Source organism: Paraburkholderia sp. XV, assembly GCF_020177535.1.
Taxonomy (GTDB): Bacteria; Pseudomonadota; Gammaproteobacteria; order Burkholderiales; family Burkholderiaceae; genus Paraburkholderia; species Paraburkholderia caribensis.
The window spans coordinates 1-57,671 of sequence record NZ_JAGUUD010000020.1 but is presented as its reverse complement, the minus strand read 5'-3'; the positions used below and the strand labels follow the sequence as shown (position 1 = coordinate 57,671).

Below are 57,671 nucleotides of genomic sequence, written 5' to 3'. Positions count from 1 at the left end.
CGCATGCGGCGCGGCTGGCCGGGCAGAGTGGGACGCGGAGCGGTCATGTAGGGTCGGCGTAGTGTTGGCGCTTCTTGGTGACGGATCGTGGCGACGGATACGGCGGGCACGGACGCGCTCGCATCGACGGCGGCGGATCGCGTGAAGAGCGAACAGCCGGCAGTCAGCGGCCCCGGCGGTGAAGCCGGCCGGCGAAGCGCGTTGGGCGCGATATTGTACAGCGTGATCCATGACAGCCATGTCGAGGCGCGCACCCGGGCAGTTGGCGCCCGGGACAGCGTGGCGCAGCGGGCGTGCGCCATGCCTTGCTTCGTGCCGGTTTTTCGTGCCGGTTTCGCGCTAGGAGGCGACGGGCGGCACGCGCCGCGCCTTCAGGCTCGCCAGGGCGATGCCCGCGACCACGCAGGCGAGCGCGACGCCATGCGCGAGCGTCGGCCGCTCGTCGAGGAACACGATCCCGTAGATCGCGGCGGCGACGGGCAGCACCGCGCTGAACACGCCCGCGAGACTGCCCGGCACGTGGCGGATGCCTTTCATCCACAGCCAGAACGAGAAGATGCTCGCCGACAGGCCGTACCACAGTACCAAGGTCCAGATGCCGGCGGGCACGCTCGTGTAATGGAAGGCGAACAGCGACGACGCGCCGAGCGGCAGCATCAGCAACAGGCCGAACAGGTGCGTGTACGCGCAGATGTCGATGGGCGCGAGGGTCTGCGTGAGCCGGCGCGACAGGATCACATAGAGCGATTCGCAGCAGACCGCGCCGAGCACCATCAGGTTGCCGGCGAAGGAGCTTTCACTGGATGCGCCCGTGGCGGCGCCCGCGTGCGCGAGATTGATGACGACCACGCCGGCGATCGCCAGCGCAATCGACGCCAGTGCGCGGCGATCGGGCTTTTCCTTGAGGAAGATCCACGAGAACAGCGCGACCACGGCGGGAATCGTGCTCGTGATGACGCCCGCCGCAACCGCGCTGGTCCGATGCACGCCGTTGAGCATCAGCAGCGTAAAGCCGAAGGTGCCGAACAGCGCTTGCAGGAAGAGATTGAACCATTCGCCCGCCTTCACGCGGCGCAGCTTGCTCACGCGCAACAGCGGCCACAGCACGGCCATGGCGATCACGAAGCGCAGCAGGGCAAAGAGGGGAACGGGAACGAATGCGACAATCGACTTGCCGATGCCGACATTGCTGCCGACCAGCAGCATCGCGGCGATCAGGAACAGTGAGTAGCGGTTCAAGCTGGAATCCGGACGGCGAGATCAGTTAGCATTGTAAAAGGGCGCTAACAAGGGTGCAAAACGGCTGTGCCGTCCAACCCGCCTTGCGGACTGCTTGCTGCGCCGCACCTGGTGTTTATCCTGACACGCGCTGGCCGTTCACGTAAGAACGCGGTAAGTAGCAACGCTTATCGTGGGAAGTGATCGAAGCTGATGAAGGCATGCGGCGCGCCCGATGTGCGACGCCGCAGTGGTCATTCGCCGAATCGCTGTGTGCGCATCGGTGCCGATGCGCACGAGGGTGGGAGACACGCCGTGCGACAACATCATGTGCGGCGCCACGATGACGGGTATGACGATATGGAGCGACGCGCTGCGCCGGCCACGGCTGGCACGCATCGCGCGCGCACCCGCAAGGATTGACGTTTCATCTTCACCAAGGGGTAGTCGATGTCTGCGATTGAATCGGTTCTTCAAGAACGCCGCGTGTTTCCGCCTTCCGCCGAAACGACGGCGCAGGCCACTGTGTCCGGCATGGACGCGTACAAGGCGCTCGTCGCCGAGGCCGAGCGCGATTACGAAGGCTTCTGGGGCAGGCTGGCGCGCGAGACGCTCAGCTGGAAAAAGCCTTTCACGAAGGTGCTCGACGAATCGAACGCGCCTTTCTACAAGTGGTACGAAGACGGCGAACTGAACGCGTCGTACAACAGCATCGACCGGCATGTCGAAGCGGGCAACGGCGAGCGCGTCGCGATCATCTTCGAAGCCGACGACGGCACCGTCACCAACGTCACGTACAACGACATGCTGCAACGCGTGTCGCGCTTCGCGAACGCGTTGAAGAAGCGCGGCATCAAAAAGGGCGATCGCGTCGTCATCTATATGCCGATGTCGGTCGAAGGCATTGTCGCGATGCAGGCCTGCGCGCGGATCGGCGCGACGCACTCAGTGGTGTTCGGCGGTTTTTCGTCGAAGTCGCTGAACGAGCGTCTCGTCGATGTCGGCGCGGTCGCGCTGATCACCTCCGACGAGCAGATGCGCGGCGGCAAGGCGCTGCCGCTGAAGAACATCGCCGACGAGGCACTCGCGATGGGCGGCTGCGAGGCCGTCAAGAGCGTGATCGTCTACCGGCGCACGGGCGGCAAGATCGGCTGGGACGACAAGCGCGATCTGTGGATGCACGAGATCACCGCGAACGAATCGGATCAATGCCCGCCTGAGTGGGTCAGCGCCGAGCATCCGCTCTTTATTCTTTACACGTCGGGTTCGACGGGCAAGCCGAAGGGCGTGCAGCACAGCACGGGCGGCTATCTGCTGTGGGCCGCGCAGACCATGAAGTGGACCTTCGACTGGAAGCCCACCGACGTCTTCTGGTGCACGGCCGACATCGGCTGGGTCACGGGACACAGCTACATCACGTATGGCCCGCTCGCGCTCGGCGGCACGCAGGTCGTGTTCGAAGGCGTGCCGACGTATCCGAACGCGGGCCGCTTCTGGGACATGATCCAGAAGCACAAGGTCAGCGTGTTCTACACGGCGCCGACGGCGATCCGTTCGCTGATCAAGGCAGCCGAAGCCGACGCGAAGGTGCATCCGAAGAGCTACGACCTGTCGACGCTGCGCATCATCGGCACGGTCGGCGAGCCGATCAATCCGGAAGCATGGGTGTGGTACTACGAGAACGTCGGCGGCTCGCGTTGCCCGATCGTCGATACGTGGTGGCAGACGGAAACGGGCGGCCACATGATCACGCCGCTGCCGGGCGCGACGCCGCTCGTGCCGGGTTCGTGCACGCTGCCGCTGCCGGGCATCATGGCCGCGATCGTCGACGAAACGGGCCAGGACGTGCCGAACGGGCAGGGCGGCATTCTCGTCGTCAAGCGTCCGTGGCCGGCCATGATCCGCACCATCTGGGGCGACCCGGAGCGTTTCAGGAAGAGCTATTTCCCCGAAGAGCTCGGCGGCAAGCTGTATCTCGCGGGCGATGGCTCGGTGCGCGACAAGGACACCGGCTACTTCACGATCATGGGCCGTATCGACGACGTGCTGAACGTGTCGGGCCACCGTCTCGGCACGATGGAGATCGAGTCGGCGCTGGTGGCGAATCCGCTGGTCGCGGAAGCGGCCGTGGTCGGGCGCCCCGACGAGACGACGGGCGAAGCGGTGTGCGCGTTCGTCGTGCTGAAGCGCTCGCGTCCCGAAGGCGAAGAGGCCGCGAAGATCGCGGCGGAACTGCGCAACTGGGTCGGCAAGGAAATCGGTCCGATTGCAAAGCCGAAGGACATCCGCTTCGGCGACAACCTGCCGAAGACGCGTTCGGGCAAGATCATGCGCCGCCTGTTGCGCTCGCTCGCGAAGGGCGAAGAGATCACGCAGGATGTGTCGACGCTGGAGAACCCGGCCATTCTGGATCAGCTGGGCGAGTCGCGCTGATGTTGCGGGCTGTGAGGGCGTAACGCCCTGGCAGCATCAAACGGCGCGTCCGATGCGGATGCGCCGTTTTTTCATGCGCTCATGCTGTTCCGGCGCGGCGCGACATCGTTCGTTGCGCGGACACCCCCGATTGCCGACGCAACCCCTTTTTGATAAATAGCCGCATGGCCGCGCCACACGACACCTCGCGATTCACGATCAATCCCGTGCCCGAGCCGCCGCCCGTGACGGCGGCGATGGCGCGTGCGCACGCGCGCTACTGGCGCTTCAATGTCGTGTTGATCGTGGCGTTGATGCTGATCGGCTGCTTCGTGTCGTTCGTCGTGCCGCTCATCGCGCGAACCCTGGAGCACGTGCGCTTCGCGGGCTTCAGCCTGCCGTTCTACATGGGCGCGCAAGGGGCGATTCTCGTGTATGTGGCGCTGATCGTCGTGTATATCGTGCTGATGCAGCGCGCCGACGCGGCGCTCCAGCGCGCGCTCGCGGCCAGCCCGAGCGACGACTTCGCCGAGCGCGCTGCCGACCGATGAAGCTCGCGCATCGGCTGATCCGCTCGTATTCGCTCTACACGCTCGGCTTTCTGGTCTTCATCTATCTGCTGTGGCGCATCGAGGCTGCCAACGGGCCGGGCACATGGATCGGCTACGTGTTTCTGTTCGTGCCGATTGCCGTGTATGCCGTGATCGGCCTGCTGTCGCGAACTTCCGATCTCGTCGAATACTACGTGGCAGGGCGGCGCGTGCCGTCTGCGTTCAACGGCATGGCGACGGCGGCGGACTGGCTGTCGGCGGCCTCGTTCATCGGCCTCGCGGGCACCCTGTACGCGACGGGCTACGACGGTCTCGCGTACATGATGGGCTGGACGGGCGGCTATTGCCTCGTCGCGTTTCTGCTTGCGCCATACGTGCGCAAGCTCGCGCGCTACACGATTCCCGATTTTCTCGGCACGCGCTTTTCGAGCAACGCGGTGCGCGGGCTGGCGGCGTTGTCGGCGATCCTGTGCTCGTTCGTTTATCTCGTTGCGCAGATCCAGGGCGTCGGGCTGATCGCGACGCGCTTTATCGGCGTCGACTTTGCGATCGGCATTTTCTGCGGGCTCGCGGGCATTCTGGTGTGCTCGTTTCTCGGCGGCATGCGCGCGGTGACGTGGACGCAGGTTGCGCAGTACATCATCCTGATCCTCGCGTTCCTGATACCTGTGTCGATGATTGCTCACAAGGATGGGCTCGGCTGGGTGCCGCAACTCAGCTATGGGCGTCTGATGGAGCGCGTCGAATCGCTCGAGCGCCAGGTGCGCGATGCGCCGTCGGAGCAGTCGGTGCGCGACGACTACCGGATGCGCGCTGCGTTGATCCAGACGCAGATAGACAGTCTGCCTCAGTCGTATATCGACGAGAAGGATCGCCTCACCGCGCAGCTCGACGATTTGCGGCGGCATAACGGGCCGTTGCGCGAGATCGCCGGTCTGGAGCGGCGCATCGCGCGCTTTCCGCGTGATCCGGCGACGGCGCAGATTGTCTGGGCGCAGCAACGCGACGAGATGATGCAGCGCGCGGCGTCGCCCGTGCCGATGCACGAGCCGTTTCCCGCCGCGAACGAGGAAGACAGGGGGCTGCATTTGCGCAACTTCCTGTCGCTGCTGCTGTGTCTTTCGCTGGGAACGGCGAGCTTGCCGCATATCCTCACGCGCTACAACACGACGACCTCGGTGGCGTCGGCGCGGCGCTCGGTCGGCTGGACGCTGTTCTTCGTCGCGCTGTTCTATCTGACGGTGCCCGTGCTCGCGGTGCTGATCAAGTACGAGATCCTGTCGAATCTGGTCGGGCATCGGTTTTCCGACTTGCCGCAGTGGGTGATGCAGTGGCGGCGTGTCGAGCCGTACCTGCTGAGCATCGCCGATGTGAACGGCGACGGCATCGTGCGCTGGAGCGAGATCCAGATGCAGCCGGACATGGTCGTGCTCGCCGCGCCGGAGATTGCGGGGCTGCCGTATGTGATGTCGGGGCTGATCGCGGCAGGCGCGCTGGCGGCGGCCCTCTCAACCGCCGATGGCCTGCTGCTGACGATCGCCAATGCGCTTTCGCACGACGTGTACTACCACATGGTCGATCCCGAGGCGTCGAGCCAGAAGCGGGTGACGATCTCGAAGATCCTGCTGCTCGGGGTGGCGCTGTTTGCTTCTTATGTGGCGTCGCTGAATACGGGAAACATCCTGTTTCTGGTGGGCGCGGCGTTTTCGCTGGCGGCGTCGAGTCTGTTTCCCGTGCTGGTGCTCGGGGTGTTCTGGAAGCGGACGACGCGTCTGGGCGCGGTGGCGGGCATGGTGGCGGGGCTGGTGGTGTGCATCTGGTACATCGTGTCGACGTATCCGTTCTTCACGCAGCTGACGGGCTTTGTCGGGCCGCGCTGGTTCGGCATCGAGCCGATCAGCTCGGGCGTGTTCGGTGTGCCGGCGGGGTTTCTGGTGACGGTGCTCGTGAGCCTCGTGGACCGCAAGCCGGACGCCTACACGCGAGCGCTGGTGGACTATATCCGCCATCCTTGATGGCTGTCCTTCCAGACGAGGTGGCAATGGCGATGGAATCTGCTATAATGCGCCTCCCCGCCGGAGAGATGGATGAGTGGTTTAAGTCGCACGCCTGGAAAGCGTGTATAGGTTAATAACCTATCCGGGGTTCGAATCCCCGTCTCTCCGCCAGAAATCAACTGAAAACCCCGTATAGTCAACGACTTACGGGGTTTTTTGCTTTTCGACTCACAATTCGACTATCAAATCGTTTAAGCTTCGAGAGCACGACTGGGTTGTATCGAGGGGCCCACCCGAAGCCCGAAGCGATTTGCAATCAGAGCCCGATTATGTTCGATGAAGAAAAAGAAGATTCCCAAGAGTACTGGCGTTTGCAGTTCGATCTGCTCAAGGTTGATCCGAGGGTATGGGCAGCCGATTCGGATTCGCTCATGCGCTCGTTCAACCTCCTCGCAGAGCAGCACACTCGAGACCTCGGGGATAATATTCGACGCGCTGTCCAAAGCGCCGGCGCTCCTGTGCCCCGCATCCCGGAAATTGGGGCAAACGCAATGATGTTGGGAGCGCTCGCGATGGAGGTACTTTTTAAGGGTATTGCGCTTTCCCAAAGGGAAGTCCAAGAGAGCTTGGCGCGTGAGGATAAAGCGGTTGCCAAACGGCTTTGGAGTCACCATCTGAGCGACATTTCTGCCCTTGCAGGTCTCGAATTGACAGGCGATGAGTTAGCTATCTGTCGACAACTAGAGATTTTTGCGACTTGGGCGGGACGCTATTCCACGCCTAAGTGGGCCAAGGATATGGAGCCTTTGCGCCGCTCGCCTTGGACCGGGGTAACGACGCCACCGAATATGTATTCGAATGTGGATTTCGTACGCATACGCAATCTCAACGCCCGCTATCGACCACTGCTGCCAAAGATGCCCGATGTCCGACTCGGTTTGTCGTCTGGGCGCTAGTCGCCAGACGGTAATCGGACTTTACCGCGGAGTATAAAAAACATGAGCATGCAAACTCAGAGAACGGGGCAAATAGGTATCAACGTCGTCGAACGCGTTGTGCTGCACGAGTGGAATGGTCGTTGGCAGCAGCTTGAAAGTCAACATGATGATGGCGTTGATGGGCTAATATTCCTTGAGTCCAACGGTATTCCTACCGGCCAAATTGTCTTCGTTCAGGTGAAGTGCACAAAGAAGAATCCGGGAGTTGGCGGCAAAACCTCGGTTCCTATCGCAGCTGAGAAGCTGAAGATGAATATTGAGCGTTGGCGCCGTGTTGTTGGTGCAGCGATCATGGTACATGTACACGCGAAGACCCTTGAAGCAACCTGGGTAGACCTCCGCGCGCCGGGCGTTTTGACAAAAGCGCAGGCGGCAGTACCCAGCAATCAATTGTTCGACGCTTCTGCCCGCAAGAAAATCGCGTCACTTTGCGGCACACTTTATCGCGACATGCTGATGCGCCGTATAGTCGCGAAGGCAACGGATTTTTCGTATCTCACCGAACGAGTCTCGATTCCAAGCAAACTGAATCCTCAGGAAATCCACATCCAACAGGCCGCTCGCCGCTATTACACCAGTGTCCTTTCATTGGGAGTTGGACTGGCTGACGGTGGTCCAGTCGTTCAGTTTTCACGAGACGGATGGCGACATATCACACGCCCCAAGCGTAAACGACTCGTCGTACTTCAATCCTTCCAACTGCTGGGCGTAGCGAAACGGGTCATTTCCACCACTAAAGAGGAGGACCTCAAAGAAATCCGGCCCGCGAAGGGAAAACCCGTCGAACTTGTCTACGCGATTGCGGTAGTGAGCTTTTCGTTTAGACAAACAGCGGTTGTCAAAGTCATCTTGCGCAAGCACGCCGGAAACGGCGGTTTAGCTCAATATAGTTTTTATACTGTGTATGAGCCGAGGCGACGCAAGGACATCTTGGGGAACACTTGAGGGGCGCATCGGCAACGGGAGACATTCCGCGCACAAACCAAGAAGGCTAAAACGCGCTGTGCCTGTCTACCCGCGCCGACTGCATATCCTCTCACGCATCGCACCCAATGGCAATACACACGCACATGCCTCACTCCGCAGTCGATATGCGCGGGGCCGATACGGGGCACTTCGATTCTCGCTTTGCCGCCAGTCAGGACGGCATGTGCTCCGCACACGCCCGTTTTACCGTTGCCGTCCCCACACCGAACTTCTCAGCGGTCTCGCGTATGCTCGCACCGCTCTCAGCGCGCCACGCCTTGATGGCTGCGTAGTCGTGGGATCGGGCGCGCCCCTTGTATTTCCCTTCTGCTTTCGCGATCGCTACACCGCGACGCTGCATCTCCGCTCGGTTGCGGTAGTCGGCTTCACCCTGCGCGGCCATGAACGCCAACACAGCATCTCGCGTTGCTTTCTCGATGGGGTCTTTGGCCTTGCCGTCAAAAACCATCCCGTTGAGTGTGCATTCGACTCGCACGCCGAGGTCCATTAAGCGGCGCATGGTCCGATGGAGTTCGTCATAACGGCGGCTGATCCGGTCGAGCCAGCGCACGATGAGGATGCCGCCGTGCCGCAGATCGTGCTCCGCTTTGCGCCACTGTTCCCGCTCGTCAGGGGCGACATGGTAGCCGCTCACGCCCTCGTCAATGAAAACGTCGTTGTCCTGCACCCCGTGGGCTCTGGCGTCGTCGTACTGGCTCACCGAGGACTGGCCGTCGGTGGTGGAGATCCGACCGTAATAGAGCTTGCGCATGATTTGTCTGGATCATTAGACTTGATGGATCAATTATAGCATGGCTCAAATTGACGGTTGACCCTGTTGATCCAAGCGCCAGCACCCGAGCCACTGGCTCGTTACGGTGTACCCATTTGAGCCCCAGCTGAGAGAGCGAGATGCGACTGCCATGGTCATCGGTTTGAGCGACTGGCCGGAGCGTCGCCGGAGTCGCATCAGACGCGGGGTTAAACGCCGACATATGCCAAGGACGCGTTGGGGCCAGGAAGCGTCGTTTGCTCGCGGCATGTCTCAGACATTCAGGCGTCAGTTCCAGTCAGGAGCCGGCCATTCAATTGTCAACGTACGGCCCAGCGAGCAAACGCGGCACATGTTGCCGGGCATGACCGAGCCGCCTCGCTGCGGGCGATGCGCCCCCTTGATTCACGAATTGAAATGAAATAGAGGTTTGATCAAAGCCTTGGACTATGTCGTCTGCAGACCCACCGATAGCATGCGAACGTGCGGGGTGTGTAAGATACGGCTTTGCGATACATTTGTCCCTTTACGAAGCTCCCATAAATGCAACCGCGATGAACCTAGCGCTTAAGCCAGATCGATCCACATACACTCCGCAAGACTTCATGGAATGGAGGGAGTCACAAGCACTGATTCTCTCCCCGAAGTTCCAGCGTCGATCTGTATGGCTGCCTGCGGCACGGTCTTACTTTATAGACACCATACTGCGGGCGATGCCAATTCCTCCCATTTATATGCGGGTTGTGCAATCCGCGGATAAGAAGAAGGCGATTCGTGAAGTTATCGATGGGCAGCAGCGGTTGTCAGCTGTCTTGGACTATGTCGATGGCAAATTTAAACTTTCTCGTACCCTTGACGCGCCTTGGAGGGGAAAGCTTTTTGACGCTCTTAACGAAGACGAGCAGCGCGCGATTCTGACTTATGGATTTTCGACGGAAACGTTTAGGGGTATATCGGACGAGCAGGTTTTGGAGATTTTTTCGCGTCTGAATATTTATTCGGTCCAGCTCAATAGTCAAGAGCTCCGAAATGGTGAGTTTTTTGGACTGTTTCGACAGACTGCCGAAACTCTTGCTCGAGATCATCTACAGTTTTGGCGCCTTCATAAAATGTTCTCAGAGCGAGACGTCGCTCGCATGGTAGAAGTTGAATTTGTAAGCGAGTTATTGATCGCTGAGTTGGACGGCATGCAGGATAAAAAGAAATCAATAGACCGTTTTTACTTGGAGTACGACGAACAGTTTGGTGATCGTGAGCGCGCAACGAAGCAATTTAGGGAAGTTCTCGACGATATTAATGATGCTTTTCCCGAAACCTTGTCCGAACTCGAGTTTCGGAAGACTCCTTTGTTCTACACGTTGTTCTGTGTGATATATCATCGTAGATTCGGTCTAAAGAATATTGAACTTCCAACGAATAAGCAGTCGCTGACTAAAGACGAACGATTGTCAGTTAATACGGCAGTACGTCAGCTGTCAGACGCTCTCGTTCATGCTCGCGAGCGAAAGGCTGCGTCAGCCGGCATGGAACATTTTGTAGCAGCAGCCTCAAGTCAAACCGATAATATTCGACCGCGGGAAATTCGCTTTCAAGAGTTGTATAAGAGATCCTTCGACGATTGATCCATGGCTCCGCGGACGTTAAGTGGTGTATGTGACTCCTTCCTCACAGCAGTGAACCAACCAATTCAATTGGCCGCCGCCGCCGAATTGGTACGTTTGGCTGCGCCGGTGGGCTCGGCAGGGAGGAGGGCGTTTACCTTTGGGAAGCTCGAATCAATTTACGAACTTGCCTACCTCCGGATTTTTGCGCTGTGGGAAAAACTTCTAGAGGAATCGTTTTACCGCTTACTTTGCGGCTACACCAGTGGGGGGAATGCTATCGGGTTCCAGCCAACTTACACGCGTGCCGCAACTCTCGCAGCAGCGGAACAGATGGTGCTGAACGGGAGGGCCTATTTGCTTTGGCACAATCCAAACGTTGTGATCGCCCGCTCACAGAAGTTTTTGGTTTCCGCCCCGCATGAGCTAGTGTTAAGTAGCGCAGTAAATCAGATAACGCGATTGGCCGACGTTCGGCACCATATCGCTCACGCGTCGGCGGGCACAATGCAGAAATTTCACGCGACGACAATGGGACTTGCGGGTGCGCGTTTCGGTCCGAGAGCCGGGCGTTTTTTGCGAGCGTACACGGTCCATCCAGTAAGCGGCGTGCAAACGCGTTGGCTAACCGTCTTGGCGGACGAGCTTCTGTCGCTTGCCAATCAAATTAGATAGGCTTGCACAACGCCATACAATGCCGAGTTCGAGTGGGGGTTGAGCAGGAAGCGTTGAGATGCGTGATAGTTTCGGCTCGGTGACACCCGGGCGGCATAACTCCGATGCAGCGAATTGCTGGAGTGAACGACCGTTGTACTTTGCACCGGACGATCAGCAGAGGAAACGCGAACGTTCGCTCCGGGTGGCGACATTCGCGTCCGGCAGGGGGCGGCTAACGTCGGCCACTCGATGTCTCCAGGACAATCGTCGACAACTCGCGCACCCAAAGAAAAAGTCACAAAGGCGGTATTGGATGACGAAGGCGCTAGGTTACCTTCATGAAGTTTGGTATTGCGCGGACGGGCGCGGCAACTATCTTCCCGCATGCATCCCGCATGGGCCGATGGAGACGCCGCTCGGAGCCTCAAGGAGCCAGGCAGTGAATGGGTATGGACGTTCTGGGCACCGTCACATATTCAGACGATGAACATTTACTACAAGTTCCTCGGCTACGGAAAATACAGCTCCCGTTACGACGACGATCTCCTTCCCTATTCGCAAGCTATGTATCAACGGCAAGCCGCGTGCTTAAAGTGAGAGTGACCGTCGTCTTCGATCGTGCGACGCAGGGCGGCCAACAAGCGACGCTCGCCCCTACTGCGACTTGGACACTAAAACGTCGGCTGCGCCCCACAGAGCGGCCACTTGCCTCGCGAGCAACTAGTGCCACCTCGCAGGGCCTGACGAATGTCGAACGACTAAGGGCGATACGGGCCGTCGGAAACACCGGGATTTTTTGCGCGACGGTTTCGTGATTGCCAAATCAAGATATCTAACTGAATTGGCATGAAAATATTTGGGCGGAAACCTGGGAAAACGCCGCTTTTTGAGCGAGCCAATTCATAATCAATTGGTGACTTGCATCTCACATCGACTGATGCGACGGAACGTGGCCTTGATGGCAGCGAGGAACATTTTGTAAATTATTTTTTTGCGATTTGCCCTCGGTCAGGTCTATTGGGACGGGCAAAGACTGACTTTGATGACCGCTGAAGGACGATTTACGCGCCTATGCACGCCTAGTCCCACTCGTCAGCACGCCCTTTTTTATATTGGCTGCTAAACTTATCAGCATCGAAAAATCTCAGAGCCCGATGAAGGTCATCCGTTGCGTCGCTTTTCGCCGCATAATCACTGCGGCTGACATTTAAAGCAAATATCGGGGCATTAATTTTCTGCGAAGCGGCATTAAACACGTCAAAAGTGCAGTCGACATGGATTGATTGGATCGTCGGATCTTTGAAAGAATCCTGCACCGCAAAAGCACCGAGCAATACTGCGACTTTACCCATTACCGTATAGCGCTTGGTTGCCACTAACTCTAAAGGCCAGTCCTTAGGGATTGCACCGACAAATCGTAACGATCGTGTCCGTGACATTACGAGGGATTCATCGCAGGTGATATGTAGAGAAGTAGAATTTTCACTGCGGGAAGTGCTGATTCTACAACCAAGTTTGCCGGCCAATTTTTCTGGAAGCGAGCCAGATTGATTAAAAGAATCGGCTGAACCATCGGCTCTGGATAATATTTCTTCAATCTCCGGCTCGATCTCTTCCTCAGCTAGAGCACTCAGCTGCATAGAGAAAAAAAGCGCCGTGGCTACCTGCTCTTGGAGCCGCGACGGCCGACTGGTAGTAAGGGTCGTATACGGCCAGATTCGAGATCAGGCAATGTGCGTGCAATAGGCGCCCTTCGCTCGCGGGCGCAGTCGATTGGTTGACGTAGTCGGCTTTCGAGTAGTCACGCATTTAGACGGCAAAGGCGTTTAATTTTCTTCTCTCAGGCACAAACGTATCGCATGAGTGCTTCGGCAAAATTCAGATAATGAATCTAATCTGAAAGGATATTGTAGGTAAGACGTCTCAGGAACCAGGTTTATTTGCACGAGACCATGCGCCGTGCATCAAATGTTGTTTCACTGCATCGACTTTTGCTCATGTGATGGGTGTAACAAAATGTTTCTGGTAAATTGCCTGCGATGTGACAAAAACGAGAGATGGCCTGCGCCGCTTGCGGCGCACGTCCGGGGGCGGGTGGCTCTATTCGATAACGACCGGCACGGAAACGTGAACCGGAAATCGTAGGCTGTAATGGTCAAAAGCCAGTACAGCACTAGCGTTGCTGCGCAATCTCTCGACGTGACAAACAAAAGAATAACAGCGGTATTCCATGCGCCGACCGATCCGAGAGAGCTTTAACCGATTAACACAACAAACAGCAGCACGCGAGAGTAACTGCCTGATGCACGGTCCCGAAGCGGGACCGAAACGCTACTCGTTGTGGATGCGTGCAACTGCGTCCGTCATGGTCGTGGTGATGTACTTCGCGCCTGCCGTATTTCTCGCAGATGCGACTGCACATGCGGCGCCTATTGTCGATCCTCGTGCGCCGATTCCGTTTCAGCCGACCGTTACCCAAAGCTCAGTCGGCGTACCGGTAATCAACATTGCTGCGCCGAATGCGCAGGGGCTCTCGGTTTCGCAGTTCCAGACGCTTTCGTCTGGTCCTGAAGGCCTGATCTTTAACAATAGCCCGATTGCCGGCACATCGCTCATCGGCGGCCAGGTCGGCGCGAATCCAAATCTGGCAGGACGTACTGCGTCTACGATCCTTGCACAGGTAACGTCCACCGGATCGCAGTATGCTTCTGTGCTTGCGGGTCCGCTGGAAATCTTCGGCAACACGGCAGCGCTTATCATCGCAAACCCGAACGGCATCTCGATTCCGGGCGGGACTTCGCTCACGAACATTTCAAACCTTACGCTGACCACGGGCACGCCCCAGTTCATCACGGCAGCGGGCGGCAGCTCGACCGATTTCACACATGCTGGTGCGCTGGCATATAGCGTGAATTCGGGCAACATCTCGATCAATGGCCCGCCAGGTAGCGACGGCACGCCCGGTGTCGGCATTGCGGGAACGGTCGGCAACCTCGATCTCATCGCGCAAACGGTCAGCCTTAACGCGCCACTTAACGCGAGCCAGCGCGTCAACATCATCACCGGCAACCAGCTCGTATCACCCACATCTTCGGACGCGACGGGGATCGGATACGCACTGTCCTCGAACGGCTCAGCCAATACTGCGTCTTCGGCAGGACTGCCTGCGGGCAGCTATGCGATTGATGCCAGCCGCTTCGGCTCGGTGACGACCGGGCAGGTCTATATCGTCGGAACAGCGGCTGGACTTGGCGTCAACATGCAGGGGTCGCTGATGGCGACGACCGGAAACGTCGTCGTCAATGCCAATGGCGATGTCTCGGTTGCTGACACTTATGCGAACCAGAACGTCGGTTTGGCGAGTACCGGCAAGACATCCATTTCCGGCACCGGACTTGCGAACCAGAACTACACAGTCAACGCAGGCGGCGATATCTCGTCGACGGGCTCGGTCTCTGCGGGCCAGAATGTCAGCATGACGTCGGGCGGTAATGTCATCGCTGCGTCTGTCGCTTCGAATGGCAACTCGACGCTCACTGCATCGGACTCGATGACAGTTGGCTCCGTCACGGGTCAGACGCTGGCACTCCATGCCTTGTCGGGCGATCTAACCGTCAATTCCGCGCTCAGTGCGCCGGGCACTATCTCGGCTGTCGCCGGGCGCGACCTGACAATCAATGGTGCGGCACAGGGCGGTAGCACGGTGACATTGACGGCCGCACACAACGCGACGGTCAACGGTTCTGTCGCTGCTGTCGGCGACGTGTCGCTCACTGGCGCGACAGGCACCGCGACGACCACGGGCAATGTCACGACCAACGGTCAGTTGGACGTCGCGGGCCAGCAGGGCGTAAACCTTGGCGGGACGGTGTCGTCCCAGGGTGAAACGGCGATCACTTCTTCGACGGGCAGCGTCGCTGTCAACCGAGCATTGACGACGCCTGGGCAGGCGACGATCACGGCGGGCCAGGATGTGACGGTCGCTGGCGACGTGCATACCGGCCAGAATGCAACTGTGACAGCTGCGCGCGATGTCACGCTCAACGGTGCACTGAACGTGAACGGCTCGGGCAATGCATCGATCGTAGCAGGACGCGACATCACCGGGACGGGCGATGTCAGCGTCGCGAACGACACGACGCTCAGTGCTGGCCGCAATGTCGCCGTGTCGGGTGCGATCCAGACAGGCAACAATCTCAGCGCAACCGGTGGCCAGAATCTCGCCATTGGTGCTACGACTGCGGTCGGTACCGAAACGCTGACCGCTGCAACCGGTAATGCGACATTGGCTGGCAATGCGCTGTCCGGTGGCGATATGAAAGTGAGCGCTGGTACAGATGTGACGGCGCAGGGCAGTACCCAGAGCCTCGGGAATGTCGACCTGAATGCGCAACACGGCAGTCTTACCGCGAACGGTCCCGTTTCGGCGGCGGGCGATGCAACGCTGAACGCCGCCCAGAACCTGACACTGGGTGGCCAGACCACTGTCTCGCACAATGCGACGCTTACGGGCACAAACATTACGACGCAGGGGATGGCAATCGGCGGATCGCTGGCTGCCACCGCGGCGAACAGTCTCGATACGTCGGCCGGTCAACTGAATGCGACTTTCAGTGCGAGCGCGCCCGCATTGAGTGTGAACGGCAACGCGACCCTGATCGGGGCAAACGTGACGACGGCCAACGCAGTAATCGGCGGCACGTACAGCGCGAGCGCCACGACGGCACTGACAACGGGCGGTACGGCCGCTTACAAGGGCGATGCGACGTTGACCGGTGGCACGGTGTCCAACGTCGGAACGCAGATGGCCGCCGGGAACCTGAAGGTGTCCGGGTCCACGGTGACCAATCAGGGCAGCCTTTCGTCGTTGCAAACGATGACGGTCAACGCGGCCGACATTGACAACAGTGGCACGATCTACGGGCCGACCATTCACCTCGCCGCGTCGGGCGGAACGACGAATACGGGCGGGCTGCTTGCGACGAACGCGTTGTCCTTGACGACGGGTTCGCTCAACAACAGTAACGGACTGGTCTTCGCGGGTGACGTGAACAATCCGACGTCCGCGACCGGCGATGCAAGCGTGACCGTTAACGGCGGTAATGGCACGTTCAACAACACGAACGGGCAGATTCTCGCGCAGCATAACCTGACGGTGAATCTCGCGAACCAGGCAGTCGATCCTTCGGCGGGGTCCTTTGGCTCCATGAACGCCGGTAACGCGTTCGATCTTTCGGTCCGATCGATCAACAATTCGGGCACCTGGACATTGCCCGGCACGACTGTCAACGTCACCGCAAGTCAGGGTATCAACAACGCAGGGGCGATCAATCAGGGTGCAGGCACGCTTACGCTCAATGGCGCAGTGACGAACTCGGGCACGTTAACGGCGCGTGATCTCACCGTCAATGGCGCATTTGCCAATCTGGCGAATGCGAGCGTGCTAGCCAATGACGCGTTCACCCTCAATGGTTCAGGTAGCAACGCCGGTACCGTTGCGGCGGTGAACACACTCACCATCAGCGGTTCGAGCTACAACAATTCGGGCGGCACGACTCGCGCTGGCGGCAGCGGTAGCGCGTCGGGCAGCGGAAATCTCAATGTCAACCTGACAGGCGATCTCACAAATGTCGGCGGCACGCTCACTGCGACCAATGACCTGGCGCTAAACGCGAACAGCGTCAGCAACTCGGGCGCCACGTCGAGTAGCACGACCACGACGACCACCACGGTGAATAACACGGCACTCGCCCTGGGCCTGGTCGTGGGTACCGAGATCATCGACGTGGCAAGCTGGATCGGGCACGGTGGCGATACGACCTGCTGCAACGTGACGTCGACCACGAAAAGCGTTTCGCTTGCCGACGCGCTTTCAGTGGACGGAGGCTTTGGTAGTGGTGGAGTTAACCCCGCTGTGAACGGCAATACCGTGACGCTCGTTGAAATCCCGACCGTCACGGGCTCGGACCGCAATGGCAATCCGATTGTTCAGAACCGGTGGTTCGTGCAGACGCCGGACAATGCGAGTCAAAGCATTTCGACCGTTACCCTGCAACTGCCCACCGCAACGGAGACGACCTCTACGACGGGCAGCACGGGGGGCGCTTCCTCGGTGATAGCAGCCGGGCACAATCTCAGCCTAAACGCGAACGCATTGAATAACCAGGGTGGTACGGTCACTGCTGGCAACGATGCGAGCATCAACGTCCAGTCCCTCTCGAACGGCGGCACGAGCTACACCTCGACCGTGACGGACACGGTCGACATATCGGCTATCAACAGCTTCCTGTCGCAGGCCCCGAAGACGATTTCCATCTGGGGAAGTTTCCATGCAGCCGACGGCACCCCCAGCAACGATGGCTGTCCGAACAGCCGTGGTACATGTCTGGACCCTTCCGGTATCGCGCTTAGCGCGCCGGGCTCCGTCGGGACACTGTCAACGTCGTCTTCGGTTACCGTACAGGGCTCGGTTGGCCAGATCGTCGCCGGGAATAACCTGAACCTCTCGGGCGGCAATCTCGTCAACGCCGGCTCGATTGTGGCGGGCAACAACGTGAACGTCTCGGCTGGCAGCTTCACCAACCAGGGCACCAATACCCCGACGCTCACGACCACAGCCGGATGCGCGCCGGGCTTTTCCGGCTGCAACAGCAGTGCGACCAGCAATCCGAACTCGACGTCGTACAGTTATCAGCAGACTAACGCGACAGTGACGGCAGGTAACGACGTCGTCATTGCGGCCGGAAACGTCAGCAACACTTACGGCGATCTGGTCGCGGGCCATAACGTGGTGATTGGCGGCGCTGGCACGACCGCGAGTTCGGCCACCCAGGCCGGTAGTGTGACGAACACGTCGGGCGCGATCGCGGCCGGCAATGACGCGCGGATTAACGCGGGGAACGTCACGAACACGATCGCCGCGCCGGCGCAGATTCACCAGAACTACGGCAGCGGTTCGCCGTTCGCTGGCTGCAGCCAGGGCTGTGAAGCTTACCTCGACGTGCAGTCGGCGAACCCGGGTACGATCACCGCGAATCACGACGTCAGCATCCAGGCCGGAACATTTAGCAATACAGGCAGTCTCGTAACGGCGCTCAACAATGTCACTGTCAACGCGACATCGAGCGCATCCAGTGGCAACCAGTACCTGAATGCATACTGGCACGGCTCGCCCGCAGGCCAAAGCACCAGCACCTGGGGCTGCGCGGCGAATCCCTCGCTGTGCGCGACGCTTTATGGTGCCGCCTACAACAGCGGTGACGCCCAGGACCCAGCCGGACTACCGTCGGCGGTGGGCTTGTCCGATTTTGTACCAGGCACCATCCAGGCGGGCAACACGCTGTCGGTGAATTCGCCCACGCTGACGAACACGGGGAACGTCGTTGGTCAGACAGTCGCGCTCTCCGGCTCCAGTCTGGTCAATGGCCTCACGAACCCGCATGTGTACACGCCACCGCCGACAGTCTCCGGGCAAGTGATTTCGCTTGGGCCGCCTGCCGTGCCAGCAAGTGCGACAACGTCTGTCAACGGCGCAGGACAGGTGACAAACCTCAACGGCCAGCCGGTTTCGGTGACGGGAGCGGCGGGTGTACCAACCGGCGTGCCCGTCGGTGTGACAACCGTCGGAAAGCCGGTTGTGCCGTCTGTGCAAACTGTCGCGGGGCAGGGCAGCTCGGTCACGTACCTTGTGAATAACCCGGCGTCGGCTGTCACGGGTGACCTGTCTCCTTCCGCGCTGCTCGCTGCGTTGCCTGCGAGTCTTCAGCCGTCGGTCAAGCAGTTTTACTACGACCCGTATACACAGGCTCAGCAGGTCGAGCAGGCAGCGCTCGTCGCAACCGGCAAGTCGAGCTTTTACAGTACGCCATCAGCGACGGACAGCTCGAGCCAGTCGTTGATAAGCAATCAAGACACGAAAGCGCTGTATGGCGCAGCGTTGCAGTACGCCGAACAGCACAACATCGCGCTGGGTACGCAGCTTTCCGAGGAGCAGTTGGCACAGGTCAATGCGCCAATGCTCTGGTACGTCGAGGAGACGGTGCCCGAGCCGGGCTGCACCGTTACGGGCAATGGTGTGTGTCCGACCGTTCAGGCGCTGATGCCTGAAGTGCTCCTTCCGCGGAACTATGCGGTCGTCAACGCGGACGGCGAAATCACCGGCACGAACGTCACGCTGGACTATGCGAACAGCATCCTCAATACCGGCTCGATTACCGCACAGAATCTCACCGTCAATACGGGCACGCTGACCAATGAACAGCGCTCGACGGACATAGGTGTTATCTACCAGCTTATAACCGACGGCTTGCTTGAGCAGACCACGGGCACCGTGGTACAGCAGGGCGGGTTCATGTCGGCGGCGAACTATGACATCAACGCTCAGGCGATCAACCAGATTGGCGGTGCGTTGCAGAAGGTTGATGCCAACGGTACCGTTGACAACGCCGCAACCGCCCAGTTGCTCGCGGGCCTGAAGGGCGAACTGGGCAGCAGTTTCACGCAAACCACGGTCAGCGACAATCTGCACACCGAGATATCGGGCGGGATGGCCTGGTACGACTCGCTCTTCATTATGGCGTGCATCGTGGCGATTTCGGTGATGTCTGCCGGTGCGGCATCGCCGGGAATCGGCGCGGCTGCGGGTGCCACGGCCGGTTCCGGGTCGGCATTCGCAGCGGCAGGGACGGTAGGCGGGACGGTAGTGAGCGCGGGCACAGCCAACGTCGCACTGTCGGCAGCTGTCGGCGGCATGATGAGCAGCGCGATGAGCCAGACCGCATTCGGCGATGGTTCGTTCAGCGTGGCGGCGATGTTCGAGGCGGGCGCGACAGCTGCGCTGACAGCGGGACTGACCAATGGCATCACGTTTAGTAACGGCAGTGTCGGCTGGTCGTGGGCGTCGTCGTCCAACAGTCTGGCTTCGCTAGCGGGCGTGCAGACCGTGGGTGGCTTGATGGTCCCTCAGGCGGGGGCGTCGACCGGTTCGATCGGGACAGCGGCGATTGCAATGGGCGCAACCGCCACTATCCAGGCGAGCGTGCAGACGTTACTGCAAGGCGGCAGCTTCCTGACTAACTTGAGGAATGATGCGGTCAGCGATGCGGGCGCTGCTGCCGCCTTTGCGATCGGAAACTTGGCGAGCGCGGACGGCTCACTGATTCCAATGAATTCGCCGCAGTATGTCCTTGCGCACGCCATCCTCGGATGCGCTGAGGGGGCGGCCAGTGGCACGGGTTGTGAAAGTGGCGCGCTGGGTTCGGCGGCGAGTGCGGCGCTCAGTCCTGACTTCATCAGAATGATAGACCCGAGCGGCGCGCCTCTAGACCCCGGCGCAATGGCGACGCTCGCGGCGTTCGCTACGCTGGTAGGTGGTGGCGCGGCCGGACTTGCAGGTGGCAATTATCAGGCAGGGGCAACGTGGGCGCAAAACGAAGCACTGAATAACGATGCGCAGCATAGTGAGGCGGCCGCGAAGGTCGGCGGGCTCGTGGGCGCGGCGTGGACGCTTTTTGAGGCGGGAGCCCAGTTCTCTTTGACTTCTGCGCAACAACTCAACTATCTGATTACTCACAACGGGGCGCAGCCGGCCTATGACCCGAACAACATCGACCCAACCGATGGCGGGTCGAACGATGGGACGGGGCATGCATACGCGGTGGTCACGGCGCTCGCGGCAGTTTTGTGCGCGGCTGCGGAGGGGCTGGCATGCGGCTTGTATCCGGTGCCAGTCACGGCGACATCTGGCACTCCGCCGGGTAATGCAACGCTTTCGAGCGGCAGTAGTGGTGGTGACGGCTCGGGTAGCAACTCAACTGCCTCAAACAATAGCTTGCCTACCAATCCGTCTCAACTGTCTCACATCTTCCGTGACGATGTCGGTCATCTGACGGATACTCCAGAGAATCAGCAAAAGCTCGTTAATTTGGTCAACAACCCCGCGAATCGCTTGGGCACCGACCAGTTTGGTAACCAGTGGTTTGCCCAAACGCAGCCGAACGGAACTCAGCTTTGGGGGAGTGTCCGAAATGGAGTTATCCAAAATGGCGGATTGAATACGACGCCACGGAGCTTCAATCCAGTTACCGGACTATCGAAAGGGAAATAGCAATGAACACTGAAAATTTGACGCCCGAACTCGCGTATCTAGCGATGTACGAGTTCTTGGTAGAGCTGTATCAGCGGACAAAGTCGGACGAGTTAGGTTCGCTGTTGGGCAGCATGAGCTATCTGGCCGATGGTGAAACAGCTGATCCGGCAGTTTGGAAGGATTGGATGCGCTGCGTGGCCAAAGTCATGGCTGGACAAGGCGGTGCCGAACTTAAATTGCGATGATTTGTTGCCGCGGACAGTGGCGTGCACGGATCGAGTGCAGTCGCGGGGCGATGACTGTGAATATTGATCAGTAGGGCAACCTTGAAACCGCGTCCTCGGGAACTCGAAACGACGACTACGAATTCTGCGAAAAGAGCGGGAGTTCGAAGAGAGCTTATCGGCACCTCCGAGCAGCTGTGCTCTAAGGACGACAAGAGCAGACTCGGACTCACGCTACGTGATTTCATGCCGACTCTAGAGCGTGCGTACATATTGAAGTGGGTGCCGGAGCAGGCGGAAGACATCTATTGGGTACTCACTGGACCTGCACAGATAGTGAAAGTCGAAGTTCCACGGGGGCAAATACATGACAAAGAATTTGCTGCGCTAGAAACGATGGACGTTGCAACGTTTCAACAAAAGCGTCACTCGCAGGAGGTGAGGGAGAAACTGGCGATCGCGCTTGAGCTGGTGCGTGCCTGATTCGCATGGATTGTTCGCAGGCGTGTGATCGCGACGATTGATGATTTATTAGCACACTATGGTAATAGCGAGCTCTTCCGATCAAAGGAGGAAGTCGCATGCATCGCGGCGTCGGAGTTGTTGCCAGTTCGAAGAAAGGCTTGATTTGATGATGTCGCGCCTCCCGTTGATGGGCGTGCCGAGGAGCAGAACAATCTTGGCTAGGCCGACTTCGTTCGCGCAAAGGACCAAATGCAAGAGGTCCTTGTTGCGACGGTTCGGTGGTAACAGGTCCGAAAACTCGACGGAGAAAAGCTGGCGCGACGCCAAGGGCTTTCCTCCTTCACGTCCTCGAACGGGATGTCGAGACCAAAATTCGACGATTAAAGGCGGACGGCTTCAAAGCTTTAAACAATTACCATTGCGGTACGGGGTTTTCACTGCATGAATCAAAAATTATGGTCGCGATGGCTATTAGCGACATGGGCGGGCGCATCGAACATAGCCTTCGCGGGTGGCATTGTGACGGATGGCGGTACAGCTACATCAGTAGCGACTGCATCTGGCCATCAAACGGTAAACATCGCACCGGCTATTGGCGGCGTTTCGCATAACACCTACACGTCGTTCAACGTGTCAACGGCTGGAGCCGATCTGAATAACGTCGGGGTCAATGCAAAGACGATCGTCAATGAAGTCACTAGCACCAACCCCTCACTGATCCAGGGCGCTATCAACATCCTTGGGCCGCGAGCAAACGTCATCCTCGCGAACCCGAACGGCGTGACCGTCGATGGCGGTAGCTTCCAGAATGCAGGACATGTCGTCCTCGCAACTGGTCAGGTCAGCTTCAACGACATCACGCTGGCACCAGGCGTGATTCAGCGCAATGTCGTACTCACGACAAACGGCGGTGTCGTCACGATCGGCCCGGGCGGCCTGTCCGGCACACTCATCAATCTCGATCTCGTATCGAAGCAACTGGCCATCAATGGCCCTGTGACCAACGATTTCACGACGTCCGTGGGAGGTGTGCGTGCAACGACCGGCAGCAGCACGACCACATGGGACACAAGCTTTTCGCCATCGGACAACAGCCACGACTGGCTCGCATCGACCACGAATCCGCATGCATCTGCATCGGGGCTCGCTATCGACATCACGTCGGCGGGAGGACTCACTGGAGGCCGGGTGCAACTCATCGTGACGGATCAGGGTGCGGGTGTGCACAGTCTGGGGAAGCTCTATGGCAGCGCAGGCGATGTCATCGTCAGCGCGACAGGCGACATCACGACAACCGGCGCATCGATCCGGTCGGAGCACGATATCTCGCTGACCACAAGCGGCAATGTATCGATGCAGGATACGCAGACGGCAGCCGCGAATAACACGACGATCGATGCCGGGACGATCGCGTTGTCGGACTCAACTGCTGGGCCGTCAACCTTGAGCTCGACCGTGGGCGCGGTAAAGCTGACAGCAAGCCGCGACATTTCGAATGTCGGCAGCACGATCCAGGCAGGCGGAATCACCGCTGACGGGAAATCGACGGGCGGCGATGTGATCCTTACCGCGGACGGGAACATTACGAACCAGTCGACACCTGCAAACCTTGGCGTCATCTTTTCGGCCAATGGTGCAACGACCCTGAATGCGAAGGGCAATATCGTCAACGACAACGGACGGATGCTCTCCAATGGTGCCGTGACGCTGACTGCAGCGGGCGACGTGCAGAACATCATCGACCATACGACTGGCATCAACGCGGGTGCGCCCGTTGCCTATTCACATCAGGGAGGCAGCTTCCTCTTCCTGACGCACACATCGAGCGGTTTCGACGTCGACTACGGTACGGTGAGTCAACCCTCGCAGCTCGCGTACATCGCTTCGACCGGCGGCGCCGTCTCGATCTCCGGCACTAACGTGACGAACTCGGGCGGCATCATCCAGTCGAGCAATGGCTCAATCACGATTGACGCGCGCGACACGTTTACGAATGCGGCCGTGTTTGCCGGCCAGGCCAGCTACTCACGCGGGTGCTGGATTTTCTGTCACGCCAGTGCATCGAGCACGGTCACCCCTTATGGCGGCACGATCCAGTCGGGCAAGGACCTCTCGATAAGCGCAGGCAATGTCGCACGGAACATTGGCGGTAACGTGTTCGCACTGGGAGACATCAAGGTCAGCGCTCCCATCACCTATGCGCAGGGTGTCACGGGCTATTCGGCGATCAATCAGGACCGGGGCTTCAAGGCGTTCTTTGGCAGCACGTGGGCGCAGATTATCGCGATGGACGTTGGCGGAGACTTCGTGGCAAACGGCTCGGTCACGTTTACCGGCGGTGCCGTTATTGATGGTGGATCGGTCAGTGGCGGGAAGGGCACATCCGCAGCAGGTGGCATCACAACGGTACGTCCGCCGATGCGCACGCCGGTGCAGATCGGTCAGCACCTCGGACTTTCTTCGTGGTTGGGGTACTAATGTCGGTGTTTCGTACCCGTATTCCCGGCACGGCGGCATTCGGTATTCTGATGGCCGTTCAATCCGTATTTGCTCAGACACCGCCACCGCCCGGGACGGCCGCGCCAGTTGCCATCATTCCGCAAGTGCGCCCGGTTCAAGACCCGGGCCAGCAACTGATTGACGAGCAGCGTGAGCGGGCGCGCGAGCGACAGATTGCCCAGCCGCCAGCGTCGGTTACCCTGCAGACACCAGGGGCAGGCGCGGTACTCAATGTTTCTCCCGGTACGCCCGTCGAAGACATTCCCGAGCCGGGGCCGTCGTTTTCAGTGCACCACATCGTCATGGCTGGTCCGCACGATACCGCCGTCGTCCTGCCTGACGGTGTGTCTCCGGCGCGGTTGCGGCAAATCGCCTCGGAGTTTGAAGGGCACAAGCTCGGCACCAATCGAATCAATGTTCTCCTGAAAAGACTCACCGATGTTTTCGTCGATGCGGGTTATGTGACGACGCGGGCTTTGCTGGGTCCGCAGAATCTTGGATCGGGCACCCTGACAGTGACGCTCGAGATTGGCCGGGTCGAGGCGTTCACGGTGAACGGCCAATCGATTCACCGCTTGAAGAAGGATGAGCGGTCGGCTGGGGGCGGTTGGCTGACTGATGCAGGGTACGCGAACGCGTTCCCGGCTTCACCCGGCGATGCATTGAGACTCGGCGATATTGACCAGGGCGTTTCGCAGATCAACCGTCTGCGTCGCAATCAGGCGGAAGTCCAGATTCTGCCGGGACAGAGTCCGGGCGATTCCGTTGTCGCCATCAACAACCGCTCCGGCGACCGCCTCTATTACACCCTTGGCGTAGACAACTACGGCAGCGAAGCGACGGGTATCACACGGTATCGGGCGGGCATCGAGGCGGACAATCTCATCGGGCTCCAGGAATCAATCAGTCTCAGCGTGGTCGACAGCGCCGAGAGCAATGCGTTTGTTGGCTCGTTCGCCATTCCCTTTGGTCGCCATACGTTCAGCTACACGCTGTCTGACTCCGAATATCAGCAGGTTATCGGCACGACAGCACTGCTGTACGGCCGCACGCTCAGTCATATTCTTGGCTGGAACTATACGGCGAGCCGGTCGCAGGCGAATATTGTCAATCTCGACGCGACACTTTCCTGGCGGCGGACGGATCGGGAAGTGAACGATTTCGATCTGAATCCGCAGCACATTGCCGTGTTACGCGTGGGCGGAAACTGGTTACATCGCTTCGTGCTAAATGATGCACAAGGCTTTGTAACGCTTGATGCAGGCGTGTCGGAAGGACTGCCGTGGCTGGAAGCGGACCACGACGCCCACGACATCGCACGTGCCGATGCGCATGGCCAGTTCACCAAGCTGGATGCGACGGCCAGTTACACATTGCCGCTGCCGAAGGTCGGATCGGCGCAGTTCGCGTATCGGGGCGTCCTCGGACTGCAGTACGCCAACGTCGCGCTCTATGGCAGTGAGCAGCTCTTCCTGGGTGGGATGGACAACGTTCGCGGTTTTCGTTCGGGCGTGATCGCCGGTGACCGGGGGTTCTATACGCGCAATGAAATGGCGTGGGTGAACACGCCAGCCTGGCACGACGGCCGGGTAGAGCCATACCTGTTTCTGGATGCAGGAAAGGCGAGTCTGATCGCGATCCCGGGTTTTCCGTCACTGGTCGGCACGGGCGGCGGGTTGCGCGCGCAATGGCAGTGGCATCGACAACAACTATCTGGCGAACTGCTGGTTGGACGCGCGCTGACTCAGCCCGCCGCGCTTGGGCCCAAGTCCACCCTTATTCTTGGAACAATGAACTGGAGCTACTGATGAAGTTTCCGAACCGAAGAAGATTCGTCGCCGTGTCGACGCTTTGCATGTGCCTCACGGCGCCGGCGTTCGCGCAGTCGGCATCGGCCACCGTCGCTTCCCTGCCGACGGGCACGGTCGCGACCGTGAATGGCGTGGCGATTCCCCAGACGCAGTTCGATGAAGCGGTGCGCGTTGCAGTGCAGACAACCCATCAGCCCGACACGCCGCAACTGCGACAGGCGGTCAAAGGACAGCTGATCGCGCGTGAACTGTTCCGGCAGAGCGCCGAAAAAGCGGGCTACGGAAACAAGCCGGAAGTGCAGCAGGTCGTCAACGCGGCAAAGGCCAATGCGGAATCCGAGTTGTATCTGAAGGACAATATTCATCCCGAGCTCGTGACCGATGCCCAGGTGAAAGCGCGCTACGACGAGATCGTCGGATCGCTCGGCAAGGATGAGTTCCGGCCACGCATCATCGCCGTCGCGGACGCGATGACGGCCGCGACGGTACTCAGCGAGCTGAAAGCGGGTAAGTCCTTCGACGTGCTAGCGCGCCAATACAGCACTGCGCCCAGCAAGGCTGCTGGGGGAGAGCTGCCTTGGGTGAGTTTCAAAACGCCGGCTATGGAAGGTAAGACGAGTGGATTGCCGTTGCCGATAGCGCAGGCGCTTTCAAATCTCCCTGTGGGTGGTGTGACGCCAGAACCGGTTTCCGTTGGCAACACCCGGGCGATCGTGAAACTCGACGCGAAACGCCCGACACAGGTGCCCACGTTTGATCAGGCCAAGGAGACGATCCGCCAGCAGTTGCAGGTCCTGGCGTTGCAAAAAGCCAGTGCGCAGTTCACGACTGATCTGTTCAAGAATGCCGCGATCCAGCAATAAGTCCGCTGCCCCCAGACCCTCGGGCGGCGCATCATTTGAACGGTTGAAGGAACGGGCTAAAGAACTCGGCTGGCGCTGCCTGGCGGACCGCTGGGCCGGATATCAGATTCCTTACCCCTTCGAGTGCGAAAGCGGTCACCGCTTCGAACGGCGCCCCACACAGATGCTGTACAGACGCCTCGAGTGCACCGAGTGCCAAGGAAACGCGCTGCGAGAACGGTGGCTGGCCAATGTTAAGGAAAAGGGCGGCGAGCTTGTTGCGGGGGCGTTCACGGGGTTACTCGAACGCTATCGTCTGCGTTGCCCCGCCGGGCATGAATGGGAGGCGCAGGGTCGCAAGATCAGCGAGGGGAGCTGGTGCCCTACGTGTGCACATGAAGCGTCGGCAAGGCGTAACCGCCGGTCGGATGGGCTGGCCCTGTTGCAGGCTACCGCGCATGCACGCGGCGGGAAGTGCCATGCGGATGGCTACGTCGACGGCAGGCAGCGCTATCTGTTCGAATGCGAGCGGGGGCACCGCTGGCAGGCGCAAGGCAGCGAAATATTGCGGGGGCGATGGTGTGCCCGGTGCGCCCAGAAGGCGAAGGGGGCAGTGGTGGCGGCATCCCACTTCTATCAGGACGGCCTGAAGAAGCTGCAGGACGCGGCGCGAGTGCATGGCGGGCAGTGTCTGGCCGATGTGTACGTAGGCGCACCGGAGAAATACCGGTTCCGCTGCGCAGATGGTCACGAATGGAATGCGATCGCGAGCCAGATATGGCTTGGACACTGGTGCCCACGCTGCGCGAAGATAAAGCAGCGATTGACCATCGAACAGATGCAGGCGATCGCTGCTGAACGCGGTGGAATGTGCCTGTCAACCGAATACGAGGGCAGGCATGTCAAGTTGAGATGGCAATGTCATCTTGGACATGTATGGCAAACACGGCCCGCGGTCGTCAAAAGTGGGAGTTGGTGCCCCTCGTGCGCAAACCTTGCACGGATCGAGAAGCGAAATCGGTGGAAAAGGCTGCGCTACGACGCTGTCGGCAAGCTGACGGAGCCCTGAGACAGGCTTCGCACTGCGAATTATGAGATTTGGCATTCCAAACTGCCTGGAATCGCCTTGAAACGACCATTTTGCTTATTTTTTAAGCAAAATGGTCAAATTTTTAGCTCCGAGACGACCACGGACGCTTCGTTTTAGCTGCGACAAAACATTACAAAGCTTTCGGTCGCGAATGCGGAGCGCAGGAGCGGTTGCGGCTCCGCACCCAAGTCTTGCCCTTTCCGGCGTCGTCGGACGGCGCTGACGGGCCGGAAAACGGGTCGGAGGGGAATTTTCGGGTCTCGCGCTTCCTCCCTTTTTTGGACTTTCAGATAGATCGGTAAAGAATACCGATTCCATACCCTCGCGACACGCTACTTTTGTGGGGAAAAGTGTATTCGTGCTACGATTTGGCCAAGAAGCGGATTTTTTGACGGTTTTTTGCAAAAAACGAGTGATTTGTGGCTGTCCGCTTCCAATTTTCGCCATCGCCTGCGCGTCCTGACAGGGCTGCGTGATCTATTGCGTCGAGCACCGGCTAATACCTCGCCGATCCTGAACTGCGACGCTGCAACCTTGCGTTTCTGCGTGCCTTTTCTTCCCTGAGTGCCCACTGGATCAGTGTCCGGGACGACACTCGCCTAAAAAACTAAGGACTACCTATGAATAAGGATGTTTTGCATACGCCGCTTTTTCCGCTCGGACGGACATTCGCCACGCCAGGCGCGCTTGAGCTTATGCAACGCACGGGTACAACTCCGTGGGTGTTGCTTGGGCGACATCGATCCGGCGATTTTGGCTGTCTGGATGCATACGATTGCGCTGCCAATCACCGGGCGGTGCTCGATGGCACGCGCATCTTGAGCGCTTACGAGCTTGGCCCTGCTAACGAAAAAATCTGGGTAATCACGGAAGCCGACCGTAGTTCGACGACAATTCTGCTGCCCAGCGATTACTAGAATGGGCGAGCTCATCGTGCAGAAACTGCTGTTTGCCGATCCAAAACTCTTCGTTCCTCAAGGCGCGATCGCGGGTGGGTGCGCAACTCACGCAGCGGCTGCGGCGCTCACCGTGCTGGGGCTGATCTCCGATCCTGGGCGCATCATGGCAAAACGGGCCGAGCCGAATTCCAGACGCCTATGGATAGCACTGAGGGATACATACGCACAGGGCATCAGCTTCGTTGAGTTGCTGCGGCGCATGGAAGAGCTGCAATTTCCGGTCGGGATCGAACGCACCGAGGGCAAGCATCACGACGTGCTGCGGTTTGCGATTGACGCCCTGCGACGGCAGCGACCGGTCATACTAAGTTTCGCGCCAGTCAACGGTCCGCGAAGTCTTCACGCTGTTCTTGCAGTTGGCTTGTCCGGGCGGATGGAAAGTCGCCGCTTTGAACCCTCGTCACTGCTTGTCACAGACTCGTGCGAACAGCATCCGGGGCTTGGGCCGATTAATGCCCGGATTGAGTTTTCGCCCGCCGCAAAGCGAGAGACTGACGGCACATACGTGACCGCGTGGGATCGTTACCGGGTTTCGCTTGACGCGGCAATATCGCTACGTCGAACCGCAAGGGCGCAGAAGACCCGCAAGCCACTATAGCGATGCCAGGGTGTCACCGGCGCGATGTTTTCTTCGCGGCCGGCGTCGCCCGGTCTAGAAGCCAGTCGATGAACGTGTGCGGATCAGCCTCAAGGACATGCAGGATGTCTAGCAGTTCGATGACATCAAGCCGCCGCTCACCGGACTCGTATTTCGATACGAAGGTTTGCGTACGCGCGAGCCGGTCAGCCATGTCCTGCTGCAGCCAGCCGCGCTCCTTGCGAAGACGTTTAAGTTCCGGGCCGACGGGTTGATAGCGGTGATCGTGGATGGGATGGGCCATGCCGCGATTCTAGATTTGTATATTCCATATCCGAAATTCGCATATAGGGTAAAATTTGGCCCACGGTGAACCATGAAAACACTGACAACGCTCTGGGTGTTGGCCGCAGCGCTTGCGGCATTAGGCATCGCGCTGGACATGCATCGGCTGAAAGTCAACCGCATCGGTCTGTCCGCGCCGGGCTGGGTCCTGGTCTGCATGGTGGGCACTCTGCCCGCAGTCGGACTGTATCTGCTCTTGCGGGCGCGTGTCTGGCGAACGCTGCTCGATGCCGCGTGGCGGTTCGCCGGTGACGGGACGCAGTCACCCGATGTCCGGCGCAAACGGCTCGACGTACTACGCGATACCGGCGTGATCGGTGAACCCGTTTACCGGGCATGCGTAAAGACGATGAATACGCGGCAGCCGGGCAGCGCCTGACCTCCTGGCTTATTAACAGTCCATTTCTCCCGATCACGTTGATCGGACGGTTCAAGAAGGATGTGAAATGTCAAATGCGAACACATCGGAATCAACTAAAACGGAGCGGAGCACCCTCGAAACGGAATACGCGTTGCCGTCGCCGGAGCCAGAGCGCCCAGCGATCCGCATCGTCGGTGTGGGTACGACCGGCGTGGGGTTGGTGATCGCCCTGCAACCCATGAGAACTGGCAGCAACGTCGACTTCATGTATGCATGGTCGGCGGGGGACGCGGAGGCACTGAGTTGCAGCGAGGCGTCAAAGACATCTCATCGCCCGGGGAGCACGGACCTCGTAGTCATCCTTGCTGATGCGAGCGATGCAGATGCCCTGCGTACATCCGGAATTGTTGGTCGGACGGCACATGCAGCGGGCACATTCGTTCTCGCGATGTTCGCGCAGCCGCTGTTTCCGCCCGGGGCGGCTGTCAAGACGGTGACGGCGGACATCGCTGATTGCATCGATGCACTCGTATTCATGCCGCTTGCTCCGAACGTATCGATGCTGCATCACTTGCTGAATGTATATATCGACGCGTTCAGCGCCGGACTGTCCGGGCCGTTTTGTGTGCCAGTCGGCGCTGAATTCCTCGATGTTCGCGGTGCGTTTGCAGACACGGGGGAAGCGTTCACCGGCATCGGGCGGGCAACCGGATCAGACCGGGCACGGCGTGCCGCAGAAATGGCGATTGCTGACGTCGGACGCCCGCGCCTCGTCATAGCAAATGGTCTTCTGACCGTGGTGACGGGCGCGAGTTCGCTGAGACTGCAGGAGATCGCAGCCGCGGCATACGCGATACACGAGGCCACGGCCGGCGATGCAGTTGGAGCACTGGTCGCGCACTACGACGATCGGCTCGGAGACGAAGTACGCGTAACCGTGATCGCCGCCGAGAGTGGCGACTGAGATCGCGTATTCGGAAATCAACAGGGGCGTGCTTTGTCACAGCCCATCAAAAAACTCAAGGAACAAAAAATGTACGTCACGAACTACCTGACGAATCACCGCGTAACAAAAGCGTCCGTCATCGCGTTACTCCTGATGCTTTCCGCCTGCTCGCCGCATTCATCCCAGACGCAGTCATCGGCCGCGTCCGCAGCTCCCGCGACGAGCGCATCTCCTGCTGCGCCAGCCTCTTCAACAACAGCGGACAGCGAAGAGCGCGACGAAGCGGGTGGGAATAGCGGAACCCCTGTATCAGCGTCAAAAGCCCAGCCATCCGACGGGAGTCATCGTGGCCCTCGTGTCAAGGGCATCCAGCTTGGCGACTCCCTCGATGACGTGAAGAAAGAAGTCGCGGGACTCTTGCCTGGCGCACGGTGTGAGTTACGCGCCGTCAACGCGACCACGTATCCGCTCTATTGCGACGGTGCCGTTCTGGCCGGACTGGAATTCGAGTCAGCACGACTGTCAAGCATTTCGATGACTTCGCTTCTTACGGCCAACGTGTTCGGCACCATGCCCCTCAAGGACTTTGTTCAAAACTTTGTGTCCGCGTATGGCATACCGCGCATGGAGCCGCAAACTGGCGCTACCGGTCGCGAATATCTCGCTTATCGCGATGAGAGTGGTTGGGAGGTGGACATCTTCGCCGACAAGACGTTTTTGCTAAAAGTGATCTCGACCCCAGCGCAGCAGGCGAGCAAGTTCAATTGACGCGGACGGCTGGCTGTTCGTCCATGTGGGTTACGGCGCCCATGGAAGCACCGTGGCGCGCCATGGTGCTCTCATAACTTAAACGCGGACGCTGAAGGGGAACGGTGAGCCAACTGCCTGCCACTTATCGACCGCTTCGATGACACGCTTCCCGGTAATGGAAGTCTCGAAGCTCTCGACCTCAGTGTTGATCAAATAGTGACGCCAGACGAGATCATTTCCCTCAACGGACAGGGGTAGAACATCGTCGTGCATACGGTCTATGACTGCCGACGCGATCTTCGAGAAATTCGGGCGCGTTGTTTCAACAACGACTACACCTTTGTGGCCGAGATCGATACAGATCGAAGATGATGCGTCTCCCCATTGTGCACAATCATACGTAGTTGCGATAGGAAGGCTGCCGCCGATGCTGATGGGAGCGCGGCACCCTTCGGCAACGGCGAACCAGATTACCGTGTGACCAGACGTGCTTACAAACTACCCGCGAATGCGCTTCTGCCGAGGTTGGGGCAAACGCTATTGCCGAGGCGATCGCAACAACCAGCAAACTCAAGGACACGAACTTATGCAAGATACCTCCCTTCAAAGAGCGCGCCAATTCTAACGGAGGGAGTTCGTATCGTCAGTCGCGGGTGTACGAGGCGGCACACAATGCCGACATGCGAGATTCGTTGCGACGTCATCAGTGGAATGCTGTGTTGGCGGATGCTTCGTGGCTTCGGCGTACTCCGACATCGCCAGTCAGAAAGGCGAAGCGACGATCGTTGTAGCAGGGACGGGGATCGAATGCGGCGGTTGCGTGAGACTGCCTGCGGGTTCACGCTCCCTTTCTGTGCGGTTTTGCGTTGCCCCGTTGAGTCCGTCGACCGTGCGGTGTATCCAGCAGTGCAAGGGCGTCGTCAATCAATCGCTCGACAATTTCCTGTTGCGAAGGCGTCAGCTGCGACAGCTTTTCGTGGACTCTCACCGCCCGATCGTGTGAATTGACGCCGCCAACGCGGAACAGGTCGGCCAGCCCACACTGCAATTCTTCCGCGATGCTGGCAAGCCGCTCAAGACTCGGAACCAGGGTGCCCCGCTCGATTCGGGAGAGCGAGGACTGCTCAATCTGGAGCGACTCGGACAGCTGCTCCTGTGTCACGCCGAGCGCCTTTCGGCGGGCCGCAATGGCCGCACCGATCGATCGCGCTAGCTGTTCTATGTTGCTCAAGCCTGACACCCTCCTCGTTTGAGGAGGAAGTGTCAGTTTTTTGCACACGCTTCCGGAAGGACGTCGTAGGGCATAATATTCGTTAAAAGGAATATTTAAGGCCGTCGACAAGGGAGATGTGCGTCGTCGCCGGTATTTACGGAGGCGCAGATCGCTTACCGGTACGGGGCGGTCGCTTTTAATACGAACGGATATTCAACCACCTACGGGATAACGCAGTTATGAAGCTTGTACATTTCTCTATCGTCGCTCTCGCTATCGCGACATCCGCAGCACATGCGCAAACAAGCTCAGTCTTTAGCGCAATTCAATCTGCCAAGTCTGCGTTAAGCGCGGCAAACCAGCCGCAGTCTCCGCAAGACGCGCATCAGCAGATGTTGCAGCAACAGCACGACCAGCAGGTCGAATATATGAAGCGACATCCGGCGTGCTCGACAAATTGTCCGCCTGATCCGGAGGATAAGAGACGGGCAGAAGCGCAGCAAAAGCGTGCGCACGAGCAAGCACAGCGACAAGCCGATGACGCCGCAAAAGTTCGTGCGCTATGCCCCGACCTAGATAATGACAAGTTCAACGTGGCTGAGAAATTTATCCGCTGCAGGAATAAAGGATTCACGGAGCAGCAGGCGTTCGGCACGATTCAGGGGTTGCCGCCGCAACCACAAGCGTACCTGGCGGCGATGATCCAGGATATATACGAGGACAACATCACCGATCCTAAAATGGGCAAGGCGATCTTGGACTACTACGGGCGTTGCTTTGAGCGCGGAACTACTTGCGCTCGCCCTGCGTGGTAAAACCTTGTTGCAACCAACGGCGAAGGGGCGCTGTACGGTGCCACTCCGCCCAGCGGGCAATCCGCGTCCCCAATGCAACTTGCTTCGCGGCAAACTCTTTGCAGAGGAAGCGAGAGGCGCAGCTCGGTGCCAAACTGACGTACGAGATTCCGAAAGAACGCCGGTTGCTCGCCCAACGGACGCACGTGACGTCGAGTCGATCATGCGTTCTCTCGAAGAGATTCGGATCGATCAGATGCCGTCAGCACCGGCAGTGAAGGCTATTGCTGCCGCGCAGGCGGCAGTAAAAGGTGGGCTCGCTTCCATACCACAAAATTTCACCGCGATTCAACACTATCATCGCGACGGCCTCGATGTTTTCGTCGCTGAGTTGCAGATCGCGCGCGCCAGTCTCGACGCGGAGATACGACGCTTAAAACGATATAGGTGACTTCAACCAACCACAAACCCCGATCTCGAAATGAACTCTACCGTGTCCTTCATTAGATTGACTGGTAAAGTAAGCGACTATCGCTATCTTAAACAGCATTGAATGGATATCCTGACGGACTTTTTGGGTCAACCACTTGTCTTCGTGTGGTGGAATACAAGCCTGTCACCGCTCGGTACGCCACGCGGTACACAAGATGATCTCGATATCGTTGTCAGGTATTTGAAAGCTTTTCGCGAAGAATGGGGCGCAGATGTAATCGGGCTTGGTGAAGTAAGTACAAGCGATCTCATTCAGATCATGGAGCATTTGGATGATCCGCATTTGACATTGCACGACGCCACTGGAGCAGTCAATGGAACTCGATTTGATATCGCTCTTCTTTACGACAAACGTCGCCTTCATCAAACGTTCAATCGTCCATTAATTGCGACATATGGCAACCACAGTTTAAAAATCGGCGAACGTATCGATCTTATTTCGTCGGAGACCGAGGTTCCGCTGACGGTCGTCGTGTCTCATTGGCCGAGTCGTCTGTTCGCTCCTGACTTTGCCCCGAAGCGAGCTGAAATGGGAATGGCGTTGCGAAGCATACTAGACACAATTCGCGATGATTTTTCTGAACCTTATCTCGTACTTATGGGTGACTACAACGATGACCCGTTTTCGCCGGCTCTCGCAGATCACCTTCTGGCGACACGAGACCGGGAACTTGCGCGTCGTTCGAATCCACTCCTTTACAATCCTAGTTGGCGTTGGATAGGCGAAAGCCTACCGCACGGTGCAGATGGAACTGACGTCGGCGTGTGTGGCACCTATTACTATCGTAGCGGAACGCCAACACGCTGGCACACGTTCGATCAAATCATGTTCTCGTCGGCTTTTCTGCGCTCCGGAACTTTCACGTTGAGAGAGTCTCTAGGTCGTATTATCTCAACGAGTGACTTAGTCGAGCGACTTCGGTCCGCAACTAGTATTTTCGATCATTTACCTGTTTTGGCGGCAATTGATGTGAGGGTTTAAAAAATGAATAGATTCCGCGAAGCCTTTAAGGCTGGGCAAGTTGCTGCCATCAATGCTGAGTCGGCTAGACGAGAGATTGACGAAGTAATAGAAGCAGTTTCTGAAGCTCTCCAAGAAGAGACTTCAGGAACGATTTTCTTCGAAAAGAAGAAAATGCGGAAGAGCGGAGCCAATGCATTGCGTGCTCTGTCCACTGGAGAATCTGCTTCTTACTTAGTTCTCGCTGCAGTCAACAAAAAGGTTGAAGATGCCCCGTCCATTAGCCTCGCCCTCTGGCACCAAGAAGCGGGGGGATATCCGTGCAAAGTAACATGGGGTAGTCGTGAGCAATTCTGTTTTGATCGAGAATCGCTCGAGCAATGCTTGTCTGCGTTACTGGCTGACGCCGAAGTGGGGGAGAAAATCCAACGCTTACTTTGAGGGCCAAAATCGCGGCAAGCGGTTTGCGTTTCCAAATTTTGGCCGCTGGGACCAAGTATGCGCGAGCGACAGTGATGCTCAAGACCGGCGGGTTCAACAGGGAGGATGTAACAGTTCGCCGGATCGCTTCGTCGAGTTCCGACAGCACCCTGTGGAACAGAGGCAGCCGAATATCGGCGTCTGAAAGTTACTCGTTCGCCATCATTTGATTCACCTCATTTAGATTGATTTTCACCCCGTCCCGGGACCGGTCGAGATTAAGTGCCGCATGTGCGACGCGTGCTTCATAGTTGGGAGAGACGTCACCTTGAGCCAATAACTCAAGGGCGTACGTTGCCTTCATGTTGTACGCTCTGGCTGCTGTTGCCAACGCCAAAAGCTTTTGACTAGTATCCGCTGAAAACTTGCCACTAAGCGCCGCCTGTTCGGTGGCTATCGGCTGTATGTAGGTAATGAAGATGGGAACTGTTGTCGGACGTTTATCTCCGGAGAAATTCACGTTCATCGGAATGCCATCGATTTGCGACTGCAACTGTGCGTACTCCGCGGAGACCAAAGCCTTCCAGCGGGCACGCTCCTGTGCATCCTGTTCGGCTGATTGAAGCCGAAACAGGTAAATACCGGTCGCCACGCCCAGCGTCACCGATACCACGGTTGAGATAACTGCGTTCCACCAATCCCACATCTTGTCCCGCCGACTGTAGACCACGATCGCCGAGTAAATAAGCGCAATGACAAGTGCTGCGCAAGCGACAGAAAGAATCACTTAGCCCCCGATTTGCAAGTTGTTTATGTTTTGCCTTCGCCATTGGTGACTTTCTTCTTTCGGCGAGCGATTTGTATAAATATACCTGCATCGCTCACCTCATGCTGCGGCTGTCGCAGTTTGGTAAGTCTACGTAGACACGTAGACTGGACAGATTTTCAAGTTCAACCTTCCCCCCCGACGGGAAGTTGGTATTGATGTTCACGCCGGGCGGTGGCGCTTTGGTTTGTTAAAGCGTTTTGCGTCAACCCTACATGTCGATTAGGGTCCGTATTGCCTGTGCGCGCTTCGATTGGGATACCGGTTCGTCGGAAGTGCAATGCACCGATCTCCACACTCCGAACCAAATGCAACGAGAGGGTAGTCGATATGCCAGTCAGGGAACGCGGGCAGCATGTTATGAGATGAAAAGATGTCAGATAGCGGCAGTACTTCTTTAACGGGAACATCGCGCATGATGTCGACTCTAGTTTCCCGGCGGATTTCGCTGCGATGGTGGGCAAGTCCAGAAGGGCTAAACAATGCCCCCAATCCCGCACCTCGAGCCCACAGTTCGAACGTCCGACGCAGATGGGCTGGAAGATGAGTTGCCGACTGCTTCACGTATTCGATGGGTTGATGTCGCTCGAACCGCAGCTTGGACATTTCTGCAAAAAACACTTGCTGCACGAGATCGTCGGTCCATGCGAAACCTCGGTCGAGTTTATGCTGTGCGAGATATTCCTTGGATAGCTTGAGTTCTGCACGGATGTTGCCAACAGCCTCGTTGCGCAAGAGGTTCCACACGTTGATGTCCTGCTTACCCAGCACCGCCCAGAGATGCGGTTGCGAACTGGTCCGCTTGTCGTCGAGTTCCTGCCGCTTGTCATAGAACAGCCACGCCGCATGACTACGCGGCACTTCCATCCGTACGCCAGTCCCTTTGCGCAGCGCTGCAGGCAAGAGCGAGAAACTGGTATTGCGCAACATGTATTTGCTCAACTGCCGCGCGTCTATCTGATGAGGCAGCGCGAATCTGTTTGTGATGTCTAGTGACTGAAGCTCAAACTCACCGGAGTTCCATGCCGCTCTCAGTTTTTCTGTGTATGGAACTCTGAGCTGGTCGAGAACAGCGCAGATTATTGTCGAACCGAGCAAGCATATGTCGTTCGTTCCGAACACGTTATGCCCCTGAAGAGGCTTCAGCGGACAGCATCGCATAGCGATCGCTGTTCCGTTGTTCAGCGATATGACGTTGAGCGGTGCGGCTCCTTCTCGAAGCCGGATTTTTGTACCGTATCGTTTCGATACTGACGATGAGGAATTTTCGATCAGCTTGACGCGTTCGTTGCCGAACGGCTTATGCGCCAGCAAAATTTTGATATCGATTAGATCGATCATGAGTTGTCTTCCTGTCATGTGATTAGCTGCTGAAGCAGCAGGGGTGCATCACATGGCCTTTACAGTATTTGGAAGACAAGCAAGATCAAGCGGAAGGAAAGACCCAGTCTACGAAGATACGCAGCATGTTCGATATAACAATACAAGGAATGGAGTATATAGATTAGTATCGCTCCCGGTCGCCCAGCGGTTCCCTGCAAATAAAAGGACAGGCGGATATTCCACCTGTCCCTTCGGTCTACGGTAGACGCGTAGACCTGTAGACCGCCGCGTGCGCGACGAACGAAGTGTGGAGCTACATCCCGAAGATCGATGTCTCACGGATAGCATACATTGCGACCTTGGCGTTGCCTTGCCCTGGTACTTTGTATTGCTTGGTCGGTCGGCCTCCTGATCCGAGGATCAACCAGTCGGCAGCCTTAAGCGCGCCATCCAGCGTCTTCTTGCCGTGCTTTCTGACGATTCGCTGCAGCGCGTGTGGAAAGATCAGAAACACGATGACGCCATTGTCCACGTACGTGAAGCCGAACTGTGTGTCACGGCCTGCATCCGAGAATGCGCTGTATGGTGGCATGCGATTGCGATGATCAAGTATCAACGCGCGAACCTCTTCTAGAATTTCTTCACTAGACGTTCCACGTTGCTCCTTGCAAGCGGCAAACCATTTTGTGAAGCACTCACGGATTGCACCATAGACATCTGGCCTCTCGAGTCTGAGCACACCAGCGTCTATCGCAGTGAGACCAGCAAAGCAAGCAAACGCAAAGTGATCCAGGACACGACTGACCAAACCGTCGGACGTATCGAATTCACACTGACGGATGACAGACTCCCGAATCTTTGGTGCGAATTCTGCGTATTTAGCTTCCAGGTAGCCAAGGTTCTCTGCAAAGTATTTGACGTACGGGCTCCACGCGACACCGTGTGTCTTGCGCAAGGCAACGTCCAGCCGCCTTGCGAATTGCGCGCCGTCTGCGGCGTCGTGCAAGTTGGCAAATGCACCAAACTCACAGTCAACCGGAAGAGCTACGAATCGCGCAAGTTGACCGGGCTTGACTTCGCGCTTTCCGCGAGAGAGCAGTTCGGTCGGAGACTGTTCACCAGCAGACAAGAAAACCGTCGAGATACGGGAAATTTCCCCCGCTGCCCCCGTTGAGGTAGCGCGCAGTTTCCCACCGCCGTTGGCAAGACGATAGATCAGTTGATCGAACGCGGTGACATCCGCTTGCCCGAGTTCGTCCAGCACGTGTGGTTTGCCCGAGTGTTGCGCGGCAAACGCCTCGTGACCGTTTGGCGTGCCTTCCCATGTCGGCAATATCAGTGGGGTGTCGGTTAGCGCACGCACAAGGCGAAGGATTGTCGATTTGCCCATACTCGACCTGCCGACCACGACCACGCCGAATGAATCGTGGCCGAGCGGTTGCACGAGTGCGGCCGAGAATCCGAAGCAAAGCATTGCAATGGCGAGTGGGTTACCGGCGCACCAGCTCGTAATCGTCAACCAATCGTCGAGCGTACCCGATATGGATCGCGTGTAAGCAGCTGGACGCACGACGCGTTCGGCCTCGCGGCGCTCGGAATACATCTGATCCCCGAAGACATAGCATTCGCTACCAAAGACGGTGGTCCAGCCGTCGTGCGCCGCTCGAACGAACAACGGATTGTCGGGACGTGTTCTCAGGTTGTCCGCGAGATGTTTGGTAGCATCGCTTGTCCGAAAACGCGCACCATGCTCAATCAAGAGATCAGAAAGCTCGGTCGGCCGCGAAAGCAGCTTCTCAGAAATTTCGACGCGCTTCCACGTCTTGTGTGGCGTCTCGATTTCGAGCAGGTGTGCAGGATTTCCCCCATCAGGGTCAGCAACCCTGCCACACCAGCGAATTTTAAGACCCGGACGCGCTTGTCCGACCGGGGATGCAATGCTACCGTCGTGCAGGTGCCCTGCAGCACCTTGGGCGGCTCTGTGCGGCGCGCGTGACGATGACTTCGCCAAAGCGACGCTTCGGATAGAAGGGTCCTGCGTGCGACGCGTGTTTTCCGTTGCGGCGTCGTCACGGGCGGGTCCGGCCGCATTTTGCTTGGCACTGGCAGACGACGATTGCACACCAGCAGAAGCCGGTAGCGAATCTCTAGCAAGAGCACGCGCGACTCGATCAGGAATGCGGATGCCGTTTGGCCATGTGAGTGGGGGCTTATTGATTTTCATTGCGCGCCTCCACGGCCAAAAGGAATTGGTGGATCGTGCTCAGTCTCCACCCACGTATACGTGCTGATAAATGCAAAGGAGCTGGAAAAGTACCATTCTTAAGCATCATATAGAGCGTGGTTCGCCCAATGCTTACCATCTGCAGTACTTCGGGCAGCCGAAGAATCCGGTCGACAGGGGGTGTGCTGTCAGTGGCCTTGATAGCATCGAAATGGGATGCGGTGGGAGTGAACTGCGCGCAGGAAGCCGACAGGCGCGCGTCAAGTTTGGAGGTGCGGCTCATATGACGATCCGGAAAATTGCACGGGGCGAACGAACCGAAGTCGCATCGCGACATCGGTTCGTTCGTTGACATCGGCGTCTGCTGTCGTCTTTTTCCCCCTTGGCGTCGTCGCTTGGGTCTCGTCGATGCCTCGGGAGACAGCAAGCTCGCTGGGGACGCGCCTACACCGTGAAGGTGCCGGACCGCCGCGTTTCGCCATTCGGCTCAGCGGACGGGTATGTTATTTCAGGAAGGTTTGCAAGCTCCCCTAAGCCAGACTTTGCTGGCCCCTGCACTGTCAATGCTGCACGAAAGTACACGGTGATGATTGTCGAACTATCGTCGACGCGAAACTTTACGATACGTTAAGCGACAGAGCAATCCTGTCAAAAGCCGACCGCCCGGTTTGCGAAGAAGATCGAATGCACGTGATTCAAGCACCCCGGTGTGTTGTTTGCCCTCGCGTCAATCGCCTTCGGCAAACTTCGCCCAGTCCTCCATGAGCGTGGCCCGTTTCACAAACAGGTCACCGCGAGCGTATGCTGCTTCCGCCTTGTCCTTGATGCCGTGGGCAAGCGCCGCTTCGCACACCTCGCGCGGATAGTGCGTCGTTTCTCCCGCCCAGTCGCGGAACGTCGAGCGGAAGCCATGCACGGTAATGTCGTCACGCTTCATGCGTTCCAGCAGTTGCAGCATAGCCATGTTCGAAAGTGGCTTTTGATATTTGGCTCCAGGGAAGACGAAGTCACCCTGTTTCATGTCCTCCTGCGCCTTGACGAGTGCGATAGCCCTTGCCGACAACGGCACGCGATGTTCCTTTCGCATCTTCATGCGCTCGCCGGGGATGATCCAGATGCTTTCGTCCAATCTGAATTCCGACCACGTTGCGCCGATGACTTCGTTCGTTCGTGTCGCAGTCAGGATCAGGAGTTCAAGGGCGCGCGCCGCGATGCCATCTTCAGCGCGCAGCAGTTTGATGAAGCCGGGGAGGTCGGCGTACGGTAGCGCCGGGTGGTGCGTCACCTTCTGGACGCGGGCCCTTTTTGGCAGCAGCGTATCTAGGTGTCCTTTCAGACGCGCCGGATTCTCTCCGGCCCGGTAGCCGCGCACGGTGGCCCAGTCGAGGACCGATTCGATGCGGCCGCGCACACGGGATGCGGTTTCGGTTTTCGTCGTCCAGATGGGCTCCAGCACTTTCATGACCAGTGCAGTGTCAATAGCCGAGACGGGCAGCGAGTCGAAGACGGGCTCCGCGTAGGTCGCTAGCGTATTGGTCCACTGATCGGCGTGCTTCGCGTTCTTCCATCCGGCGCGATGCGCTTCGATATATTTGTCTGCGCATTGTTTAAACGTCATCTCGTTCGCCTGCGCGACCCGTTGTGCCGTGCGTTCGGCGTTGCGAGAATCGATCGGATCGACGCCGTCCAGCAGAAGGCGGCGGCAGTCGAGGGCGCGTGTCCGCGCTTCGGCCAGACCGATCGTGTGCACGGGTCCGAGACCCATGCCCCGTGCCTTGCCCGCTCGCATGTACCGAAAGAGCCAAGACTTGACGCCGGCAGCAGTGATCTGCAAATAAAGACCGCCGCCGTCGGCGTACAACCCGGGCTTTGTTGTCTTTGTGACTTTCAGTTGGCTCAGCTTGTTTAGCGTTCGTGGCATCGGATGACTATCAAATCGACTATCAAATGAAAGTCTGATTATAGACAATTTCAAGGGTGTTCAAGCGAACGTTGTTGAACGATGGATGCCATGCATCCCAATGCGGGTAAGGGGTCTGGCGAATTTCGACGAATTCTGCCGCATGTCGTATTGACGGACCGTCTCTCCGCCAAAAGATTGCCAACAAATAGCCCCGTCAAATCATCGATTTGACGGGGCTATCTGTTTTCTGGCGCCTGTCGGTGGGCCGTTATGCTCCTGTCGAGACGGCTACAGGCGCAAACAGCACGTTCGCAACGGCAAGCGCTTCAACTCGCCGAACGGCGCCGCGTTTTCTTCCCGCCGCCACCCGCATCCCCACCACCATCCCCCAGCACCCCATCCGCGCACTGCAAAAATCCCCTGATCAACCGCCCACGCGGCGACGTCTTCTGCCACAGCACACCGAACCGCCTCGGCTCCGTCGGCGTCGGCAACGCCAGCCGCGCGACGTTTAGCGTTTCCGTCAGCGGCGACACGATATCGGGCACCAGCGACACGCCCAGTCCCCGATCGACCATCATCGCAATCGCCATCAGCGAATTCAGTTCAAAAAGCTCACGCGGAACGATACGCGCCGAGCGCAGATATTGATCCGCCTGCTTGCCGCCGCCGAGCGAGCGGTCATAGCGAATGAACGGCTCGCGCCGCAGCAGTTCATGCGGGTCCTCATTCTTTAGCCGCGACGGCGCGAGCACGACAATCGGTTCTTCCCTCAACAAATGCCAGTCATACGCCTTGGGCAAGGCAAACGCGGGATGCAGACAGACGGCAACATCGAGATCGCCGCGTTGCAAGGTCTCGTACAGTTCCATCGACGTCCCCGCGCGTATCAGCACATTGGCCTGCGGGAAGTCACGCGCAAACGCCGCCAGCACGTCCGGCAGCAGCGACAGCAGCGCCGTCGTGATCGTGCCGATGCGCAATTCGCCCGCAGCTTCCTCTTCGAGCGCGAACGCCTTCAGATCCGCAAACTCGCGCACCAGATTCCTCGCACGCGCGATCACGCGATGACCCGCCTCCGTCGGAATCACCGTGCGTCCCGCGCGCACGAGCAGGCGCACGCCGAGTTCCCGCTCGAGTGCCTGCACCTGCTGCGCGATCGCCGCAGGCGTCACGCCGACCCGCCGTGCCGCCTCGGCCATCGAGCCCGTATCGACGACCAGCAGCAGATTGCCGAGAAAGTGGATGTCCATGACGATAGATATTCTATGGTTTGAAGATAGATGCGGATAGTTTATCTAAAACCTGTCTCTCCGTAGACTGATTGCCAGCTACCAAGTAACTGGAACGCAGACATGAGAAGCAAGCTGTTCGTGCCGGCATCGCGCCCGGAGTTGTTCGCCAAGGCGCTCGCGAGCGCCGCCGATGCCCTCTCATTCGATCTCGAAGATGCCGTCGCACCAGAGCGCAAGCCGCAAGCGCGTCTCGCGCTGCGCGAGCTGTTGCGCGAGAGCGCGGTGCGCGAGCATCGCAAGGTGTTGATCGTGCGCGTCAACGCGCTCGACACGCCGTTCTTCGCCGCCGATCTCGATGCCGTCGTGCAGCCCGGCCTCGACTACCTGAATCTCCCGAAACCCGAAAGCGCGGCCGACGTGCGCGCCGCTGCCGCCGCGCTCGACCAGGCCGAACGGGCCAATGGCGTGAGCGTGCCCGTGCGCCTGCTGCTCAACATCGAATCGCCGAAAGCGTTGCGCCGCGCTGCGGAACTGGCCACCGCGCATCCCCGTGTTGCCGGCTTGCAGCTCGGGCTGGGCGATCTGTTCGAGCCGCTTGGCATCGCGCGTCGCGAGCAGGCGGCGATCCAGCAGGCGATGTTCACGCTGCGCATCGCAGCAGGGGAGGCGAACGTCTTCGCGTACGACTCGGCGTTCGCCAACATTAAGGACGAAGCGGGCTTCCGTGCCGAAGCGCAACTTGCGCACGCGATGGGCTTTCTCGGCAAAAGCTGCATCCACCCAAGCCAGATCGCGCTGGCCAACGACGTGTTCCGTCCGTCCGACGCCGAGATCGCGCATGCGGTGCGCGTCGTCGAAGCCGCACGCGATGCGCAGAGCAAAGGCATGGGCGCGTACGTCGTCGACGGCAGGATGATCGATCCGCCGTTCTTCGAGCGGGCGCGCGCGCTCGTGCAGCACGCCGCGCGTCTCGAACTGCTGACGGGCGAGCAGCGCGCCGTCGCCGCCAGCACAGCTTTGTAAAGCAACGCACGCTCGTTGCACACACATCGAATCGAGTCGGAGAAACACATGCAACAACCATCGCAATCCGTCGACGCACGACAGCCGGGACCGCTTGCCGGCTTGCGCGTGCTCGACCTGAGCGCCTATATCGCGGGACCGTACGGTTGCACGCTGCTCGCCGATCAGGGCGCCGAGGTCATCAAGATCGAGCCTCCCGCGGGCGACAACCTGCGCAAGTATCCGTCGACGCTCGAAGCCGAAAGCCGCGCCTTTCTCGGCGTGAATCGCGGCAAGCGCGGTCTGGTGCTGGACCTGAAACAGCCCGAAGCGCTCGACGTGATGATGCGCCTCGTGAAGACGGCCGATGTCCTCGTGCACAACTTCCGGCCCGGCGTGCCGGAGCGTCTCGGGATCGGTTACGAGCAGTTGCGCGAGGTCAATGCCCGGCTGATCTATTGCGCGGTGACAGGGTATGGCGAAACGGGCCCGAACCGCGACAAGGCGGGCTACGACCAGGTCCTGCAAACGATGACAGGCATCTGCGCGCTGCAAGGCCGCCACGGCGGGCCGCCCGAAATCGTCTATGGCTCGGTGGTCGACTACTATGCGGCGGCGCTGGTCGCGGCGGGCGTGTCGTCCGCGCTGTTCGATCGCGAGCGCAGCGGCGCGGGCCAGTACGTGGGCGTGTCGTTGCTGCGCAGCGCACTGGCGATGCAATCGGCCCGCATGATCTGGGCCGACGACGAACCGAAAGAAGTAGGCCGCGATATGCGCTCGGGCGGCATCACGGGCATCCATCCGACGCGCCAGGGTTATCTGTATCTGTCGGCAAACACGCCGCACTTCTGGCAGGCGTTGTGCGAGAAAACGGGTCTCAAGGATCTTGCGCAGAATGAGCGCTACGACACGGTGCGCAAGCGTGCATTGCATTGCGGCGAAATCGTCCCGAAGCTTCGCGCGGCTTTGCAGATTCGCACGGCGCTCGAATGGGAAGTGCATTTCGGCGACGCCGTGCCGTGCGCCGCGGCTCGCGGCATCGAAGACATGTTCGACCATCCCCAGGTGCTCGCCGAAGACATGGTGAGCGACTTCGAGTACCCAGGTGTGGGCCGGTATCGCGGCTTCAAGCATCCGATCCGCTTCGGCGCGACGCCGTTGCCCGAGCCGTTCGCGGCTCCCGCGTTCGGCGAGCATTCGGACGCAGTGCTGCGCGACGCGGGATGCTCCGAAGCGCAGATCGAAAGTCTGCGCGAGAAGCGCGCAGTGCTGTAGCGCGCAGCAACAAAACGGAGGAGACACGCATGGACGCACTTCGGCATATGCCAGCGGGCGCTTGCGATTCGCACATTCACATCTACAGCCGCGCGTTCCTCGCGCAGCGCGACGCGGCAGGTTTTGTCGACGCGGCGGATGTCGCCGCGTATCGGCAAGTGCAGGCGCGGATCGGCACGCAGCGCGTGGTAGTCGTGACGCCGCGCATCTACGGCACCGACAACGCGGTGACGCTCGATGCGATTCGCCAGTTCGGCGTTGCGAATGCGCGCGGCGTCGCCGTCGTGCGCCCCGACGTGACGGACGCCGAGCTTGAAGCGCTGCACGCGGGCGGGATTCGCGGCATCCGTTTCACGCTCTACACGCCGGCAAACGCCGTGGTCGGCTTCGACATGGTCGAGCCGCTGGCAGCGCGCGTGGCGGAGCTCGGCTGGCATGTGCAGCTGCATTGGACGGCCGCGCAAATCGTCGGGCACGAAGCGCTGCTCGCGCGCCTTCCGTCGGCGATCGTGTTCGATCATTGCGCGCGTCTTCCGTTGCCCGATGGCGCGGCGCACGCGGCGTTTCCTGTCGTGCGCCGTCTCGCCGACGCCGGGCGCGCGTGGATCAAGCTGTCGGGTCCGTACCTCGATTCGATCGAAGGACTCGACCGCCGCTACGCCGATGCAGCGCCGACCGCGCGCGCATGGATCTCGGCCGTGCCGCACAGGCTGGTGTGGGGCAGCGACTGGCCGCACGTGACGGAGGCGCACAAGCCCGACGATCCCTTGCTGCTCGATCTGCTCGGCGAATGGGCGAACGACGCGGCCACGCGCAATCGCATCCTCGTCGACAACGCTGCAACGCTGTACGGATTCGGCAACCGGGCGCCGTGCATTGAATCGCCCTGAAAAATAGCCCTGAAAAGACGACCCGCCGGCTACACCCGATCCAACGACGCGCGGGCACATTCCAAACCGGAGACACGTGATGAAATCCACCGTTGCGCCAACATCAGTGCGCAAGACCCGCTTCACCGAGGCGACGATCGGCCTGTTCGAGCGCACCATTCCGGATCCGTTCGTGCTCGCGATCCTGATCACGGCGATCGTCGCGGTGCTGTCGGCGATGTTCGCGCCGCATGCGTCGCTGGGCAAGCTGGTCGGCGGCTGGTACAAGGGCTTCTTCGACATTCTCACGTTCGCGTTTCAGATCACGCTGGTGCTCGTGACGGGGCACGCATTCGCTCACGCGCCCATCGTGCAACGCGTGTTCAAGTCACTCGTTTCCGTTGCCCGCACGCCCGTGCAGGCGGCGACGCTCACCTTCGTGCTCGTGGCCGTTGCGTCGTTCTGCAACTGGGGTTTGGGGCTGGTCGTCAGCGCGTTGCTGGCACGTGAAGTGGCAAAGCGCATGCGCGTCGACTTCGCGTGGATCGTCGCGGCGGGTTTCTCGGGATGGGTCGTGTGGGCAAGCGGCATTTCCAGTTCAATCGCGCTTGCGCAGTCGACGCCGGGCAGCGCGATGAACGTCGTGCAGAAGATCACAGGCGAGGTGCTGCCGTTCAGCGCGACGGTGTTCACGGGTTTCAATCTGGTGCCGACCATCGCGATGCTGCTGGCCATGCCGTTCGTTCTCGCATGGCTCAAGCCGCGCGACGAAGACGCCGTGCTGCTCGATACGCAGAAGCATCCCGATGCGGCGCCGCGCGAAAAGCCCACGGGCAAGCTAAGCTTTGCGCGCTGGATCGAATACTCGTGGCTCGGCTCGGCATTCATCGGCGCGACGGGCATTGCGCTGCTGGTGCTCGCGCAGTCGGAGCACATCGCTTTTTCCGGCGTCAACGCGGTGATTTTCGTGATGTTCATAGCGGGCGTGATCCTGCACGGCTATCCGCTGGCGTACGCCGATGCCGTCAAGAACGCTGCCCGGCAGACAGGTTCGATGATGCTGCAATACCCGCTGTACGGCGGGATCATGGGCATGATGGATGCGACCGGATTGCCGAACGTCATCTCCCATTTCTTCATCGCGATCTCCAACGCGCATACGCTGCCGTTCTGGAGCTACGTCTGCTCGCTGATCGTCACGTTCTTCATTCCGAGCGGCGGCGGCCACTGGGCAGTGCAAGGGCCGTTCGTCGTGCCCGCTGCCGTCGCGCTGCATGCGTCCGTCCCCGCGACGACGATGGCCGTCGCGATGGGCGAGCAGGTGTCGAACATGATGCAGCCGTTCTGGGCCGCGCCCGTCGTCGCGATGGCGGGTATCGGCGTGCAGCGCGTGCTCGGCTTTACCGTGATGACGTTTATCGTCGGCGCGCTCGTGTACGGCGCGGCATTGCTGCTGCTCGTATGAGCGGGGCGCACACCGAAACAATGAACGGAGACCATCCAGTGAAATCATCGACGCAAGCCGCGTTGAGCGCTTCTTCGAGCGGCAGGACGCAAGCGCCGCATGCCGTCGTCGAATGGTGGTGGCGGGTGTTCGACCTGCGCATCGGTTCGTTGCCGTTGCCCGTCTACGTGCTGATGCTGGGCGTGCTCGGCGCGATGGCGGCGAAAGGCAAGCTCGCAGCGGATCTGCCGACGGGCATCGCGCTCGTCGCGGTGGGCGGCTTCACGTGCGCCGAACTGGCGAAGCGCATTCCGTGGATTCGCCACATCGGCGCGACGTCGATTTTTGCGGCCTTCATTCCGTCGATGCTGGTGTACTACAAGCTGATGCCCGAGCCCGTCGTCAAGGCGGTGACGACCTTCACGAAGACTTCGAATTTTCTGTATCTGTTCATCGCGGCGATCATCGTCGGCAGTGTGCTCAGCATGGACCGTCAGATGCTGATCAAAGGCTTCGTGCGCATCTTCGTTCCCGTTGCGGCGGGCTCGCTTGCTGCGGCGCTGGTCGGCACCGCTGTGGGGACCGCGCTCGGGCTCGATGCGCGCCATGCGTTGTTCATGGTCGTCGTGCCGATCATGGCGGGCGGCGTCGGCGAGGGCGCGCTGCCGTTGTCGGCCGGCTACGCGCAGATTATGGGCGTCGAGCAGGGGCCGCTGTTCGCGCAGGTGCTGTCGGCGGTGATGCTCGGCAATATCGCGGCGATCTGTTGCGCCGGCCTGCTCAGCTACCTCGGCACGCGCCGGCCCGAATGGACGGGCAACGGACGGTTGACGAGGGCAGGTGACAGCGATGACGACATCGCGCAACGCCCCGCATCGTTCGAATTCGACGTCGGCTCCGTCGCGGCGGCGGGTTCGACGGCCATTGCGTTCTATCTGCTTGGCGTGCTCAGTCATCAACTGTTCGGCTGGCCCGCGCCCGTCGTGATGCTGGTGCTGGTCGTCGCGGCGCAGCTGTTTCAGCTCGTGTCGCCGCGCGTGCGAGGCGGCGCGCGCTTCATGTACGGCTTTTTCTCGACGGCCGTGACGTATCCGCTGATGTTCGCGATCAGCGTCGCGATGACGCCGTGGGGCGAGATCGTGACAGCGTTTCATTGGGTCACTATCGTCACCGCGGTTTCGACGGTGCTCACGCTGACTGTGACGGGCTTCTTCGTCGGCAGACTGGTCGGCATGTATCCCGTCGAAGCCGCTATCGTCAATGCAACGCATAGCGGTCTCGGCGGAACGGGGGACGTGGCGATTCTCACGGCAGCCAACCGGATGGAACTGATGCCGTTTGCGCAGATTGCGACGCGCATTGGCGGCGCGTTGACGGTGATGGCGGCGTTGGGGGTGTTCGCGTACTGGAAATGATCCCGTGTTTCGCGTTTAGCAAGCCGTCGGATTCAACACGATTCGACGGCTTTTTAGTTTTCTATTGTGGTCGTATTGAAGAGCAAGACGATGCCGAATGCTTAATGCATATAGCGTCCTGCCGTATGCTTTAAATCCATTCGATGGTGAATTCATTGGCTTTTTTGTAGAATCCGCACATTCATTTCAAATCGGGCGCGCCGTTCGCGTTATCTGCTTTCACGCTCGAGACACGCAGCTTCTAACAGACGCTCAATCATGAAACGCTATCTGATCCTGAACGGCGACAAGACGACGGTGAGCGGCACTGTGCAAGCCGTGTCGTCGACGATCCAACTCGAAGGCCGCGACGTCGCGCATGAAGGCGACAACGTGATCTGCCCCGCGTGCAACACCACGGGCAAAATCAGATGCGACGGCCCGCGCGAAGTGATGACGGCGCCCGATGGCCGTCATGCCGCGTTGAGCGACGACCTTTGCATCTGCAAATGCGAGCCGCCGCCCAAGCTGGTCGCCTCGCAGCAGACGTTTTCGGTAGGCGAGTGAAGCGTCGGCGGATCACTCCACCAGCTTCGCGACGATCGGCGCGACGACTGCGCGCTGCCGTTCGGCCTTGAGCCGATAGAGCGCATCCGTTGGATGCACACCGTCGATCAGCAGCGAACGCCAGTCGTGCATCGCGCCGATATACGCATACTGACGGATCAACGCGAGCCGGTAATGCTTCGCCATTTCATCGACGACAGCGACATAGCGCGGCACGATCCTTTTGTTCACGGAATAGTCGACCGGGTTCGGCTCTTCGAGCACGACGATTCGCCCCGCGCCTTGCGACTCTTCGATGAAGCGCATCAGATGAGCTCGAAACGCGGAAGGCGGCTCCTTGACGTGATTGTCGGCGTCGTTGAGCGCGAAGTTGACGATCACGATATGTGCCGGCGACGTCGCGGCCCATTGCGCGTACGGCTGGCTATAGCCGTTGATGCCTTTCTCGCGATCGACGAGCGTCGCGCCCGGCACGCCGTTGTTCTGCACGATCACACGCGGGCCGAAGCGGGCCTGCAACGCGGCCTGAAGCAGGGCGGGCGGGTTGTCCGGCGTTTGCCACGACTTGTTGAAACCGTCCGACGTCTGATAGCCGAACATCGTCGAATCGCCTTGCGCGTCGATGATGACCGGCCGGTCCGCCGTGGCCGCCGCGCGCGTCCGGCCAGCGGCCGCATCGGCCTGCAGCGCGGCAATGCCGAGCAGCACGGCTGCCAGCGCGTGCGAGCGCCTGGGCGATGGTTTTGCGCACGGACTTGCCTGTCGATAGTCGAACGTCATGGTGCCTCGCAATTGAGTTGGACGTCAGGCGCCGCGAGCCGGTCTTGCGGCGTCACAAAGCGCAACACGAACTTGATGCACAATCGATGCTGCGATCAGCACATACGATCTCCACGAGGAGCAGAGATGAGAGTTTCAGAGCTGGAAGGCGCGTTACTCGATTACTGGGTCGCCCGGGCGGACAATCTGCCGAAGCCGCGCGTCGACGACGGCTTCTGCTGGATCGAGGAGCCCGCCTGCGACGGCGATCCCGCCGGCGCGCTCGAAGCCGCGTTCGCGCCGTCCACGGACTGGGCGCAATGCGGCCCGATCATCGAACGGGCGAGAATCCATCTCGTGCCGGCCGCGGCGGGCGATCGCGCGTCATGGACAGGGTCGGTTCCCGCGGGTGCGAGCACCATCGAGCAGGTCGGCCAATCGGCGTTGATCGCCGCGATGCGCGCGTTCGTCGCGAGCCGTTTCGGCGACACGGTCGCGGACGAAGCCGGCACGCACTGAGCGTTGCCGTGCATCGCACCATCAGGCGAGCCCTGCATCATTTCATCAGATGCACTCGAACACCACTTCGACACTCTGAGTGCCTGCGCTGCGCACGCCGTTCGTGTGGATCTCGACGGTGTGCAATTCCTTGTTCTGTTCGCGGCAATACGCCTTTGCATGCTTGATCCCCGCGTTGCGGACGCTATTCCACGAAATCAGGCTGATGCGCCCGCGACTCGTGACCGAGAGATAGCCGTTCTGCTTTCTGTCCACGCCCGATACCGCGGTACACGCGGCAAGCACGCCAATTCCGGCGAGCAGAATGCACTTCTTCATAGTCCTCCCACGGTTGGCGCATTGTCGCGGGCGAGGACCGCAACAGGCAACTGAAAAAAACTGTAGTGGGGTTCAGTGTGCCCGTCCCGCTATCCGGCGACACTCGACGACATTACATTATGCTTTCCCGCGAGGGCATAGCACGAGCGTTGTCGTGCCGAGAGGAGGAGGTCATGGGCGGATGGTGGCATGAAGTCTGGTTGACGATGGCCCGGGAGTTCTCGGATCTGAACGACGTCAAGGCGATCACGCAGGTGGTGATGCGGCTTGGACTCGCGCTGCTGCTGGGTGGCGCGCTGGGCTTCGAGCGCGAAATGGCGGGGCGCGACGCGGGCCTGCGCACGCACATGCTGGTCGCCACGGGTTCGGCGCTGTTCGTGCTCGTGCCGTTGCAGGCGGGGTTTTCGCAGGACAACATGAGCCGCGTGTTGCAGGGCCTGGTATCGGGCATCGGCTTTCTCGGCGCGGGCGCCATCATCAAGCTCAGTGCGCAGCGGGAAGTGCGCGGACTGACGACAGCCGCGAGTCTCTGGCTCGCGGCGGGCGTCGGCGTCGCAGCGGGGCTCGGGCGCGAAGCGACCGCCATTCTCAGCACGGTGATCGCGCTCGCCATCCTCGGCGGCGTGCGGATGATCAAGCCGCTCGTGCCGCCTTACACGCACGACGTGCCTGCACAAGACGAGCCGTCGAAGCGCGTCGAGTGAGGCGCGTACGCGCCGCAGGCCTGGCTTGCGGAGTAGCATGGGCGGGCGCGTACCGGCGCATGCCCACTACTCAGGAGACACCGGATGCTTCCCGCCGCTGACACCTACGACGGCCTCGTCGCCGCGTTCGAATGGCGCATTCCGCCGCAGTACAACATCGGCATCGATGCATGCGACAAATGGGCCGACGGCAGCGGCCGTCTTGCGTTGATCTGCGAGACGCGCGACGGGCAAGCAACGCGCTACAGCTTCGACCAGCTCACGTCGCTGTCCGACCGCTTCGCCAATGCTCTGCGCCGCAGCGGCGTGAAGAAGGGCGACCGTGTCGGCATCTTTCTCGCGCAATCGGTGGAGACGGCGCTTGCGCATCTCGCCGTCTACAAGTGCGGTGCGATCGCGGTGCCGCTCTTCGCGCTGTTCGGTCCCGACGCGCTGCAATACCGTCTGTCCGATAGCGGCGCCGTCGCGCTCGTGACGGACCTGGGCGGTGCGCAGAAAATCGCCTCGGTGCGTGCGAGCCTGCCCGAATTGCGTTCGATCTTCTGCGTCGACACCGACCACGCGGATACCGCTTTGCAGGTCGAATCGTTCTGGTCGGCGCTCGACGAATCGCCCGCTGCTTTCGACGCGGAACCGACGGCCGCCGACGACCCCGCCGTCATCATCTACACGTCCGGCACGACGGGCAAGCCGAAGGGCGCGTTGCACGCACATCGCGTGCTGCTCGGCCATCTGCCCGGCGTGGAGATGCCGCAAGCGTTTTTCCCGAACGACGCGCGCCTGATGTGGACGCCCGCCGACTGGGCGTGGATCGGCGGGCTGTTCGATGTGCTGCTGCCGTCGTGGCATCACGGCGTGGCCGTGCTGGCGCGGCGCTTCGAGAAGTTCGACGGCGAGGCCGCGTTCGATCTGATGCAGCGTCATGCCGTCACGCATGCGTTCCTGCCGCCGACGGCGCTCAAGATGATGCGCGCCGTCGAATATCCCGAGCGTTGGAAACTCTCGCTGCGCGCGGTGGCGAGCGGCGGCGAATCGCTCGGCGCGGAGCTGATCGAATGGGGACGGCGCGCGCTCGGCGTGACGATCAACGAGTTCTACGGGCAGACCGAATGCAATGTGGTCGTGTCATCATGCGCGACTCTGTTCGACCCGTGTTTCGGGTCGATCGGCAAGGTGGTGCCGGGCCATCGTGTAGCCATCGTCGACGACGCCGGGCACACCGTGCCGCGGGGCGAGCCCGGCAACATCGCGATTCATGCGCCGGACCCGGTGATGTTCCTCGGCTACTGGCGCAACGAGTCCGCCACGCGCGACAAGTTTCGCGGCGACTGGCTGCTGACGGGCGACATGGGACTGATGGATGCGGACGGCTTCATCCGCTTCGTTGGCCGCGATGACGACGTGATCACGAGCGCCGGTTACCGGATCGGACCCGCGCCGATCGAAGACTGTCTGCTGCGTCATCCGGCCGTGCGCATGGCGGCCGTGGTCGGCGCGCCCGACGCGCAGCGCACGGAGATCGTCACCGCGTTCGTGGTGCTGAACCCCGGCTATCAGGCGAGCGACGCACTCGTGCAGACGCTGCAGCTGCACGTGAAAACGCATCTCGCCGCGCACGAGTATCCGCGCGCGATCCATTTCGTCGACGCGTTGCCGATGACGGCGACAGGCAAGGTCATCCGGCGCGAACTGCGCGAGCGCGTGACGCCGCCACGCTAGTCAATGCGGCGCGCGGGTGGTCGAGATCACGCCCACTCGCGCGGCGTGTCATCTTCCGTGGGCAGCGTCAGGCCTGCGACAGGCAGCGGCAACGCCGTCTTGTAGCGCACCTGCTTGAGCGCGAAGCTCGAACGGATGTTCGACACGCCGGGAATCTTGGTCAGCCACTGCACGATGAACCGTTCCAGGCTCTGCATGTCGGGCACGACGACGCGCAGCAGATAGTCGGCGTCGCCCGTCATCAGATAGCACTCCATCACCTCGGGGCGTTCGCCGACTTCCTGTTCGAAGCGGCGCAGGGCATCTTCGACCTGCTTTTCGAGGCTCACCTGAATGAACACGTTGATGCGCAGCCCGAGCGCCCCGGCGTCGAGCAGCGTCACCTGTTGACGGAACAGCCCGAGCTTTTCGAGCGCGCGCACGCGGTTGAAGCAGGGCGTCGGCGACAGATTGACGGCGCGCGCCAGCTCCGCGTTGGTAATGCGGGCGTTCTGCTGCAACTGCTGCAGGATCGCGATGTCGATGCGGTCCAGCCGCCGCGCGGCCGGTCTTGCTTCTGAGCTCATGGTGTAAACATTCCACGTAAGGCCGATTTACCGGAATAAATACACTATCTGAAAGCGCTGGCGCAAGCAAAAGAGACGCACATTTTGCGGATACATGGGTAAGCTGATTACACGTTTCCGAGTCGTTTTCACGCCACGTTTTCAGCCGGAGTTGTGCCATGACGGACTTATCGAGCGGTGCCCGCCCCGTTCTTGCCCTCACTCAAGCTCGCATCGACAGCGATCCGCAGGAGACGGCCGAATGGCTGGCTGCGCTCGATGGCGTCGTCCAGCACGTCGGCCTCGAACGCGCGCAATATCTGTTCGACCGGCTGGCCGCGCATGCGCTGGGCAATGGCGTCGCGACGGCGCGCGCGAACGTCACGCCGTACGCGAACACGATTTCCGTCGATCAGCAGCCGCCATATCCGGGCGATCTCGACACCGAGGAAAAGCTCGCCGCTGCGTTGCGCTGGAACGCGCTCGCGATGGTGGTGCGGGCCAATCGCGCGTATGGCGAACTGGGCGGGCATATCGCGAGCTACGCGTCGGCGGCCGATCTGTTCGAAGTGGGCTTCAATCATTTCTTCCGCGCCGCGAGTCAAAGCCCGGGCGGGCATGGCGGCGATCTCGTCTATTTCCAGCCGCATTCGTCGCCGGGTGTGTATGCGCGTGCCTTTCTCGAAGGCTTTCTCGACGAGACGCATCTCGAACACTACCGCCGCGAGATCGCGGGGCCGGGGCTGTGTTCGTATCCGCATCCGTGGCTGATGCCGGACTTCTGGCAGTTCCCGACGGGCTCGATGGGCATCGGTCCCATCAACTCGATTTACCAGGCGCGCTTCATGCGCTACCTGCAAAACCGCGGCCTGCAGAAGACGGAAGGCCGCAAGGTGTGGGGCTTCTTCGGCGACGGCGAGATGGACGAGCCGGAATCGATCGGCGCCTTGTCGCTGGCGGCGCGCGAAGGGCTCGACAACCTCGTGTTCGTGATCAACTGCAATCTGCAGCGGCTCGACGGTCCGGTGCGCAGCAACGGCCGCATCATCGACGAACTCGAAGCGCAGTTCACGGGTGCGGGTTGGAACGTCATCAAGGTGGTATGGGGCTCGGACTGGGATGGCCTGTTTGCGCGCGACCGCACGGGCGCCTTGTTGCGCGCGTTCGCGCACACGGTGGACGGCCAGTTCCAGACCTTCTCGGCCAACGACGGCGCCTACAACCGCGAGCGCTTCTTCGGGCAGAACCCGGAGCTGGCCGCGCTCGCCGCGCATCTGAGCAACGACGATATCGACCGCTTGCGGCGCGGCGGCCACGACGTGCGCAAGCTGCACGCTGCGTATGACCGCGCGTTGAAGCACAGCGGTCAGCCCACCGTGATACTCGCGAAGACGATGAAGGGCTTCGGCATGGGCGCGATCGGCCAGGGGCGCATGACGACGCACCAGCAGAAGAAGCTCGACGTCGAACAGTTGAAGGCGTTCCGCGACCGCTTTCGTCTGCCGTTGTCCGATAGCGACGTCGAGCAGCTCAAGTTCTACAAGCCAGCGGAAAACAGCCCGGAAATGCAGTACCTGCATGCACGCCGGGCTGCCTTGGGAGGCTATCTGCCCAGAAGGCGGAAAGCGGCATCGCAGACACCGACCGTGCCTGCGCTGTTTTCCTGGGGGCAATTCGCGCTGGACGCGAACGGCAAGGAGATGTCGACGACGATGGCGATCGTGCGGATGCTCGGCAGTCTGTTGAAGGATGCGTCGCTCGGGCCCCGCGTCGTGCCCGTGGTCGCCGACGAGGCGCGCACCTTCGGCATGGCGAACCTGTTCCGCCAGGTCGGCATCTATTCGCCGCTCGGCCAGTTGTACGAGCCGGAGGACATGGGCTCGATGCTCTACTACCGCGAGGACACGGGCGGGCAGATTCTCGAAGAGGGGATTTCGGAGGCGGGCGCGGTGTCGTCGTGGATCGCGGCGGCGACATCGTACAGCGTGCACGATCTGCCGATGCTGCCGTTCTATATCTACTACTCGATGTTCGGCTTTCAGCGCATCGGCGATCTGATCTGGGCGGCCGCCGATCAGCGCGCGCGGGGTTTCCTGATCGGCGCGACGGCGGGCAAGACGACGCTTGGCGGCGAAGGCTTGCAGCATCAGGACGGCACGAGCCATCTTGCGGCATCGACGGTGCCGAACTGCCGGGCGTACGACCCAGCGTTTGCGTATGAAGTGGCGATGATCGTCGACGAAGGCATGCAGGAGATGATCGGGCGGCAGCGCGACGTGTTCTATTACCTGACGGTCACGAACGAGAACTACGCGCAGCCTTCATTGCCTGCGGATTCTGTTGATCGCGTGCGCGAAGGTGTTTTGAAGGGCATGTATGCGCTTGATGTTGCTTCGCTGGAGACCGCGCAGGTCCAGTTGCTGGGCTCGGGCGCGATACTCGGCGAAGTGCAGGCGGCTGCGCGCATGTTGAAGGACGACTGGAATATCGACGCTGCCGTGTGGAGCGTGACGAGTTTCACCGAGTTGCATCGCAATGGCGTCGCGTCGGAGCGGGCCGAGCGTCTGTTCGGCGATCACGGAACGGCGACGCCGTATGTGACGTCTGCGCTGGCCGCATCGCGCGGTCCGGTGATTGCCGCAACCGATTACGTGCGGGCCGTGCCCGAGCTGATTCGCGCTTTTGTGTCGCGTCGTTATGTGACGCTGGGGACGGATGGGTTTGGGCGCAGCGATACGCGTGCGGCGCTGCGGGCTTTCTTCGAGGTGGATCGTGCGTCGATTGTGATTGCGGCGTTGAAGGCACTTGTCGAGGAGGGCGCGGTTGCGCGCGGTGTGGTTGAGGAGGCGCTGGCGCGGTATGGCTGTCATCGTGATGGCAGGGCGGCGCCTTGGGAAAGGTGATGGTTTTGGTTTTTTCGCTGGCATCCGCGGTGCGTTAGCTCACTTCAAGCGTCGCTGTTCGGGGTTTTGGTTTTTTCTTCGCTGGCATCCGCGATTCGTTAGCGTGCTTCAGGCGTCGCCCCTGTGCGGGGCGG

49 protein-coding genes and 1 tRNA gene (1 of these 50 running past the window's edge) are annotated in these 57,671 nt (G+C 59.9%); 34 read left to right on the top strand and 16 right to left on the bottom strand.

Annotated features, from left to right (window positions below):
* Positions 1-47 carry the 5' portion of a TIGR00645 family protein gene (locus tag KFO72_RS13245; protein ID WP_054930141.1) on the bottom strand. Its footprint begins 568 nt before the window's first position, so the window shows 47 of its 615 coding nt (coding positions 1-47); the start codon lies at positions 45-47; the stop codon falls past the left edge of the window.
* A 292-nt stretch (positions 48-339) separates the two neighbouring features.
* The gene (locus KFO72_RS13240; RefSeq protein WP_225032327.1) at positions 340-1,239 is read right to left on the bottom strand and encodes a DMT family transporter; all 900 of its coding nucleotides are present in this window, start codon (positions 1,237-1,239) and stop codon (positions 340-342) included.
* A 429-nt stretch (positions 1,240-1,668) separates the two neighbouring features.
* Between KFO72_RS13240 and acs the strand changes: the two genes are divergently transcribed.
* The 6 genes from acs to KFO72_RS13210 all read left to right on the top strand — a co-directional run bounded on the left by acs (position 1,669) and on the right by KFO72_RS13210 (position 8,121).
* Entirely contained in the window at positions 1,669-3,651 is a 1,983-nt protein-coding gene (gene acs, locus KFO72_RS13235; RefSeq protein WP_224101262.1) for an acetate--CoA ligase, read from the top strand.
* A 164-nt stretch (positions 3,652-3,815) separates the two neighbouring features.
* The gene (locus tag KFO72_RS13230; protein WP_054930124.1) at positions 3,816-4,181 is read left to right on the top strand and encodes a DUF4212 domain-containing protein; all 366 of its coding nucleotides are present in this window, start codon (positions 3,816-3,818) and stop codon (positions 4,179-4,181) included.
* Positions 4,178-6,196 carry a sodium:solute symporter family protein gene (locus KFO72_RS13225; protein WP_054930125.1) on the top strand — a complete coding sequence of 673 codons (2,019 nt, stop codon included), beginning with the start codon at positions 4,178-4,180 and terminating at the stop codon, positions 6,194-6,196. Before KFO72_RS13230 ends, KFO72_RS13225 begins: the two co-directional genes overlap by 4 nt.
* Before the next feature lie 62 nt (positions 6,197-6,258).
* Positions 6,259-6,349 (top strand) — tRNA-Ser (locus tag KFO72_RS13220).
* Between the two features lie 158 nt (positions 6,350-6,507).
* Positions 6,508-7,134, top strand: a complete 627-nt coding sequence (locus tag KFO72_RS13215) for a hypothetical protein (protein WP_225032326.1) — start codon at positions 6,508-6,510, stop codon at positions 7,132-7,134.
* 42 nt (positions 7,135-7,176) lie between these two features.
* Positions 7,177-8,121 (top strand): DUF4365 domain-containing protein, encoded by a 945-nt coding sequence (locus KFO72_RS13210; RefSeq protein WP_225032325.1) that lies wholly within the window; start codon positions 7,177-7,179, stop codon positions 8,119-8,121.
* A gap of 193 nt (positions 8,122-8,314) precedes the next feature.
* On the opposite strand, the gene KFO72_RS13205 is transcribed toward KFO72_RS13210, so the two are convergent.
* Positions 8,315-8,914, bottom strand: a complete 600-nt coding sequence (locus KFO72_RS13205; protein WP_225032324.1) for a recombinase family protein — start codon at positions 8,912-8,914, stop codon at positions 8,315-8,317.
* Between the two features lie 605 nt (positions 8,915-9,519).
* Here KFO72_RS13205 and KFO72_RS13200 point away from each other — a divergent pair.
* The gene (locus KFO72_RS13200; protein WP_225032323.1) at positions 9,520-10,536 is read left to right on the top strand and encodes a DUF262 domain-containing protein; all 1,017 of its coding nucleotides are present in this window, start codon (positions 9,520-9,522) and stop codon (positions 10,534-10,536) included.
* Positions 10,537-10,539: 3 nt separating this feature from the next.
* On the top strand, positions 10,540-11,190 hold the full coding sequence (locus tag KFO72_RS13195; RefSeq protein ID WP_225032322.1) for a hypothetical protein: 651 nt from the start codon (positions 10,540-10,542) through the stop codon (positions 11,188-11,190).
* Positions 11,191-12,251: 1,061 nt separating this feature from the next.
* Here the strand turns inward: KFO72_RS13195 and KFO72_RS13190 are convergent.
* Entirely contained in the window at positions 12,252-12,812 is a 561-nt protein-coding gene (locus KFO72_RS13190) for a hypothetical protein (RefSeq protein WP_225032321.1), read from the bottom strand.
* A gap of 662 nt (positions 12,813-13,474) precedes the next feature.
* On the opposite strand from KFO72_RS13190, the gene KFO72_RS13185 reads away from it, so the two are divergent.
* The 3 genes from KFO72_RS13185 to KFO72_RS13175 all read left to right on the top strand — a co-directional run bounded on the left by KFO72_RS13185 (position 13,475) and on the right by KFO72_RS13175 (position 21,966).
* Entirely contained in the window at positions 13,475-21,277 is a 7,803-nt protein-coding gene (locus KFO72_RS13185; protein WP_225032320.1) for a filamentous hemagglutinin, read from the top strand.
* Between the two features lie 2 nt (positions 21,278-21,279).
* Positions 21,280-21,504 (top strand): hypothetical protein, encoded by a 225-nt coding sequence (locus tag KFO72_RS13180; RefSeq protein ID WP_225032319.1) that lies wholly within the window; start codon positions 21,280-21,282, stop codon positions 21,502-21,504.
* 225 nt (positions 21,505-21,729) lie between these two features.
* Positions 21,730-21,966, top strand: coding sequence for a hypothetical protein (locus tag KFO72_RS13175; protein ID WP_225032318.1), 237 nt, complete (start codon positions 21,730-21,732; stop codon positions 21,964-21,966).
* Positions 21,967-22,047: 81 nt separating this feature from the next.
* Here the strand turns inward: KFO72_RS13175 and KFO72_RS13170 are convergent, their stop codons facing one another.
* Complete coding sequence (locus tag KFO72_RS13170; RefSeq protein WP_225032317.1) at positions 22,048-22,275, bottom strand: hypothetical protein; 228 nt, start codon at positions 22,273-22,275, stop codon at positions 22,048-22,050.
* A 114-nt stretch (positions 22,276-22,389) separates the two neighbouring features.
* On the opposite strand from KFO72_RS13170, the gene KFO72_RS13165 reads away from it, so the two are divergent.
* The 6 genes from KFO72_RS13165 to KFO72_RS13140 all read left to right on the top strand — a co-directional run bounded on the left by KFO72_RS13165 (position 22,390) and on the right by KFO72_RS13140 (position 29,747).
* On the top strand, positions 22,390-24,426 hold the full coding sequence (locus tag KFO72_RS13165) for a filamentous hemagglutinin N-terminal domain-containing protein (RefSeq protein ID WP_225032316.1): 2,037 nt from the start codon (positions 22,390-22,392) through the stop codon (positions 24,424-24,426).
* 50 nt (positions 24,427-24,476) lie between these two features.
* Positions 24,477-26,255: a ShlB/FhaC/HecB family hemolysin secretion/activation protein gene (locus KFO72_RS13160; RefSeq protein WP_412101782.1), complete on the top strand. Its 1,779-nt coding sequence runs from the start codon at positions 24,477-24,479 to the stop codon at positions 26,253-26,255.
* A 47-nt stretch (positions 26,256-26,302) separates the two neighbouring features.
* The gene (locus KFO72_RS13155; protein ID WP_412101781.1) at positions 26,303-27,121 is read left to right on the top strand and encodes a peptidyl-prolyl cis-trans isomerase; all 819 of its coding nucleotides are present in this window, start codon (positions 26,303-26,305) and stop codon (positions 27,119-27,121) included.
* 43 nt (positions 27,122-27,164) lie between these two features.
* Positions 27,165-28,169: a hypothetical protein gene (locus tag KFO72_RS13150; protein ID WP_225032314.1), complete on the top strand. Its 1,005-nt coding sequence runs from the start codon at positions 27,165-27,167 to the stop codon at positions 28,167-28,169.
* Positions 28,170-28,810: 641 nt separating this feature from the next.
* Entirely contained in the window at positions 28,811-29,107 is a 297-nt protein-coding gene (locus tag KFO72_RS13145; RefSeq protein ID WP_225032313.1) for a hypothetical protein, read from the top strand.
* A 1-nt stretch (position 29,108) separates the two neighbouring features.
* The gene (locus KFO72_RS13140) at positions 29,109-29,747 is read left to right on the top strand and encodes a hypothetical protein (protein WP_225032312.1); all 639 of its coding nucleotides are present in this window, start codon (positions 29,109-29,111) and stop codon (positions 29,745-29,747) included.
* A gap of 13 nt (positions 29,748-29,760) precedes the next feature.
* Here the strand turns inward: KFO72_RS13140 and KFO72_RS13135 are convergent, their stop codons facing one another.
* The gene (locus KFO72_RS13135; protein ID WP_225032311.1) at positions 29,761-30,030 is read right to left on the bottom strand and encodes a helix-turn-helix domain-containing protein; all 270 of its coding nucleotides are present in this window, start codon (positions 30,028-30,030) and stop codon (positions 29,761-29,763) included.
* A 72-nt stretch (positions 30,031-30,102) separates the two neighbouring features.
* Here KFO72_RS13135 and KFO72_RS13130 point away from each other — a divergent pair, with 72 nt between their 5' ends.
* From KFO72_RS13130 to KFO72_RS13120, 3 genes are all read left to right on the top strand, one after another.
* Positions 30,103-30,450, top strand: a complete 348-nt coding sequence (locus KFO72_RS13130; RefSeq protein ID WP_225032310.1) for a hypothetical protein — start codon at positions 30,103-30,105, stop codon at positions 30,448-30,450.
* Between the two features lie 67 nt (positions 30,451-30,517).
* The gene (locus tag KFO72_RS13125; RefSeq protein ID WP_225032309.1) at positions 30,518-31,396 is read left to right on the top strand and encodes a hypothetical protein; all 879 of its coding nucleotides are present in this window, start codon (positions 30,518-30,520) and stop codon (positions 31,394-31,396) included.
* 33 nt (positions 31,397-31,429) lie between these two features.
* Positions 31,430-32,146 carry a hypothetical protein gene (locus tag KFO72_RS13120; RefSeq protein WP_225032308.1) on the top strand — a complete coding sequence of 239 codons (717 nt, stop codon included), beginning with the start codon at positions 31,430-31,432 and terminating at the stop codon, positions 32,144-32,146.
* Between the two features lie 820 nt (positions 32,147-32,966).
* On the opposite strand, the gene KFO72_RS13115 is transcribed toward KFO72_RS13120, so the two are convergent.
* The gene (locus KFO72_RS13115; protein WP_225032307.1) at positions 32,967-33,359 is read right to left on the bottom strand and encodes a helix-turn-helix domain-containing protein; all 393 of its coding nucleotides are present in this window, start codon (positions 33,357-33,359) and stop codon (positions 32,967-32,969) included.
* Between the two features lie 221 nt (positions 33,360-33,580).
* Here KFO72_RS13115 and KFO72_RS13110 point away from each other — a divergent pair, with 221 nt between their 5' ends.
* From KFO72_RS13110 to KFO72_RS13095, 4 genes are all read left to right on the top strand, one after another.
* Positions 33,581-34,156 (top strand): hypothetical protein, encoded by a 576-nt coding sequence (locus KFO72_RS13110; protein WP_225032306.1) that lies wholly within the window; start codon positions 33,581-33,583, stop codon positions 34,154-34,156.
* 202 nt (positions 34,157-34,358) lie between these two features.
* On the top strand, positions 34,359-34,586 hold the full coding sequence (locus tag KFO72_RS13105) for a hypothetical protein (protein WP_225032305.1): 228 nt from the start codon (positions 34,359-34,361) through the stop codon (positions 34,584-34,586).
* 102 nt (positions 34,587-34,688) lie between these two features.
* Complete coding sequence (locus KFO72_RS13100) at positions 34,689-35,609, top strand: endonuclease/exonuclease/phosphatase family protein (protein WP_225032304.1); 921 nt, start codon at positions 34,689-34,691, stop codon at positions 35,607-35,609.
* A gap of 3 nt (positions 35,610-35,612) precedes the next feature.
* On the top strand, positions 35,613-36,029 hold the full coding sequence (locus KFO72_RS13095) for a hypothetical protein (protein WP_225032303.1): 417 nt from the start codon (positions 35,613-35,615) through the stop codon (positions 36,027-36,029).
* Positions 36,030-36,216: 187 nt separating this feature from the next.
* On the opposite strand, the gene KFO72_RS13090 is transcribed toward KFO72_RS13095, so the two are convergent.
* The 6 genes from KFO72_RS13090 to KFO72_RS13065 form a co-directional block, all read right to left on the bottom strand.
* On the bottom strand, positions 36,217-36,795 hold the full coding sequence (locus KFO72_RS13090; RefSeq protein ID WP_225032302.1) for a hypothetical protein: 579 nt from the start codon (positions 36,793-36,795) through the stop codon (positions 36,217-36,219).
* Between the two features lie 261 nt (positions 36,796-37,056).
* Positions 37,057-38,175, bottom strand: coding sequence for a phage/plasmid replication protein, II/X family (locus KFO72_RS13085; protein ID WP_225032301.1), 1,119 nt, complete (start codon positions 38,173-38,175; stop codon positions 37,057-37,059).
* A gap of 295 nt (positions 38,176-38,470) precedes the next feature.
* Positions 38,471-40,381, bottom strand: coding sequence for a DUF927 domain-containing protein (locus KFO72_RS13080; protein WP_225032300.1), 1,911 nt, complete (start codon positions 40,379-40,381; stop codon positions 38,471-38,473).
* Positions 40,368-40,664, bottom strand: coding sequence for a helix-turn-helix transcriptional regulator (locus KFO72_RS13075; protein WP_225032299.1), 297 nt, complete (start codon positions 40,662-40,664; stop codon positions 40,368-40,370). Before KFO72_RS13075 ends, KFO72_RS13080 begins: the two co-directional genes overlap by 14 nt.
* Positions 40,665-41,108: 444 nt before the next feature.
* Positions 41,109-42,302 (bottom strand): tyrosine-type recombinase/integrase, encoded by a 1,194-nt coding sequence (locus KFO72_RS13070; RefSeq protein ID WP_225032334.1) that lies wholly within the window; start codon positions 42,300-42,302, stop codon positions 41,109-41,111.
* A gap of 308 nt (positions 42,303-42,610) precedes the next feature.
* A complete protein-coding gene (locus tag KFO72_RS13065) occupies positions 42,611-43,537 on the bottom strand; it encodes a LysR family transcriptional regulator (RefSeq protein WP_224101263.1) in 927 nt (308 codons plus the stop codon).
* 102 nt (positions 43,538-43,639) lie between these two features.
* Here KFO72_RS13065 and KFO72_RS13060 point away from each other — a divergent pair, with 102 nt between their 5' ends.
* The 6 genes from KFO72_RS13060 to KFO72_RS13035 all read left to right on the top strand — a co-directional run bounded on the left by KFO72_RS13060 (position 43,640) and on the right by KFO72_RS13035 (position 50,070).
* On the top strand, positions 43,640-44,542 hold the full coding sequence (locus KFO72_RS13060) for an HpcH/HpaI aldolase/citrate lyase family protein (protein ID WP_225032298.1): 903 nt from the start codon (positions 43,640-43,642) through the stop codon (positions 44,540-44,542).
* Between the two features lie 48 nt (positions 44,543-44,590).
* Positions 44,591-45,796 (top strand): CaiB/BaiF CoA transferase family protein, encoded by a 1,206-nt coding sequence (locus KFO72_RS13055; protein ID WP_054930128.1) that lies wholly within the window; start codon positions 44,591-44,593, stop codon positions 45,794-45,796.
* A gap of 29 nt (positions 45,797-45,825) precedes the next feature.
* The gene (locus KFO72_RS13050) at positions 45,826-46,686 is read left to right on the top strand and encodes an amidohydrolase family protein (protein WP_225032297.1); all 861 of its coding nucleotides are present in this window, start codon (positions 45,826-45,828) and stop codon (positions 46,684-46,686) included.
* Positions 46,687-46,765: 79 nt separating this feature from the next.
* Positions 46,766-48,130 carry a short-chain fatty acid transporter gene (locus tag KFO72_RS13045; RefSeq protein ID WP_054930130.1) on the top strand — a complete coding sequence of 455 codons (1,365 nt, stop codon included), beginning with the start codon at positions 46,766-46,768 and terminating at the stop codon, positions 48,128-48,130.
* A gap of 38 nt (positions 48,131-48,168) precedes the next feature.
* Entirely contained in the window at positions 48,169-49,524 is a 1,356-nt protein-coding gene (locus KFO72_RS13040) for a 2-hydroxycarboxylate transporter family protein (protein ID WP_225032296.1), read from the top strand.
* A gap of 258 nt (positions 49,525-49,782) precedes the next feature.
* Positions 49,783-50,070 carry a PAAR domain-containing protein gene (locus tag KFO72_RS13035; RefSeq protein WP_054930131.1) on the top strand — a complete coding sequence of 96 codons (288 nt, stop codon included), beginning with the start codon at positions 49,783-49,785 and terminating at the stop codon, positions 50,068-50,070.
* A gap of 12 nt (positions 50,071-50,082) precedes the next feature.
* Here the strand turns inward: KFO72_RS13035 and KFO72_RS13030 are convergent, their stop codons facing one another.
* A complete protein-coding gene (locus tag KFO72_RS13030) occupies positions 50,083-50,850 on the bottom strand; it encodes an SGNH/GDSL hydrolase family protein (RefSeq protein ID WP_060600254.1) in 768 nt (255 codons plus the stop codon).
* A 126-nt stretch (positions 50,851-50,976) separates the two neighbouring features.
* On the opposite strand from KFO72_RS13030, the gene KFO72_RS13025 reads away from it, so the two are divergent.
* On the top strand, positions 50,977-51,348 hold the full coding sequence (locus tag KFO72_RS13025; protein WP_225032295.1) for a DUF2591 domain-containing protein: 372 nt from the start codon (positions 50,977-50,979) through the stop codon (positions 51,346-51,348).
* 45 nt (positions 51,349-51,393) lie between these two features.
* On the opposite strand, the gene KFO72_RS13020 is transcribed toward KFO72_RS13025, so the two are convergent.
* Entirely contained in the window at positions 51,394-51,666 is a 273-nt protein-coding gene (locus tag KFO72_RS13020) for a hypothetical protein (protein WP_054930134.1), read from the bottom strand.
* Positions 51,667-51,839: 173 nt separating this feature from the next.
* Between KFO72_RS13020 and KFO72_RS13015 the strand changes: the two genes are divergently transcribed.
* Together KFO72_RS13015 and KFO72_RS13010 are read left to right on the top strand one after the other, a co-directional pair.
* Complete coding sequence (locus KFO72_RS13015) at positions 51,840-52,370, top strand: MgtC/SapB family protein (RefSeq protein ID WP_224101268.1); 531 nt, start codon at positions 51,840-51,842, stop codon at positions 52,368-52,370.
* Positions 52,371-52,454: 84 nt separating this feature from the next.
* Positions 52,455-54,089 (top strand): acyl-CoA synthetase, encoded by a 1,635-nt coding sequence (locus KFO72_RS13010; RefSeq protein WP_225032294.1) that lies wholly within the window; start codon positions 52,455-52,457, stop codon positions 54,087-54,089.
* A gap of 26 nt (positions 54,090-54,115) precedes the next feature.
* On the opposite strand, the gene KFO72_RS13005 is transcribed toward KFO72_RS13010, so the two are convergent.
* On the bottom strand, positions 54,116-54,655 hold the full coding sequence (locus KFO72_RS13005; protein WP_036004308.1) for an Lrp/AsnC family transcriptional regulator: 540 nt from the start codon (positions 54,653-54,655) through the stop codon (positions 54,116-54,118).
* Positions 54,656-54,813: 158 nt separating this feature from the next.
* Between KFO72_RS13005 and mdeB the strand changes: the two genes are divergently transcribed.
* On the top strand, positions 54,814-57,537 hold the full coding sequence (mdeB, locus tag KFO72_RS13000; RefSeq protein WP_225032293.1) for an alpha-ketoglutarate dehydrogenase: 2,724 nt from the start codon (positions 54,814-54,816) through the stop codon (positions 57,535-57,537).
* Positions 57,538-57,671: the final 134 nt, after the last annotated feature.

What these genes read in the sequence shown, in the direction of transcription:
- KFO72_RS13095 (WP_225032303.1), top strand. Translation starts at nt 35,613, where the DNA reads ATGAATAGATTCCGCGAAGCCTTTAAGGCTGGGCAAGTTGCTGCCATC.
- KFO72_RS13205 (WP_225032324.1), bottom strand. Translation starts at nt 8,914, where the DNA reads ATGCGCAAGCTCTATTACGGTCGGATCTCCACCACCGACGGCCAGTCC.
- KFO72_RS13195 (WP_225032322.1), top strand. Translation starts at nt 10,540, where the DNA reads ATGGCTCCGCGGACGTTAAGTGGTGTATGTGACTCCTTCCTCACAGCA.
- KFO72_RS13100 (WP_225032304.1), top strand. Translation starts at nt 34,689, where the DNA reads ATGGATATCCTGACGGACTTTTTGGGTCAACCACTTGTCTTCGTGTGG.
- KFO72_RS13005 (WP_036004308.1), bottom strand. Translation starts at nt 54,655, where the DNA reads ATGAGCTCAGAAGCAAGACCGGCCGCGCGGCGGCTGGACCGCATCGAC.
- KFO72_RS13105 (WP_225032305.1), top strand. Translation starts at nt 34,359, where the DNA reads ATGCGTTCTCTCGAAGAGATTCGGATCGATCAGATGCCGTCAGCACCG.
- KFO72_RS13180 (WP_225032319.1), top strand. Translation starts at nt 21,280, where the DNA reads ATGAACACTGAAAATTTGACGCCCGAACTCGCGTATCTAGCGATGTAC.
- KFO72_RS13110 (WP_225032306.1), top strand. Translation starts at nt 33,581, where the DNA reads ATGAAGCTTGTACATTTCTCTATCGTCGCTCTCGCTATCGCGACATCC.
- KFO72_RS13130 (WP_225032310.1), top strand. Translation starts at nt 30,103, where the DNA reads ATGAAAACACTGACAACGCTCTGGGTGTTGGCCGCAGCGCTTGCGGCA.
- KFO72_RS13175 (WP_225032318.1), top strand. Translation starts at nt 21,730, where the DNA reads ATGCCGACTCTAGAGCGTGCGTACATATTGAAGTGGGTGCCGGAGCAG.
- KFO72_RS13225 (WP_054930125.1), top strand. Translation starts at nt 4,178, where the DNA reads ATGAAGCTCGCGCATCGGCTGATCCGCTCGTATTCGCTCTACACGCTC.
- KFO72_RS13140 (WP_225032312.1), top strand. Translation starts at nt 29,109, where the DNA reads ATGGGCGAGCTCATCGTGCAGAAACTGCTGTTTGCCGATCCAAAACTC.
- KFO72_RS13020 (WP_054930134.1), bottom strand. Translation starts at nt 51,666, where the DNA reads ATGAAGAAGTGCATTCTGCTCGCCGGAATTGGCGTGCTTGCCGCGTGT.
- KFO72_RS13155 (WP_412101781.1), top strand. Translation starts at nt 26,303, where the DNA reads ATGTGCCTCACGGCGCCGGCGTTCGCGCAGTCGGCATCGGCCACCGTC.
- KFO72_RS13065 (WP_224101263.1), bottom strand. Translation starts at nt 43,537, where the DNA reads ATGGACATCCACTTTCTCGGCAATCTGCTGCTGGTCGTCGATACGGGC.
- KFO72_RS13075 (WP_225032299.1), bottom strand. Translation starts at nt 40,664, where the DNA reads ATGAGCCGCACCTCCAAACTTGACGCGCGCCTGTCGGCTTCCTGCGCG.
- KFO72_RS13030 (WP_060600254.1), bottom strand. Translation starts at nt 50,850, where the DNA reads ATGACGTTCGACTATCGACAGGCAAGTCCGTGCGCAAAACCATCGCCC.
- KFO72_RS13060 (WP_225032298.1), top strand. Translation starts at nt 43,640, where the DNA reads ATGAGAAGCAAGCTGTTCGTGCCGGCATCGCGCCCGGAGTTGTTCGCC.
- KFO72_RS13200 (WP_225032323.1), top strand. Translation starts at nt 9,520, where the DNA reads ATGGAATGGAGGGAGTCACAAGCACTGATTCTCTCCCCGAAGTTCCAG.
- KFO72_RS13145 (WP_225032313.1), top strand. Translation starts at nt 28,811, where the DNA reads ATGAATAAGGATGTTTTGCATACGCCGCTTTTTCCGCTCGGACGGACA.
- KFO72_RS13165 (WP_225032316.1), top strand. Translation starts at nt 22,390, where the DNA reads ATGAATCAAAAATTATGGTCGCGATGGCTATTAGCGACATGGGCGGGC.
- KFO72_RS13045 (WP_054930130.1), top strand. Translation starts at nt 46,766, where the DNA reads ATGAAATCCACCGTTGCGCCAACATCAGTGCGCAAGACCCGCTTCACC.
- KFO72_RS13085 (WP_225032301.1), bottom strand. Translation starts at nt 38,175, where the DNA reads ATGATCGATCTAATCGATATCAAAATTTTGCTGGCGCATAAGCCGTTC.
- KFO72_RS13050 (WP_225032297.1), top strand. Translation starts at nt 45,826, where the DNA reads ATGGACGCACTTCGGCATATGCCAGCGGGCGCTTGCGATTCGCACATT.
- KFO72_RS13135 (WP_225032311.1), bottom strand. Translation starts at nt 30,030, where the DNA reads ATGGCCCATCCCATCCACGATCACCGCTATCAACCCGTCGGCCCGGAA.
- KFO72_RS13230 (WP_054930124.1), top strand. Translation starts at nt 3,816, where the DNA reads ATGGCCGCGCCACACGACACCTCGCGATTCACGATCAATCCCGTGCCC.
- KFO72_RS13125 (WP_225032309.1), top strand. Translation starts at nt 30,518, where the DNA reads ATGTCAAATGCGAACACATCGGAATCAACTAAAACGGAGCGGAGCACC.
- KFO72_RS13190 (WP_225032321.1), bottom strand. Translation starts at nt 12,812, where the DNA reads ATGCAGCTGAGTGCTCTAGCTGAGGAAGAGATCGAGCCGGAGATTGAA.
- KFO72_RS13215 (WP_225032326.1), top strand. Translation starts at nt 6,508, where the DNA reads ATGTTCGATGAAGAAAAAGAAGATTCCCAAGAGTACTGGCGTTTGCAG.
- KFO72_RS13070 (WP_225032334.1), bottom strand. Translation starts at nt 42,302, where the DNA reads ATGCCACGAACGCTAAACAAGCTGAGCCAACTGAAAGTCACAAAGACA.
- KFO72_RS13185 (WP_225032320.1), top strand. Translation starts at nt 13,475, where the DNA reads ATGCACGGTCCCGAAGCGGGACCGAAACGCTACTCGTTGTGGATGCGT.
- KFO72_RS13035 (WP_054930131.1), top strand. Translation starts at nt 49,783, where the DNA reads ATGAAACGCTATCTGATCCTGAACGGCGACAAGACGACGGTGAGCGGC.
- KFO72_RS13160 (WP_412101782.1), top strand. Translation starts at nt 24,477, where the DNA reads ATGGCCGTTCAATCCGTATTTGCTCAGACACCGCCACCGCCCGGGACG.
- acs (WP_224101262.1), top strand. Translation starts at nt 1,669, where the DNA reads ATGTCTGCGATTGAATCGGTTCTTCAAGAACGCCGCGTGTTTCCGCCT.
- KFO72_RS13055 (WP_054930128.1), top strand. Translation starts at nt 44,591, where the DNA reads ATGCAACAACCATCGCAATCCGTCGACGCACGACAGCCGGGACCGCTT.
- KFO72_RS13025 (WP_225032295.1), top strand. Translation starts at nt 50,977, where the DNA reads ATGAGAGTTTCAGAGCTGGAAGGCGCGTTACTCGATTACTGGGTCGCC.
- KFO72_RS13210 (WP_225032325.1), top strand. Translation starts at nt 7,177, where the DNA reads ATGAGCATGCAAACTCAGAGAACGGGGCAAATAGGTATCAACGTCGTC.
- KFO72_RS13080 (WP_225032300.1), bottom strand. Translation starts at nt 40,381, where the DNA reads ATGAAAATCAATAAGCCCCCACTCACATGGCCAAACGGCATCCGCATT.
- KFO72_RS13015 (WP_224101268.1), top strand. Translation starts at nt 51,840, where the DNA reads ATGGGCGGATGGTGGCATGAAGTCTGGTTGACGATGGCCCGGGAGTTC.
- KFO72_RS13010 (WP_225032294.1), top strand. Translation starts at nt 52,455, where the DNA reads ATGCTTCCCGCCGCTGACACCTACGACGGCCTCGTCGCCGCGTTCGAA.
- mdeB (WP_225032293.1), top strand. Translation starts at nt 54,814, where the DNA reads ATGACGGACTTATCGAGCGGTGCCCGCCCCGTTCTTGCCCTCACTCAA.